The following is a 57,553-nucleotide window of genomic DNA, read 5'->3' on the forward strand; positions in this document are numbered from 1 at the left end:
GTGGTGGAAGTATTAAAAGGAATGGCCTATACGATCAAATTGTAGGTATTCTTAAAGAAGCTGACAAAGCGGTTTATGAACTGAGTGGGGTTGAACCAAATCCAAGGCTATCAACAGTTCATAAAGGTATCCAAATTTGTAAAGAAGAAAGTATTGACTTTGTTTTAGCAGTTGGTGGAGGATCTGTAATCGACTGTACAAAAGCGATTGCTGTTGGAGCAAAATTTGATGGTGAGATTTGGGATGTTATTACTCGAAAAGCAGTCCCAACTGATGCATTAAAATTTGGAACAGTATTAACGCTTGCAGCAACTGGTTCAGAAATGAACGCTGGGTCAGTTATTACAAACTGGGAAACAAATGAAAAATTAGGCTGGGGAAGTAAGTTCAGTTACCCAACATTTTCAATATTAGATCCACAAAATACATTTACAGTTCCTCGCGATCAAACTGTTTATGGATCAGTGGATATTATGTCACATGTTATTGAGTCATATTTCCATCATGGAAAAAATACAAAAATTCAAGATCGATTCTGTGAAGGAATTTTAAAAACAGTTATTGAAACTGCGCCTGTTGCAGTTGAAACTTTAGATAATTACGAAGCGCGCGAAACACTATTATATAGTGGAACAATGGCATTAAACGGAATTTTAAGCATGGGTGTGCAAGGTGATTGGGCAACACACAATATTGAGCATGCAGTATCTGCAGTATCAGATATTCCTCATGGAGGAGGATTAGCGATAATTTTCCCTCATTGGATGGAATATGTAATGAGTGAAAACGTAGATCGATTCTGTCAATTTGCAAATAGAGTATTTGACATTCAACAAGATTCAATGTCAAAAGAAGAGTGGGCATTAGCAGGAATTAAAGCTTTACGCACATTCTGGAGCTCAATTGGTGCGCCAAGTCGTTTAAGCGAGTACGGTATAACAAAAGAGCAACTATCTGAAATGGCTGTTAAAACAGTTAAATATGGTCCATTTGGTTACTTTAAAAAATTGGATCAAGAAGATGCGTTGAAAATTTTAGAAGCGGCTCTTTAAGAGTCAAAAAAATGGACAGAGGAAAAAAACTCTGTCCATTTCAGACTGTTGACAAACGCTCGCTTTCTTCGTTGCTTCGACTGCCTGTGGTGCTCATTACCGGTTAGGGTAACTCCGCTCCTCATCAGGCTTCGCGCCTCGAAAGACAAACGCTTGCAATCAGTCTGAAAATCAGATTTAAGACTTTGTCTACACACTGAAATGGACAGATGGAAAAACTCTGTCCATTTTTTTATAATGAATTATGTTCAATTTCAATATTATTTAAAAAAGATGAAACGATGGAATAATATTCTTCTTTATTTTCGTTCAAACTCATGGCATGTGCGCCATTTTCGGCAATGAATAATTCTTTTTCACCTTGATTTGCTTCATATAAATGAATTGTGTTTGTATAAGGAATATAATCGTCTCGCTTACTATGAATAAATAATACAGGTTTTTTTATATTATTTGTTGCAAGTAATGGGGAAATATCTTTAATGAAAAATCCATTACGAAGCTTTAACCAAATGCTAGAGACGGGAAGAATAGCCCACTTTGGAAGTTTATAATCCATTTTCAAACGATATGTAAGCTGTTTTTCAAAAGTAGAGAAGGCACAATCTGAGATGTAAAAGGCAGCAGAATCCTCAACAAAACCAGCGTATTGTAGCATCGTACATGCTCCCATTGATTCCCCGTGAATGCCAAGAACGATATCACCTTTTAAATCTTTTAAATAGTGAACAATCGTTTGTAAATCATATTTTTCGTAATAGCCATAACTTGTTGTTGTACCTCCAGATTCACCATGTCGTCTATGATCATAAGTAAGTACATTAAATCCAAGCTTTAAAAATAACTCAGCATATTTAATTGAGTTGTTCTTATTAACCGAAACACCATGAGTAATAATGACCCAATTATTTGTATCAAAGGCCTCAAATAAATACCCCTTTAATTCATATCCATAACGAGATTGAACAGAAAAAGATTCCTTTTGAAACGAGCGATACAAATTTTCATCAAAACGGAAATTTTCCAACTCCCGCTGATAAATGAACTCAAGCGAATTTGTTTTCATAAACAAAACTTGCTGCGTAAAATAATAACCCACCCCAATAAAATAAATAAGAAAAAATACAATCACAACAAGCCAGATTATCATATTAGAATCATCACTCTCTTATCCAAAAAGAAGATCAAGAATAGTAGTTAACTCACCGCGGGTTTTTCCTTCTAAAATGGAAGGATTATAAACCTCAACAAAACCGCAGTTTAAACAAGAAACAAATAAAAAATGATTATAATCAATATCTAGCAACTTACTTAAACCTGAACCAGACATAGATACCTCTTTAATCTTAGCTTGCGTATGTTTACACTTTGAACAAACAAACTTTTCTTTAATTAATTGCTCTGCACTAGCCATCATACCACTCCTTTTTTAGTAAATTTTATCATAAGAAAAAGAATATTTTATTAATTAGTTTTTGACAATTAGGACACAAAAGAGTAAAAAAGTTGTTGCTTTTTGTTCCTGTTATAAACTTGGGAATGCGATAAACTTTTAATTAAAATAGACAAAGTAGTTTTTAATCGATAAACATGGTTAAGTTTCAAAGTCAACTCGGAAGTGTTTTTAATTTTAAGATGATAAATTCAAAATCAATAGCTTATAAGAAAAATACAATAGCTTTTAGATTAATATAATGTTTAACATTTAATATAATTTGCTTGAGACACTTGAAAAATGCCAGACTGAGTGGTTAGTTAAAATTACCACGGATCAATCTAATTCAAATATGTTGCTACAGGCAATTTTTGAAATTTCATGATAAAATATTTTATATGGAAGGTGATATAAAATGAAAAAAAGAAAGCCGCAGCAACCAGTAAAACCAACATATGAGCAGAAAGAAAAAATATCATTAGGTTCATTAATGAATGAAGAAGTTCTTCAAAAATTAAAAAATACAAAAAAACAATTACAAGAAAATGAAACAAAGCTCAAAGAGGAAGAAGAAGCTCGAGTTCGAGAAGAAAAACGATTGCGTGAGAAAAATAAATCGTTTGAAGAGTTACTAAACGAGAGCAGTATTTCTTGGAAAGATTTTAAATAAGGCTTATTTCCAGATTGTCATATGTGTTTTTCAACAATCTCAAATGGGGATGTCCTAAAATATTAGGGCATCCTTATTTTTTGTTTATAGGTCATATTTAAAAGAAGCGTAGTATTAAAAGTCGAAGTGCAAATAAGAGCGTTGACTGTGCAAATAAAACTGTTAAATGTGCAAATAAGAAATCATAAAGTGCAAATAAAAGTCGAAGTGCAATTAAAAACCGAGAAACTGCAAATAAAATTAGTAAAACTGCAATTAAATTAAACGAAACTGCAAATAAAACTAGTAAAACTGCAAATAAATTTCCTAGAATCCCAAAATAGAACGGCTCATACCTATACCGGTTAGGGTATCTGGCTATAATAATAGTTCAAAAGTAGATACCAAAAGTGGAAAATGAATAAATTTGCTTTCAGCATTTAGAAATCTACTAAAAAAGTGAAGAAATCTACTAAAGATCTATAAAAAGGGATCATAAAATCAACGCTAATTGAAAATCCCCATTAAGATACCCTCACATTATACCTGAATGATATCAACAATTTTTCTCAGTTTAATAGATTGTCAATAAGGCCTGACTTTCAGGAAATCTTATTATCTAGTAAATAATTAATCATTTTTAATAGAAAATTTCATATTATGAAATTTTTTGATTGTTCAAAATTTTATAATTTTTTATAGTAAAATTAAGTTAATTAATAAGTAGTAGGTGGTGCAAATAATTTAAGATAGCGAAATTGGCATTTATGAAAGCGCTTTAAAAATTTTCCGGATTCGATTTAAAAAACAAAGATAAAAAATTACATATCGGAGTGGAGGAATTAATAAATGGGTATTCGTACAGGGGCGCAATATATTGAAGGGTTTAAATCAAGAAAACCAGACGTATGGTTAGGTGGAGAAAAGGTTGAAGATATCGTAAACCATCCAGTGTTTAAACAACCTATTTTGGAAATTGCAAAGTTATATGATATGCAGTTCGATCCAGCTTATCAAGACAAGATTACACATATTTGTGAAGAAACTGGTGAGCGAGTTTCTAATGCCTTTTTAGTACCGAAATCATCTGAAGATATTAAAAAACGTGGAGAATTGTTTGAAGCATATGCTAAGTCAACATTCGGTTTAATGGGAAGAACACCGGATTTCTTGAACATTGTATTAACTTCAATGGCTAGTAATTCATGGTTTTTAGATAAATATAATCCAGAGTGGTCAAAAAATGTACAAAATTATTTTAAATTTGTACGTGATAATGACATTTTCTTAACACACGCAATTATTAACCCGCAAAATGATCGTAGCAAACCATCTTATGAGCAAAAAGATCTTTTTACTCATTTAGGTGCTGTAGAGGAAACGGTTGATGGTTTAGTCGTTAGAGGAGCTAAAATGCTTGCTACTTTAGCACCAATCACAGATGAAGTAATCATTTATTCATTCCCAGGATTTCATCAAGGTGATGAGCGATATGCATTAGCATTCGCAATTCCTGTTGATACTCCAGGATTAAAGATTTTATGTAGAGAGCAAATGCAAGATGGGAAAAGATCATTCTTTGATCATCCACTAGCTTCTAGATTTGAAGAGATGGATGCTGTACTTGTATTTGAAGATGTGTTAGTTCCTTGGAATCGTGTATTTATTCATAATAATGTTGAAGCGGCAAATAACTTATATCCAAAAACAGGTATTGCTCAACAACCTGCGCATCAGTCTGGTGTAAGAGGCTATGTGAAATTAGCGTTTGCAGTGGAAGTGGCTTGCAAGCTAGCTGATTCAATTGGCGTAGATGTTTATTTAAATGTACAAAATGACTTAGGTGAATTACTGCAATCAGTTGAAACAATTCGTGCTTTACTACGAGTATCAGAAACTGAATATGAAACACTACCTTCAGGCGAAGTAAGGCCGGCATGGGAACCGTTAGAGACAATTCGCGGATTACTTCCAACTATGTATCCAAGAGCAATTGAAGTCATTCAAACAATCGGTGCAGGTGGATTATTAATGTCACCAACAGAAGCAGACTTCGAACACCCAGAGCTAAGAGATGCAATGGATAAATACTATGTTGGACGTGAAGGCGTATCATCTTTAGAGCGAGTGCAGCTATTTAAACTTGCTTGGGATTTATGTGGAGAAGCTTTTGGACAAAGAGCACTTCAATATGAAAGATACTATACAGGTGATCCAATTCGTAAAAGAGCAATTTACTATAATCAAATGAAACGCAAAAAAACATTTAGTATGGTAGATGATGCAATAAATGGTGCAAAAAACTTAAAAGGAGTATCAACTAATCTAGCGAATTCTAAAGTTAACTGAGTAATTTTAGAAAGCAGGGGTTTTATGAAATTTAGCGTTAAGATGGAGGGAATCTAAATGATCTCTTCAGTTCAAAAGATTGCTAGAATTTTAGATTGCTTTACAGAAGAAGAACCGGTACTAGGAAATTTAGAAATAGCCGAAAAGTTAAATATGAATGCAAGCTCTGTCCATCATTTAGTACGAACTCTTTGTACTGAAGGGATTCTAATTCAAGATAACAAAAAAAAGTATCGACTTGGATGGAAGTTACTTGAGTGGAGTAATCACGTTATGCATCAGCAAGATATTTATAGTGAGGCTATTCCATTATTAGAAAATTTACTAAAAAATTATAATAGTACAGTCCATATCGGAATGTTTGATAAAGGGGACGTAAGATTTGTCTTAAAAGTATCCTCAAAACATTCCATACCAGTTCCGACGTTTGTAGGTGCTAAACGACCTGCATATTGTACAAGTACCGGAAAAATTCTACTATCATATAATCCAGCATACTTAAAGCCAACGATGGAAAGAGGTTTTAAAGCTTATACAACAAATACGATTACAAATATTGATTTATTAAAAAAAGAAATGACTGCAATTAAAGAGAATGGTTATAGCATTAGCAATAATGAAAACGATCTTGGGTTATTTGGGATTGCAGCTCCAATTCAAACATATACGGGACACACTTTTGCAGCGTTAAATATGGTTGGACCAGTTTCGTATATGATGAGTCAGGATATTGGTCGTATGGTACAGGATGTTGTTAAAACTGCTAAAACAGTCTCAAATCAGCTTGGTTATATTAATGCATAATGATAGCGCTTACTAAAAATTGAATTAATTGGAGGAATAAGGATGAATCTTAAAAGTCGAGTTTTTAATATTTTCAAATTGATTGAGGATAATAAAGAGCTATTAAAACCACCAGTTAATAATAAAGTTATTTGGGAAGATTCAGAGTATGCTGCAATGATCATTGGAGGACCAAATAAACGTAGAGACTTCCATATCGATCCTGCAGACGAATTTTTCTATCAAATTAAAGGTAGTTGTTATGTTGAGTGTATTACACCAGATGGAAAGCGTGAAGTTGTAACAGTTGGTGAAGGTGAAATTTTTATGCTTCCTTCTTTTGTTCCACATTCACCTCATAGAGTAAAAGATTCATATGGAATTGTTCTTGAACGAAAAAGAGCAGAAGGTGAATTAGAAAGCTTTGTTTGGTTCTGTGATGAATGTAATGAAGAAATGCATAAAACGACTGTTCAATTAACTGATATTGGAACACAAGTCAAAGAAGCAATTGAACAATTCAATGGTAGCCTTGAGTTGAGAACATGTAAAAACTGTGGTCATGTCATGAAGGAAGAAGCGGATGAATGGGTATGCGTATAGACTTTCATACACATATAATTCCTGAGGACTTACCGAATTTTTTTGAAAAATATGGTCATGAAAGATGGCCAATTTTACAACCGACATGTTCATGTGGTGCCAATATTATGGTTGCTGGGAAAGTATTTAGAGAAGTAACTGATCAAGTATGGAGTCCTGAAAAGAGAATTGAGGACATGAATAATGAGGGTGTCACAATGCAGGTGTTGTCACCAATCCCAGTTACATTTTCGTATTGGGCACCAGCTCAAGTCGCATTGGAAATGGCGCAAATTCAAAATGACTTTATAGCGAACACGGTTAAAAATAATCCATCAAAATTTATTGGATTAGGGACAGTACCGATGCAGAATGCTGAAATCGCAATTCAAGAAATGGATCGCTGTATTCATACACTTGGATTAAGTGGATTAGAAATTGGTACGAATGTAAATGGCACAAATTTAGATAGTGATGAATTTAGTCCATTTTTTGAAATGGCTGAAAAATGGAATGTACCATTGTTTATTCATCCATGGGAAACATTAGCGAAAGACCGTACTCCAGATCATAACTTTATGTACACGGTCGGAATGCCGAGCGAAACAGCTTTAGCGGCTGCTAGCTTAACATTTGGTGGAGTCATTGAAAAATATCCAAAATTAAAGATTTGCTTTGCCCATGGTGGAGGTTCATTCCCATTTATTCTTCCTAGACTAGATCAAGGCTGGAAGGTATGGCCACACTTGAGAAAAACAGCTTATCCACCAAGTCATTACGTAACTAATTTCTATTTTGATTCGCTTCACTATGATCCTATTAATATTCAATTTTTAATTAACCGTTTTGGATATGACAAAATTGTGATGGGTTCGGATTATCCTTTCTTATTAAGAGAAACGCCACCTGGAAGAGTCATTAATCAGATGGATCTTAATAAAGAAATGAGAGAAGCTATTTTAGGAAAAAATGCTCTGAAATTTTTAAATATAAAGGAGGCGGATTTACTTCATGGAAAACAAAGTATTGACTCCAGAAGATAGATTAATAAGTTTAGGCTATACAATTAAACCGATTAGACCTGCATCAGGAAACTATGTTAAGTCTGTACGTACTGGTAATCTACTATTTACATCGGGTCAAGGTGTAGACGAATACCGTGGCAAACTTGGTCGAGAATTAACGCTCGAGGAAGGATACGCAGCTTCTCGAGAGTCAATGTTAAATTTAATTAGTGTATTAAAGTACGAATTAGGTGACCTTTCAAAAGTAAAGCGAATTGTAAAAATTTTAGGCTTCGTAAATAGTACAGAAGATTTCTATGATCATCCTAAGGTGATGAATGGGGCTTCTGACCTTTTAGTAGAAGTATTTGGTGAAAGAGGAAAACATGCTAGATCAGCTGTTGGGATGGCTCAGCTTCCGCATAATACAGCGATCGAAATTGAAATGGTTGTAGAAATAGAGGATTAAAAAAATTTGGTGGCACTCGTGTCACCTTTTATTCTATTAGAATGGTAGGTGCCTATTATGCAAGTTACTGAGAAAAAAAATAAAACATTACCGATTGATTGTAAGCACTTTATTGATGGACAATCTATTCCTTCATATAATCAAAAAACATTTTTAAATATAAATCCTGCAACCGAAGAAGTTTTAGGTTCTGTTTCTGAAGGTGGAGAGCTAGAAATTGATTTAGCTGTAAAAGCAGCAAAACGAGCGCTAAAAGGTGAATGGAAGCAATTTACTAGCAATCAAAGAGCGGCAGTTTTAAGAAAAATTGGTGATGGAATATTAGCACGAAAAGAAGTATTAGCGGCTTTAGAAGCAATGGATACTGGAAAGCCATACGATCTTGCTTTAGAAGTTGATATTACTAGATCTGCTCATAATTTCTACTTTTTCGCTGACTATATTACAACATTAAGCTCTGAATCTCACATGCAAGATCAAACAGCCCTGCATTATACATATCGTAGACCAGTTGGAGTAGTCGGGATGATTAACCCATGGAATCTACCGTTATTACTACTAACTTGGAAGCTAGCTCCATGTTTAGCAGCTGGAAATACAGCAGTTATGAAACCAGCAGAATGGACACCGATGACAGCAACTGTTTTAGCTGAAATTTGTAAAGATGCAGGTGTACCGGATGGAGTAGTAAATGTTGTACACGGATTTGGGGCAAATGCGGCAGGCGCTGCTTTAACAGAGCATAGTGATGTTGATGCAATTACATTTACTGGTGAAACAAAAACAGGTACAGCAATTATGAAGGCCGCAGCTCCAACATTAAAAAAATTATCGTTTGAGCTTGGCGGTAAAAATCCAAACATTATCTTTGCAGATTCTGATTTAGATGAAGTAATTGAAACAACTTTAAAATCATCGTTTATGAATCAAGGAGAGGTTTGTTTATGTGGATCTCGAATTTATGTACAGAGATCAGTCTTTGATGAGTTTATTAATAAATTTGTCGCGAAAACAAACGAATTAAAAATTGGCGATCCGTTTGAAGAAGGTACAAAAGTTGGTGCGGTTATTAGTAAAGAACATTATGAAAAAGTATTATCTTATATCGAGATTGCCAAAGAAGAAGGCGGCAATATTTTAACTGGAGGAAGTAGACCAGCATCAATCGAAAAAGGATGCTTTATCTCACCTACAATTATTACTGGCTTAAGTCGAGACTCTAGATGTGTTAGAGAAGAGATATTCGGTCCAGTAGTAACAGTTATGCCGTTTGATACGGAAGATGAAGTAATTGAATGGGCAAATGATACTCACTATGGTTTAGGCGCAACAATTTGGACAAATGATTTACGCAGAGCTCATCGTGTTGCACATCAAATTGAAGCCGGAATTATTTGGGTAAACACTTGGTACTTAAGAGATCTACGTACACCTTTTGGAGGGATGAAACAAAGTGGTTTAGGTCGTGAAGGTGGAGCTCATAGCTTTGAGTTTTATAGTGAATTATCGAATATCACGATTAAATTATAAAAATCCAAAGGGGTGGAGAGCGTGAAAATTACTAGTGTAGACGAGCTAACACTTCTGCTACAAGAAGCAGAAGAGACTGGTGTCAGTATAAAAGCTTTAACTGAGATTTATCCTGGATTAACAGAGCGAGAAGCATATCAAATTCAATTAACAAATATTGAAGAAAAATTGAAAAAAGGCCAGAAAATTATTGGCAAAAAAATTGGTTTAACATCGATTGCTATGCAGGAGCTATTAGGGGTAGATGAACCAGATTACGGTCACTTATTAACAGATATGAATATCCCTAACTTTGGTGAAGTTCAAGTTGGAAATATGATTTTACCAAAAGTAGAAGCTGAAATTGCATTTGTTTTAAAAAAGGATTTAATCGGTCCAAATATTACGTTTGAGGACGTAGTAAATGCAACGGATTATATTGTGCCTGCTATAGAGGTAGTTGATAGTAGAATTGAAAATTGGAAAATCCGCTTAGAGGATACAGTAGCTGATAACGCTTCTTCCTGTTTATTTGTTCTTGGAAATGAGCGTTTCGATGTAAAGGAAATCGATTTACCGAATGTCGCGATGGATCTATATTGTAACGATGAACTGATGAATTCTGGTAAGGGAGAAGCAGTGCTAGGAAACCCAATTCATTGTGTAGCATGGTTAGCGAATAAACTAAGCGAGTTTGGGATTTCACTAAACGCTGGTGAAATTATTTTATCTGGAGCTTTATCAGCTGCAATAAATGTAAATGCTGGTGACAAATTTACTGCAAAGTTTCCTTTACTAGGTGATGTATCGATTTCATTTAAATAAATGAGGTGAATTTATGAATAAGTTAAAGGTCGGAATCATTGGTTCGGGTAATATTGGAACAGATTTAATGATGAAATTACAAAATAATCCATTCCTTGAGTTAACGGTGATGATTGGTATTGATCCAGAATCTGATGGATTAAATCGTGCAAAGGAAATGGGAATTGAAGTAATTGATAATGGTATACAAGGATTTATTGAAAGGAAAGAACTGGCTGATTTATTATTTGATGCGACATCTGCTAAAGCACATTTTCATCATGCAAAAGTATTGGGTGAATTAAAGAAACGTGTCATCGATTTAACGCCTGCTGCAATTGGTCCATTTGTAGTACCGCCTGTCAATTTAGGTTCACATATAGTAGAAGACAATGTCAATTTAATAACTTGTGGTGGACAAGCAACGATCCCAGTTGTGCATTCAATTAGTCAAATTGCAGAGGTTGAATACGCAGAAATCGTTGCAACGATTAGCAGCAAAAGTGCCGGACCTGGTACACGTGCAAATATCGATGAGTTTACTGTCACCACAGCTAAAGGTCTTGAAGAGATTGGTGGAGCTAAAAAAGGAAAAGCGATTATTATTTTAAATCCAGCAGAGCCGCCAATTATGATGAGAGATACAGTTTATTGCAAGGTAACAAATGAAGATTTTAACCATGAAAGCATGATTAATTCAGTAAAACAAATGGTTAAAAAGGTTCAAGAATATGTACCTGGATACCGATTAAGAATGGACCCGATTATAGATGGTTCCACTGTAACAGTTTATTTAGAAGTTCAAGGGTCTGGTGACTACTTACCTAGCTATGCAGGAAACTTGGATATTATGACTGCATCAGCAGTAAGAGTAGCAGAAGAGATTGCGCAATATGAAGTTGTAAAAACTGTTTAAACAAAGTATGAAAGAAAGTGAGGGAGTGCAATGTTTGGAAAAGAGATCATTGTAACTGAAGTAGCACTTAGAGATGGAAGCCATGCAATTGCCCATTCGTATACTGTAGACCAAGTAGTAAGAATAGCGAAGGCTCTTGATGATGCAAAAATGCCTTATATTGAAGTATCACATGGAGATGGTTTAGGTGGTTCTTCATTACAATATGGTTTATCGACAACAAATGAATTTGAATTGATCGAAGCAGCGGTAAATACATGTAATCATTCAAAGATTGCTGTTTTATTATTACCTGGTATTGGAACAGTAAAAGAATTGAAAACGGCAGCAGGCATTGGAGCAAAAATGGCTCGTATAGCGACACATGTAACTGAAGCTGATGTTTCAAAACAACATATTTCAATGTCCAAAGAGCTTGGCTTAGAAACTGTAGGATTTTTAATGATGTCTCATATGGCATCAGTTGAGAAATTAGTAGAGCAAGCTAAGTTGATGGAAAGCTACGGTGCAGATGTTGTGTATATGGTCGACTCTGCAGGTGCATTTCTTCCACATGAAGTAAAAGAGCGTATTGCTACTTTACGAGGGTCACTTGATATTGAAGTTGGATTCCATGCTCATAATAATCTATCTTTGGCAATGGCTAATACATTAGTAGCAATCGAAGAAGGAGCAACTAGAATTGACGGAAGTGTACGTTGCTTAGGTGCAGGTGCAGGAAATACTCAAACTGAAGTATTAATTGGTGTATTAGAGCGCTTAGGAATCAAAACAGGAATTGATTTCTATAAGATGATGGACTTAGCAGAAGACATTGTGGCACCAATTTTAACAACACCACAAGAGATAACAAAGGGAAGCCTGATTTTAGGATATGCTGGAGTATATTCAAGCTTCCTATTACATGCAAATCGAGCAGCAAAAAAGTGGAATGTTGATGCAAGAGATATCTTAATCGAATTAGGAAAACAAAAAGTAGTTGGTGGGCAAGAGGACATGATTCAAGAAGTAGCATGTATGCTAGCAAATAAAAAATTGTCTGTTTTTTGAGAGGAGTTTAATCAAATGATAACTGAAATCGCGAAAAATATATATATGCACCAAAAAAACGGGTTAGAAATGGATAAAATTACAATTGAACATCCAGAGTTAAACGTAAATAATGCTTATGAGATTCAAAAATTAAGTATTGATTATGCGATTAAAAATGGTGATCCATTAATTGGTTGGAAAATGGGTCTAACAAGTATTGCGAAACAAAAATCAGTTAATGTTGATGAGCCAATCTATGGCCGCTTAACGAAATCGATGGAATTAGAAGAAAATGAATTAAAGATGGAAGGATCGATCCATCCAAGGGTTGAGCCAGAAATTGCATTTATGATTAACAAGCCATTATTTGGATCAGATGTAACAGCTAAAGATGTATGGGAAGCAACTGAATATATCGTACCTGCATTAGAAGTAATCGACAGTCGTTATAAAAACTTCTCATTTACACTTACAGATGTAGTAGCAGATAATGCATCTTCATCAAAATTTATCATTGGAAAACAACAATATTCACCTACATATACTTCGTGGGATCAAATTAATGTTGAATTATATAAAAATGGCGAAAAAGTACAAAGTGGTGTAAGCTCCGATGTACTAGATCATCCTGTTGAATCTGTCGTAAAGTTAGTACAGATGTTGAGTAAAAACGGTGAACAAATTGAGCCAGGGATGATTATTTTAACTGGTGGTATTACAGAAGCAATCCATGTTGGCGATGGCGATATCGTAGAAGCTCGTTTTGAAGGAATCGATACAATGACACTTCAAGTGAAGAGGTAATATTTTATGCCAATCATTCAAATTCAATTGCTTGAAGGTAGAAGTACAGAGTTGAAAAAGCAATTAATGAGAGAAATTAATGAAGTAGTTTGTCGCACATTAGACGTTCAGCCACCACAAGTTAGAATCTTAATTAACGAATTCCAAAACGAAAATTGGTCTGTCGGTGGAGTTGCGAAAGATGAATAGAAAAAGCCCCTTTTTTAAAGGGGCTTTTATCTTTCTTGTGTAACTATATAGCAAGTTATTTTCATTACCTCAACTGCGCCCTCATTTGAAGTTAAGGCCCATCATATCATCTGAATAATAAAACATAGTAAACTCAGTGGAGGTATTGAAGTTTAAAAAGAATAACTGCAATTTCCATATTATGTGATGAGCGTATTTTCAATATAAATAAATAGCAATACAGAAAATCCCAAAATTTAACAAATTTTCACATAACAAAAATATCTAATTAACAAAACCTTATTATACTTAGACATTGTTACTTGTGAGACAACAAAAAACAAAAAGAAGGTGTAATATGAAAAAACTCCAATCAAAAAAACTAGTATCTTTAGTTGCTGGAAGTGCACTTGCAATCACATCATTATTCAGCAATTATCAAAAGGCATTTGCCTGGTCTGATGAGGATGTTCACAACCAAGAGCATAGTACTCATCATTTTATCGTAAATGGCAGTGTCAAACTTATTGCCGAAAATAAAGATCCTGCAATAAACAAGCCTACAACTTTGCTTAATCAGTTTCGTGATCGCCTTGATCAGGGGTTATACGATACAGATCACATTAATCCTTTTTACGATACGAGCACATTTATGTCGCACTTTTATGACCCAGACACACAAACAAATTATACAGGAGCTTCTTACCCAACGGCTCGTCAATCAGGAGCGAAGTATTTTAATCTAGCGTCGGATTATTATAAAAAAGGAGATTTTAACAATGCATTCTACTACTTAGGAGTATCTTTGCACTATTTTACGGATGTAACACAGCCTTTACATGCTTCAAATATTTCCAATCTAGATCATAACGCACCTGGCTATCATTCGAAGTTTGAAACATATGCCGAAAGTATTCAAAATCAAATGACAGTCCCAGATTCAGGTCTGTATAAATGGATCGCTTCAACTGATCCTGAAGCATGGATTCATCAAGCCGCGGTACAAGCAAAATCCGTTTTACCTCAAATTTGGAATGAAACGATCATTAATTGGTTCTGGCAAGCAGCTTACAGTAATTATTATTCTTCCATGTGGAAGAACGAGGTGAAAAATCCAACTCTTGCTCAATTGAATCAAGCAGAACAAGAGACTGCTGGATTCATCGATATGTTTTTTCGTGTAAACGGTGTAGAAATGCCTGTGACAGTATACAATGAAAATGCTTTTGGAGGTGTATCAGAATTACTCGGATCTGGTAATTATGAAAAGGTATAGGCAATGATACTGTTTCTTCTATTCATATTGCACCAGGCTATCAAGTAACTTTATTTTCGGATGCAAATTATAAAGGAGCGTCAAAGGTTCTTACAGAAGATGTAAATGATTTAGGTAACTTTAGTAATCAAGTATCAAGTTTAAAAATTGTAAAGATCTCAACAGTTTCTGAGTAATCCTAGCCAATACAAGCTGGGAATTATAGAGGTTAAAATGAAATAGTGACAGTAGCGCTGGATGAACAACTGTAGTAGGGCACAAAAATACAGGAAGCAGGATGAATTATGACAATGTTGACTTTGAATCAGCAAAATGAAGTTCATCCAAAGTATTGCTATGGATTCTGCATACTCTTTTGGACATGTAGCTTGAAATAAGTTCTCTTATGCAACTATGGAATGTATTAGTTTAATATAAATTAAAAAAGGCTGTCTAAAATAGACAACCTTTTTTGTTCAAAAATCAACATTTAGATTTAACAAAGCCATATTTTAATTTTAGATAATTGTATGAATCATTTTGCAAACGGTATATTAAGAGATTAATAGAATAAATTTAAGAAATCCATATTCTACTTACCAGCAGAGTAGCTTTTAGGTAATTTAAACTGATTTTGTTGCATTACAACACGTAGTCGGTCAGGGTAATCAGTTATTATTCCATCAACACCATCATCAATAAGCTTTTGCAAAGTTGGTTGGTCGTCAACTGTCCATGGAATAACCTTCATGCCATACTGGTGAGCTTCTTGAACCATATTTTTAGTAATATAAGGCGTGTAATTCGCATCAGTAATTTTTCCGTCCTGTGGGAAACCATGTACTGGAGAAATTGCATCTACATCTAACGAATGAGCCGCAGTAACGAGATTTCCATCAAAGTCATCAATATCAATTCCACCTAACCAAGGGGATTTACCAGGTTTGCCAGGCTGTAAAAACTCTGGTCCGTTAGTTAGTGCAACAAGAGGCAAACGAGGTTCAACTTCATGCATAAGCTTAAGCGCACCCCAGTCAAAACTTTGAATTGACACTTGATCGAGCATCCCAGCTTCACGAACTTGTTTGGCAACTATTTGAACAAATTCTTCGCGAGGGGCTGTCTGTTCAGGTGCACCAGCTTCTACTTTTGTTTCAATATTCATCCACACTTTTTTAGCTTTGTATTGCTTTACAAGATCAAATATCTCGGTTAAAAGTGGCATACGAGCACCTGGACTTAGTTGTTGACCAGGGAATTGGGGTAAACCCTTTGAACCACAATCAAGCGTCCTTACTTGTGCTAGAGTTAAGTCTTTTATGTATTTGCCAACGTATGGATATTCCGAATCACCAACGAATGCAGGTTTAGTGTCAGAGCATTTGGTACCTGTAATCTTACGGTCGTGAGTAATGACAGCTTGATGGTCCTCAGTTATTTGTACGTCAAGTTCAAGGGTGCTTACGCCGAGTTCGAGTGCATGAGAGAATGAAGCTAAAGTTGACTCAACTGTAAGACCAATTCCTCCACGGTGTGCTTGAAGGTCAAATCCTTTTGGACCAAATGACTTTAACGAATTCTGGCTCTCAGATGTTGATTGTGCTGAAACTTGGGTAACTCCTGAATACACCATTACTGATGTCATTGCTGCTAAAATTAACTTTTTTCCATTCATTTTTAATCATCTCCTCATAGAATTAATTACTCTATAAGAATAGATGGCAAATATAAAGTTCAGATTATTAAAATAATAAAAATAAGTAAAAAAATGTTGAAATATGTAAAAAAAATTAATTTTTAGAAAGTTATTTCAAAGAAAAGAAAAGCCAAATCCATTTAATTAGGATTTGGCTTTATTTTTATTGAGCTTTTTTCGCACGATTTTCTTTAACTTCAAATGTTAATTTTTCTTTACCCATTAGGATAATAGCGATAAATCCTAATGTGATCGGAATTAATGTCCATTTAAAAGTAGTTGCAACTGAATGTGCCATTGCTTCTGAGATTTTATGAAGTACTTCAGGTGGAATTTTAGCTCTTGCATCAGCTGATAATAAAGCACGTGAATCAACTTTGCCAAATGCACCTAAATTACCTAGTAAATCACTTAATTTATTTTTAAATACGTGGTTTTGAATCGTACCAAAGATTGTTACACCGATTGTCATACCTAATGTTCTAAAGAAGGTATTTGTAGATGTAGCAATTCCTCGTTTTTGAGGTTCGATTTTGTGCTGTGTTGCCATACTTAATAATGAGAATGAACAACCCATTCCAAGACCAGCGATGATCATGTAAAATGTTACAGTTGAACGAGCAGTATCTGTACCTAATGTACTTAATAAATACATTCCAATGAAGAATAAGACAACAGAAACTAACATGATGCTTCTATAGCTAAACTTACGTACCGATTGACCTGCTACCTGGCTACCAACAACTGAACCAAGCATCATAGGAATTAGAATGATACCAGAGTTTGTAGCTGAACCACCGTAAACTGATTGAACAAATAGTGGAATTAATACAGTTGTAATAATAAAAGCTGAACCGTAGAAAAATGCTACACCTTGAGTTGCCGCAAATAGTTGTTTTTTAAATAAACTAAATGAAATAATTGGCTCCTCAACTTTTCTTTCAATAATAATAAATGCGATAAACAGAACTGCAAAGACTGCAAATAAGGTAATAATTGGACCAGAATTCCAATCATATTCATTCCCACCAAGTTCAAGTGCAAACATTAAGCTGACAACTGAACCGACAAGCGTAATTGCACCCAACCAGTCGATTTTAAGTTTTCTAAGATGAAGATTTTCTTTATAAAACTGAGAAATTAAATATAAAGAAATAATACCTAATGGTAAGTTGATGTAGAAAATCCAACGCCAATCAATTTGATCAGTAATATAAGCACCTAATAATGGTCCAAATACACTAGAAAGACCAAAAACTGCACCGAATAAACCAGTCATTTTTCCTCGTTTTTCAGGAGGGAAAATATCGAAAATGATAGTAAAGGCAATCGGCATTAGTGAGCCTCCACCAATCCCTTGAATTGCACGATAAATACTTAATTGAACAATGCTATTTGCTGTTCCACATAATGCAGAACCAATTAAAAAAATGATAAGTCCTAATAAATAAAAGCGTTTACGTCCATACATATCTGATAACTTACCAAAGATTGGCATACTTGCCATAGTAGCAACTAAATATGCTGAAGTTACCCAAATAAATTGATCTAACCCACCTAGTTCTCCGACAATTGTTGGCATGGAAGCTGAAACAATTGTATTATCCATAGCGGCCATCAACATTCCTAATAATAAACCAGCTACGACAAAGCCAACCTTACTTTCTTTTGAAACCATTAAGTTTCCCCCTTATTGCTATTTAATTTTTGTGTCTCTTTTGGAAGTAACTCATTAATATCATTCCAAAATTTAAATAATAATGTTAACTCTTTGTCATCATACTGGTTAAAAATATTAGAAAGAGAGTCAGATAATGGTTTAAAAAGATCTGCTAGCTCATCATCCCGATCATACACAGGGTGAATAATTACGCGTCTACGGTCATTGGGATCTTGAATTCGTTCAACTAAGTTGACTTTCTCAAGTCGGTCGATTACGCCCGTTATTGCACCGGTAGTAAGATGGGTTAATTGAGATAACTTTCCAGCTGTTATCGGACCAGTATGGTAAAGTAGTTCTCTACATCTTAAATCTGTCGCATTTAAATGTAGTTTAGAGGCGAGCCCTTCGTTAAAAAGAACGATTGAGGTGCTAAATTTTCTAAACTCCATTATTAGTGACGGAATAAATTCACTTCTGATGATTTGATTCTCTGACATTTCATTCTCTCCTTAAAATACAAGAAGTACTTATAAAAAAGTTAACGCAACTAAATATCTTAGTAACTAAAATAATTATAATAAAAAAAAACCAATTAAAGTAGAAAATGTGAGTATTTTAACGAAAATTTAATTTAGTACCAAATTATGATTTTTAAGGTTTTTTTCATGTTGTTTTACATGGATTAAGTCGGGAATAATAAAATAAAAGTAAAAATGCATACAAAAATAAAATGTAGGTGTTAATGATGAAAAAGCAAATTGAAATAGTACCTTATCGTACTTCGTGGGAAGATGATTTTCAAACTGAAAAAAAGGCAATTGAAATATTATTACCTGAGAAAGTAGCAATTTATCACATAGGAAGCACCTCAATTCCTAATATGTTTGCCGACCCGATTATTGATTTAATGATTGTTGTGAAAAGCTTAAATCAGTTTGATGAATATGGTGATGTACTAAAAACATTAGGTTATGAACAAATGGGTGATCATTCAAATCAAAATAGAAGATTTTTTATTAAATGTGAAGATAATTGCAGTTTTCATATTCACGTTTTTGCTGAAGGAAATAATGCGATTGAGCGAAATATCGCCTTTAGAGAATATATGATTGCTCATACTGATCAAGCAATGGAGTATATAAAATTAAAAACTGAACTTGCTAAAAAATTTCCTAAAAACAAAAAAGAATATAAAAAAGGGCGAAAAGAGTTTTTAGAAGAAATCGATAAAAAAGCTGAAAAATGGAAGAATTAAGACTCCTTCCATAGTAGGAAGGAGTGGCTTAACGATGCTCCTCATATTTTGTAAAATGAGAAATTTCTTGAATTTGTGTAATTTGTTTAGTACTTAAAGGTTTTGCATAGTAGGCATTTATATTATCTAACAATTGTTCTTTATTTCTAGCTCCAATAGCTAAAGATGAAACGACATTGTGATGTAGTAAATAATGCAAAGCTAAGCTATGTAGTGATTGTTCTTCCTCAAGCAGTTGGGTCAGTTTGAAGATTGTTTCTTTACATTCATGCTCCGAATACGATAAGTAACCTTTTGTAGACAATTTCTTTTCCCAATTATTTGTTAAAAGACCTTTTGCTACGGAACCACGTGCAATGACAGAAATATTGTTTTTTTCGAAAAGTGGGAAAAATTCTTCAGGTCTACGCTCTAATATATTAAATTGCATCATAACACCTTGGATTGAAGAGTGATTTACAAATCGATTGATAACATTTGGACGAATTGAAGAGATGCCGTAATAGCGAATTAATCCTTCTTTTACTAGTTCCTCGAAAGTGTAAACCGTTTCTTCATATTGATCATCTATTGTACCACCATGCAGCTGGTAATAATCAATATAGTCTGTATTTAGTCTACGCAAACTAGCCTTTACAGCTTCCTTAATATAAGCACCAGATGGATCCCAATGCCATTTGTCATTTGAGTTATTCCATCGGTTACCGACTTTTGTTGCAAGAATTACTTGATCTCGTCTGCCCTTTATACCTTTTCCTACGATTTCTTCATTTTTGCCAAAATCATATAAATCAGCAGTATCAAAATAATTAATTCCAGCATCGATTGCCGCATGTATCGTTGAAATAGCCTCGTTATCTTCCGTTCCAAGAGACATACAACCTAATCCAATTTCGGATATTTGTAATAATGTAGAACCAAGCTTACGTTTTTTCATAATAATCCCTCCAAATTTAATTGTAGGGAAAAAAGAGTTATTTTACAACAAACAGCGACTTGCCATTCGCGTTTTGGATCCATTCCTGGACAGTTTTATATTGCATGCTCATAACTTGAAGCGTTTTTAAAATTTCTGTTTTGGATCCGACTAAAACAACAGAATTTTCTGTCATACACATTTTCATCAGTCTACCTCGTTTCAGAAAGTATTTTAATTAAATAAATGATAAAATGTATGTGACAACCATATTAAATAGAACAAGGTGATGAAAAAAATGAAAAAATTTGAAGAAAAAACACTGTCAGAAGAAAAAATTTTCACTGGAAAAGTTATATCGCTATATCATCAAAAAGTTGAATTGCCGAACGGAAATACAAGTACACGTGAAATTGTGAAGCATCCTGGAGCAGTAGCGGTCATTCCGATTACTGATGAAGGCAAAATTGTTTTTGTGGAACAGTACCGAAAAGCTTTAGAAAGAAGTCTTTTAGAAATACCAGCCGGTAAATTAGAAAAAGGAGAAGAGCCACTAATTACTGCTAAACGAGAGTTAGAAGAAGAAACTAGCTATGTTGCAGATGAGTGGGAACATATACAATCTTTTTACACATCTCCAGGTTTTGCAGACGAGTACATACATATATATGTAGCAAAAGGATTAAAGAAATTAGAAAATAGTGCAGCTTTAGACGAAGATGAATTTGTCGAAATTTTTGAGCTATCATTAGAAGAATGTCTTGAAGAGTTAAAAAAAGGTTCTATACATGACGCGAAAACATGTTTTGCGGTTCAATATTTACAATTGTTACAAAAGGATTAAAGGTAAATTCGAAATTGTTCTCATATGTTTGCGATATCATCATAAAATAAAGTGACATTTTATGAGAGGAATGAGCAAATGAGAATTTCAGCAATTAAAAGAACAGCTAAGAGTAGACTAGCTGGTAATTGGGGAAAAGCTATATTATTTCTCGTTGTTTTTGTAATTATAGAAGGATTACTTCATACGGTACTTACTGGACCAGTTAATCAGCATTATACTGGGACAATTTTTCCAAGTGCTAATGAACAAAAACTAATTCCTGCTGGGGCGCAAACAATCATTGAGATCATTTCGGGGTTCGTTAATACTTTACTAGGCTATGGTTTAATTGTTTACTTTTTAAAAATCATTCGTGATGAAGAGAAAAGTATATCGGACTTATTTTACTTTTTTAAAAGTGGGCATCAATTTATTCGAGCGATTTTAGTTGGATTTTTAGTAGTTGTATTTACATGCCTATGGTCTATATTACTAATAATCCCTGGAATTATTAAGGCTTTAGCTTATTCACAAGTTGGATATATCTTAAAAGATTATCCAGACATGAAGCCATTAGATGCAATTACGTTAAGTAGAAAAATGATGTACGGGTATAAATGGAAATTCTTTTTATTAGGACTTTCATTCATCGGTTGGGCTCTATTAGTAATTATTACTTTATTCCTTGCTTCATTTTATGTAGCACCATATTTTTATGCAACACAAGCTCAATTTTATCAAGAAGTAAAAGAAGCTTATGAAGCGAAAGAAGAAACGATTTAAATAGTTTTAACGGTAAAGAGCTTAGAGAAACTCTTAAAGTTTTTCTAAGCTCTTTTTTATTTCATTAGTTAGTTTTAAGGATAAATAACAAATACAGTAATGTAAGATAGTTGATTGTTGTGTATATGTTTTTATGGTTGTCCAATATAAAATTAAATTTTTAAACAAAATTATGATTTAGGCTTAAATGAAGTTAATAAAAGTGGAAATTCAAACCTTCAAAATTGAATACGTCCACATTCATTGAGTATAATCTATCTATATATATGTACAGAATATAAAAATGACATATTGTACAAACCTACTAATTGGAGCTGGTTATATTGTTTGTTACTGGCGAGCTTGGTACATATCACGTTCGAATAAAAGGTGATGGTAAAGTTACAGTACTTTTAGAATGCGGAATGATGCATACACTTCATCAGTGGAGATTTTTACAAGATGAGTTGAGTAAGTATGCCAAAGTGATAACATACGATCGATTAGGGTATGGAAAAAGCGGTATTTGGACGACAGAACGGTCTACAGAACAACAGGCATTTGAATGTTATGATTTGTTACTAGCATTAAATATTAATAGTCCATTGATTGCTATAGGACATTCGTTAGGTGCATATATTATGTTTCAATTGTCTCGTCTCTTTCCAAATGCAATCCAATCAATGATTTTACTTGATCCAACCCATCCGACACTTGAGGAACATGAGCAGAAAATATATGATAAATTACTGTATCAATTTGCGTTAATGATGAAAAAAGCGAATCAAATTAACCTTACTAAGGCCATTCCAAATAAGTTCATACATAAAATAATGAACACGACCCCAGAAAATCAGTCTGAAATAATTAGCTCTATAAAAAGCTTTAAACATTGGAAGACGGTTGTTAGTGAATGGAAAAACTTAAATTATAGTAACAGCCGAATAAAGGAAGCATTAAAAATAAAAATAAATACTCCTTTATTAGTATTAACCGCTTCAAATCAAAGTGGTTTACAATTTAACGCGAAGAAAAAAAAGGAATTACTAAATAAAGTTGAAAAATATCATAAAGAATATTGTGAAACAACGAATCAAGGAAGCCATCAAACACTTGAAGGCTATACCCACTCATCTATTTATGGAAATAATGAAGAAAATGCAAAATCAATCAGTCATATTATTAAAAAACAAATTGATTTGTTGTATTAAAAAAGCTGTTTAAGTCAAATGAGACTTTAACAGCTTTTTTCTGTTATTTGAAATAGGACAATTGAGAATTCTTTTGATAGAGGTAGCAATCCCCAAAACTATAAAGGCATCGAATTGATATATTTAAAAAGAGAAAGATTGATGTGTAAAATATTTGGACTTTTATAAATAAAACGAATAAATTACTTGTCCACTCATAGAATGAAAAGAGAATATAGTGCAGGAGATGATATCATGACAAGAAGCTCAGTCCAATCAACGATGAAAAAACATGTTAAAGATTATACGTCACTCTATATTTTTGTTAGTGTGATTTTACTTTTTGGTGTCGTATTTGGAGCAGTCATTGTAAACAGTATGAATGTGAGTCAAAAGCAAGATGTTCTTTCTTTTATCACACATTTTTTTGGACAAGTTAATAATGGAGACTATATTAGTGGAAATGAAGTGTTTGTATCTAGTTATTCTTCACACTTGAAATTTTTGGCATTAATTTGGATTTTAGGAATTTCAATAATTGGGTTACCAATCATTCTCATTTTATTATTTATGAAAGGATTGGTAGTTGGATTTACAGTTGGTTTTTTAGTAAATCAATTAGGTTGGCACGGTATTTTATTAGCATTTTCTTCTGTTTTCCCACAAAATGTAATCGTATTACCATTATATATACTACTGACAGTTTTAGCTGTCCAGCTTTCCATTCGAATGATTCGAAAGCAATTTATTAAAAATGATAATGAGCCAATTATGAAACAATTAGTCTCGTATTCTATTGTTTTTGGATTGGTTGCAGTTTGCTTAAGTATTGCAAGTATTATTGAAGCATATGGTTCAACATTTTTTTTAAAAGCGATCTCAGAAATAATTGTCTCAAAAAATTAACAAATAATTTTTGACACTTTCTCTTTCTTTGTTATAATTATTATCAAGTGGCGAGGGAGTGAAAAAAATGGAAGAACGAGTTGAACGAATAAAGAAACAACTACATTTAGCAGGATATAAATTAACACCACAACGGGAATATACGGTTCGTGTTTTATTAGAGAACGAAGAAGATCACCTAAGTGCAGAAGATGTTTACCTCCTAGTGAAAGAAAAATCGCCGGAAATTGGACTTGCTACTGTTTATCGTACGTTAGAATTACTAACTGAGTTAACAATTGTTGATAAAATAAATTTTGGTGATGGCGTTTCTAGATACGACTTACGACATGAAGGTGCTCAACATTTTCACCATCATTTAATTTGCACAGTTTGTGGAGCAGTAGATGAAATTCATGAAAATCTATTAAGTGAAGTTGAAAAGACAGTTGAAGAACGTTGGAATTTTAAAATTAAAGATCATCGGTTATCATTTCATGGTGTGTGTCATCGATGCCATGATCAAAACGAAGAATAATAAAATGATTTTAATTTAATTAAAATCATTTTATTTTAATTCCTAAAAAGTGGAGCAGTTTCGAGAAAAGAGTCTGCTCTTTTTCATGTTCTAAAAAAGACGCTTGTAATGATTAATGGTGATTTTTACGATTAAATGAAGTATGATTTGTCCAATTTTTGCATAGTATGTAGTAATGATGTCTTTACTTCTAGCAAAAAGGTGGTGGTCATATGAAAAAAAGAGCTAGTATCGTTTTTAATGTAATAAAAGTTGCAATTTTATTCATTACTTGTACAATATTATTTTATTTTGCTATTCAATGGATTCATTCTGAATATGAAAATATGCATCGATATGACCGACCAGAAGGCTCAATGTTAAAGGTGGACACTCATCAAAAGGATGGTGCTTTTAACCAATTGGTACGGTTTTATCAAAACGGGGAGTAATGTAATGTGACAACGACTGATAAAACACCTTTTAAAAATGAATTTGATTTTGCAGCTGAGGACTTTATCCATTTTATTCAGGTTGAAAAAGGTTTATCTAAAAATACAATTCTATCATATGGTAAGGACTTAGAGAGCTATGGAAAATATTTAGACGTTGTTGAAAATATAAATGGTCTTTCAAACATAACTAGGTTACATATTATTAGTTATTTAAAATATTTAAAGGAAAGAGATTTAACAGCAAGGACAATGGCTCGTCAATTGGCCACAATTCGCTCATTTCATCAATTTTTAATTCGTGAAGTTGATGGGATGAAAGATGATCCTTCACTATTAATCGAAATTCCAAAAGCACCAAAAGTACTTCCAAAAGTTTTATCACTCCAGGAAGTTGAGGCCTTATTAGACGTACCTGATAGCTCTACATTTGGAATAAGAGATAAGGCAATGTTAGAATTATTGTATGCGACTGGTATGCGTGTATCAGAACTATTATCTTTAAATCTTTCTGATGCTAATTTAACGATGGGGTTTGTAAGATGTTTAGGTAAAGGAAGTAAAGAAAGAATTATTCCTTTAGGTAAACTTGCAATTGAATCAATCGAAAATTATTTAAAAATGGCTAGAAAAGAATTGTCCGGTAAAAAAAATAATGATGCATTATTTCTAAATCATCATGGAAATAGGATGTCTAGGCAAGGATTTTGGAAAAACTTAAAAAAACAAGCTGAAAAAGCAAATATTCAGCACGAATTAACTCCACATACTTTACGTCATTCATTTGCAACCCATTTATTAGAAAATGGGGCAGATTTAAGATCGGTTCAAGAAATGCTAGGACATGCAGATATTTCTACGACACAGATCTATACACATGTTACGAAGAATAGACTTAAGGATGTTTATAAAGAGTTTCATCCAAGAGCTTAAATTTAAGCTTTCAGACTGTCCGCCAAGCGCTCGCAATCTGTCTGAAAACCAAATTTTTAGATATTCTAGAACCCAAGAGCTTAATTTAAGCTCTTTTTTCTTGGGAAATGATTGTTATATTGCTAAAAGCATAATATATTAAATTAATCATATATAAACTGAACTAGGCGATTTGAGAGGATGAATAAAATGATTACGATTAAGACTGAACGTGAAATTAACTTAATGAATGAAGCCGGGAAAGTACTAGCTGCTACACATAAGGAAATTGCAAAAATGATTAGACCAGGCATTACAACTTGGGAAATCGATCAATTTGTAGAGAAATTTTTAGCAGAAAATGGAGCAAAACCTGAGCAAAAAGGATATAGAGGATATGAATATGCAACATGTGCCTCAATAAATGATGAAATTTGCCATGGATTTCCTCGCAAAAAAGCTTTAAAAGATGGAGATATTGTTACAATTGATATGGTTGTAAATTTAAATGGAGCACTAGCTGACTCAGCTTGGACATATGGTGTAGGAAATATTTCTAAAGAAAACAAGGATTTGTTAAAAGTAACGGAAGAATGCTTATATAAAGGAATTGAACAAGCGCAAGTTGGTAATCGTTTAGGCGATATCGGCTTTGCAATCCAATCTTATGCTGAATCTTTAGGATATTCTGTTGTGCGTGATTTCACAGGACATGGCATTGGACCAACTTTACACGAAGAACCTTATGTCCCACATTTTGGTATGGCAGGTAAAGGCTTACGACTTCGTGAAGGAATGGTTATTACAATCGAGCCGATGATTAATCTAGGTACTTGGCATTCAACAATGGATGGCAATGCTTGGACAGCAAGAACAAGAGATGGAAAGAACTCAGCGCAATATGAGCACACATTAGCGATCACAAGTAATGGACCTAAGATTTTAACGAAGCAATAAAAGTAAATTATTTACATTGATAATAATCGTGTAAATAAATATAATAAAACTATAAAAACTAAGACAAATAATGATTAAAAATGAATTAAAATCTATTGACATATTGGACTAGTTAGAATAGTATTATATTATTAATAAACAATCGAATACTCCAAAGGGGAGTAGCGTCAGGAGAGATCCTGAAACAAAGTCGTCATTACATGAGAAGAAATTCTCATCGGCTTTGTTGGCATACATCTGTATGCTCAGCAAGACCTTTGCCGTAGAATTATTACTATTGGCAAAGGTCTTTTTATTTTGTAGTCATGGGTACAGGTTGTTTAATAAAATAGTAGTTTTATAAGGGGGAAGAGTCATGGATTTATTAGGCGGATTAAGTATTGGAGTACTATTGAATGTAATTTTTATCGACCTGTTATTAAGTGGTGATAATGCAATTTTAATCGCATTAGCAGCGAAAAACTTACCAGCAGAACAAAAGAAAAAGGCAGTTTTATTTGGTACTATGGGTGCAATTGCTCTTCGTGTCGTATTTGCAGCAGTAATCGTGTATCTATTAAAAATTCCGTTTATTTATGCAGCCGGTGGGTTAATGTTATTATGGATTGCTTTTAAATTATTAGTCGATGACTCTGAACATGGCGATGTTAAAAGTGGTGCAACATTATGGGGAGCAGTTAGAACGATCATCATTGCTGATGCATTAATGAGTCTTGATAATGTATTAGCTTTAGCAGGTGTATCACATGGTAGCTTAGTTGCAATCGTAATTGGTATTTTAATTTCAATCCCAATTATTGTTGGTGGAAGCTCATTATTAATGAAAATTATGAACAAATTTCCAATTATTACAACAATTGGTTCAGGTATTTTAGCTTGGACGGCAGCAGGTATGATTACTCATGAAAAGATGATTCACGATGTTTTTGAAAATCGAACAATTATTTTCGCATTTAAAATTGTCATGACTGTAATCGTAATTGGAGCTGGTACAATTGTTTCTAGAAGAAAAGCACAAAAGCATCAAGTTGCAAATTCACAAAATCAAACAGCTTAATACATAAAAAGGCCCAGCTTTTAAAGCTTGGGCTTTTTTATTTTTGATTAGGTATGTAAGAGTTAAATTTTACATATCATCTTTATTAGCAACTGGAAAAAAAAGAAATTTTTTTATGAATTTTTTATGACAATTTACTATAATTCTGGGGAAATATAGTATCAATAGACACAAATTGGAAAATATATTTCTTGAAAAGAATTAGGACAATAAGTATACTTTAGTTGTCAGACATCTGACGGATGATTTTAGTTTCAGTTTGTTTTGATGAGTTAGGAGGAAAACAAATGAATAGAAAATTTAATAGAGTGTTCCTCGTTGTTATGGATTCTGTTGGGATTGGTGAGGCACCAGATGCAGAAAAATTTAATGATGTTGGTTCAGATACACTAGGTCATATTGCTGAAGAAATGAATGGATTACATATGCCGAATATGGCAAAACTAGGTTTAAGTAATATCAGAGAATTGAAAGGGGTTCCAAAAGCGGATCACCCACTTGCTTATTATACAAAGATGGAAGAATCATCAGTAGGGAAAGACACTATGACTGGACACTGGGAAATGATGGGTCTACATATTGATAAGCCATTTAGAGTTTTTGCAGATGGATTTCCTAAAGAATTAATAAGTGAATTAGAAGGTCATTTTGGCCGTAAAATAATTGGAAATAAACCAGCTTCTGGAACAGAGATTTTAGTAGAACTTGGAGAAGAGCATATGAAAACAGGCGATTTAATCGTTTACACATCTGCTGATTCAGTTTTACAAATTGCAGCCCATGAAGAAGTAGTACCTTTAGAGGATTTATACCGTTATTGTGAAATTGCACGTAAATTAACATTAGACAATCCGTATATGATTGGTCGAATTATCGCAAGACCGTTTGTCGGTGAACCTGGAAACTTTAAACGTACACCGAATCGTCATGACTATGCATTAAAACCATTCGGACGTACAGTTATGAATGAATTAAAGGATGCGAATTTTGACGTAATCTCAATCGGTAAAATAGCAGATATTTTTGATGGTGAAGGCATCACTAAAGCATTACGTACAGTATCAAATATGGATGGAATGGATAAATTAGTTGATACATTAAAAATGGACTTTACTGGTTTAAGCTTCTTGAATTTAGTTGATTTCGATGCCGTTTTTGGTCATAGAAGAGATCCACTAGGTTACGGTAAAGCGTTAGAAGAGTATGATGCAAGACTTCCTGAAGTGTTTGAATTATTAAAAGATGATGATTTATTGATGATTACTGCCGATCACGGAAATGATCCAACATATACAGGTACAGATCATACAAGAGAATATGTACCGTTACTAGTTTATAGTAAACAGTTTTCAGAAGGTAAGGAAATAGACATTCCAAAAACTTTTGCAGATGTAGGGGCAACTATAGCTGAAAACTTTAATCTTAAAATGCCATCACATGGATCAAGTTTTTTAGAAAAATTGAGATAAGGTGGAGTTACAAATGAATAAAGAGAATATCGATAAAGCCGCTAGTTTTATAAAAAGTAAAGTTGACAGACAGCCTAAAATTGGATTGATTTTAGGGTCAGGCTTAGGAATACTTGTAGATGAAATTGAAAACCAAGAAAAAATACCGTATCATACGATTCCAGAATATCCTACATCGACTGTAGAAGGACATGAAGGACAATTAGTATTCGGTACAATTCATGGTATTGAAGTAGTAGCAATGCAAGGAAGGGTTCACTTCTATGAAGGGTACAGCATGGAAAAAGTTACATTCCCAGTACGCATCATGAAAGAACTAGGTGTAGAAAAATTAATCGTAACGAATGCAGCGGGTGGAGTTAACACTTCATTTGAGCCTGGTGATTTAATGTTAATTACAGACCATATTAACTTTACTGGCACAAGCCCATTAATTGGCCCAAATAACCCAGAATTAGGTGTTCGTTTCGTAGACATGTCTTATCCGTATGACCGTGAATTAAGAGAGCTTGCAAAAAATGCCGCACAAGAAGTAAATGTTAAGATGCAAGAAGGAGTTTACGCTGCATTAACAGGCCCTTCTTATGAAACACCAGCTGAAATTCGCATGTTTAGAACATTAGGTGCTGATGCTGTTGGTATGTCAACTGTATCTGAGGTTATCGTTGCGCGTCATGCTGATTTAAGAGTACTTGGTATTTCATGTATTTCAAACATGGCAGCAGGTATTTTAGATCAACCTCTAAACCACGAGGAAGTAATCGAAACAACACAAAGAGTAAGAGCATCGTTTTTATCATTAGTAAAAGAAATTATCCGCAAAATCGGTTAATATAAAGCTTTTTATTGATGAGTAAATTTACAACATAAAAAAGGACTTCTGCATTACATATGTAGAAGTCACTTTTAATTAGAAGTAATAAACAAAAGAAAGAGGCGTTTCAAAAATGAGAATGGTAGATTTAATTGAAAAAAAACGTGATGGAAAAACTTTAACAACAGAAGAAGTCAATTTTGTAATCAATGGGTTTACTGACGGTAGTGTACCTGATTATCAAATGAGTGCATTTGCAATGGCTGTGTTTTTAAAAGGAATGACTGAAAAAGAATATAGTGATTTAACAATGGCTATGGTTCATTCTGGCGATACAATTGATCTTTCAAATATTGAAGGAATCAAAGTTGATAAGCATTCAACTGGTGGAGTAGGCGATACAACTACACTAGTGTTAGGCCCATTAGTAGCTTCATTAGATATTCCAGTTGCTAAAATGAGCGGACGTGGATTAGGTCACACTGGTGGTACAATCGATAAATTAGAAGCTGTTGAAGGTTTCCATGTTGAATTAACAGAAGATGAATTTACTAAACAAGTAAATGATATTAAATTAGCTGTTATCGGACAAACTGGTGACTTAACACCTGCAGATAAAAAATTATATGCTTTACGTGATGTAACAGCAACAGTAAACTCGATCCCATTAATTTCTAGCTCAATTATGAGTAAAAAAATCGCTGCTGGTGCAGATGCAATCGTTTTAGATGTTAAAACAGGTGCAGGTGCATTCATGAAAGATATTGAAGATGCACGTGATTTAGCTAAAGCAATGGTAAAAATCGGAAACAACGTTGGAAGACAAACAGTAGCAGTTATTTCAGATATGAGCCAACCATTAGGACTTGCGATTGGTAATGCATTAGAAGTAAAAGAAGCAATCGACACATTAAAAGGTGAAGGTCCAAAAGATTTAGAAGAATTATGCTTAATTTTAGGTAGTCAAATGGTAGTATTGGCTAAAAAAGCTGAAACATTAGAGGAAGCAAGAGCTAAACTTCTAGAAAACATGAAAAATGGAAAAGCCTTAGAAGTATTTAAAGCATTTTTAGTAGCACAAGGTGGAGATGGCTCTGTTGTAGATGACCCATCAAAATTACCTCAAGCTAAATATGTTCAAGAAGTAGTATCACAGCAAGATGGTTATGTTTCACAAATCGTTGCTGATGCAGTTGGAACGGCTGCGATGAAACTAGGTGCAGGACGTGCAACGAAAGAATCTGTCATCGATTTAGCAGTTGGATTAATGTTAAACAAAAAAGTTGGAGATGCAGTTAAAAAAGGTGATTCATTAGTAACTGTTTATTCAAACACAGAAGATATTAGTGAAGTTGAAAAAGACTTACTAGAAAATATTAAAATTTCATCTGAAAAAGTTGAAGAACCTACATTAGTTTATGATTTAATTATGGAAGCATAAGAATTTTAAAAGCTATTCTCTGAAAATGGGAATAGCTTTTTTATTTGTCTATATGACTCAGTCTTAGAACAGAATGCAATAAACCTGACCTAGTTATATTAATATCCGCCAATTTTATCCATTTCTTATTCCATTTCAAGATTTTTGAAAGGTATTTCATTAAAATATACAGAATTTAATTAATAAAGAAATATTAACGTGAATAAGGAATGAGGTTATTTGATGTCCAAAAAGAGAGCAAAAGCTACAATTGAGCATGAGGAATGGAAAATACTACTTGGGTTTGAGGGAGTAAAAAAGGCAAAAAGTTTGGGTGTAAATAATGAATAAAAACCGGTTGGAAGCTTTTAGTGATGGCGTACTCGCAATCATTATAACAATTATGGTCCTAGAAATTAAGATTCCACATAGTCCCGACATACAAGACTTATTAAAAATGTTCCCAACTTTTCTTAGTTATTTATTAAGCTTCATTTATGTCGGTATATACTGGAACAACCATCATCATATGATCCATACTTTGCAAAAGGTAACAGGACCAATAATGTGGGCAAATCTGCATTTACTTTTCTGGTTATCCCTCATACCGTTTGCTTCAGGTTGGATGGGCGAAAACCATTATAAGCCTTATCCTACAATGCTTTATGGTGTAATCCTTTTACTGGCTGCAATAGCATACTTTATATTACAAGGGATCATTATCAAAATAGAGGGAAAGCATTCAAAGCTAAAACTAGCTGTAGGTAATGATTGGAAAGGAAAAGTATCGGTAGTTTGTTATTTAACTGGCGTATGCACGTCTTTAATATGGCCTTCGTTCGCTCAAGTCATTTATGTAATAGTTGCGATTATGTGGTTATTGCCGGATCGCCGAATTGAGAAGGTTATGCAAGCAAGTAAATAATTTTAAATAAAGTAACAAGGCTGCCTTAAAAGCCTTGTTACTTTTGGTGTATTGAAATATAGCATATCAATAAAAAAAGTAAGAAATATCATCACACCTAACTTATGAAAGAGTTCATGAGTTAGGAAAAAAACGTGAAGATGAAAATTAGTGTTCATGAGTAAACAAGAAAGCAAAATGTTGAAAATATGTTACTCATAAGCGGTTCATGAGTAAGCAAAAAGGGAAAATGATGAAAATAGGTTACTAATAAGGTGTTCATGAGTAAGCAAAAAAGGAAAATGATGAAAATAGGTTACTCAAAAGGTGTTCATGAGTAAGCAAAAAAGGAAAATGATGAAAATAGGTTACTCATAAGGTGTTCATGAGTAAGCAAAAAAGGAAAGTGATGAAAATAGGTTACTCATAAGGTGTTCATGAGTAAGAAAAAAGGGAAAATGATGAAAATAGGTTACTCATAAGGTGTTCATGAGTAAGCAAAAAAGGAAAATGATGAAAATAGGTTACTCATTAACGGTTCATGAGTAAGAAAAAGAGCGGAAATAAGAAAGTTTATAACTCATAAAGGGTTCATGCGGATATTTATCTAACCATTTTTTCCAGAGTGTTGAAATAAAAATAGTTGATAATTAAAATGTTAATAAGAAATATAATTTAAGGTGAATTTGTAATTTTTTGATGACGTTAATTAATTTCTTTTTTCTAACTAAAGGGAATTAGTAAGATTTTTTATTCAATGCTTTTTTATTTTGAAGAAGTTGATTGGAACGGAAGGATTTTCGACTCCTATGGGAACTTCATTTCAAATTTATGCACAAAAAAGAAAAAAATTTTCTTATATCATTATTGATTAATATTTAGTATAATTTTAAAGTGCCTCGTAGCATGGGTGGGAGAGGGAGCCAAATAAAGAGAGGAATTTCTTTGAAAAATTTATTGAACAAAAAATTTAATCTTGAAGGTAGCGGTACGACCATTAAAACGGAGATGATTGCAGGTGTTGTTTCATTTTTAACACTCGTTTATATTTTATCCGTTAATAGTACAATTTTGCATGATGCAGGTATACCGTTCCAAGGTGCAATGATTGCCACAATTCTTTCAGCTTTTTTTGGAAGCGTTATGATGGGATTATGGAGTAATTCGCCTTTAGTATTAGTACCAGGAATGGGCATCAACGCATTGTTTACTTATACAATGGTTGGTGAAATGGGAATGAATTGGAAAGAAGCGCTTGCTGTAGTATTTATAAGTGGAATCTTATTATTCATTTTATCATTCACAAAATTAATTAAGAAATTAACAACGGCAATTCCATTATCACTAAAAAGTGCAATTACAGTTGGAATTGGGTTTTTCTTAACGTTTATCGGTCTTCAAGCTGGTGGGATTGTTGTAAAAAATGAAAGTACGTTTGTATCGATTGCTAATTTTTCAAACGTCGATGTACTAGCAACAGTTATTACACTAGGCATTGCGATTTATTTATTTATTAAAAATGTACCTGCAAACTTTTTAATCACGGTTGTTTTAGGTACGATCATTTCATTCATTTTACATGGTGGAATTGAAAAAGCACATGATACTACAAAAATTACAATGAAATCTGCAAGTGAAGTTGTCGGACAACTGACCTTTACTCATATGATGAGTTTTCCATTTTGGATTGCAGTATTTTCTCTGACAATGGTTGTATTATTTGAATCAATCGGAATTATTCATGGGCAATTAAGTATGATCAACCAAGAGCATAAGCAACAAAAGGTTGTTCAAGGAACTGCGTTTGGAATATTATTATCAGGATTACTTGGAACTAGTCCAACAGTAATTGCTGTTGAAGGAAGTGCAGGTATTAGTTCAGGTGGTAGAACAGGACTTACTTCTGTTGTAACTGGATTATTATTTTTAAGCTGTTTGTTATTTATGCCATTAATAGCTTATATTCCAACATCTGCGATTGCACCAATCTTAATCATTATCGGTTCATTAATGGTTAAACACATTACAGATATTCAATTGGATGATCCTACTGAGGCAATTCCAGCCTTCTTAATTTTAGCATTCATCCCTTTAACATATAGTATTATTGACGGAATTGCATTCGGTTTTATTGCTTATCCATTAGTTAAAATGGCAGCAGGTAAGAAAACTGAAATCACGCCATATATGGTAGCAATTTCAGCATTATTCTTTGTACGGTTTGCATTAAACTTTATAGCATAATAAACGGCGCTGGTTCTTATATTGAGAACCAGCGCTTTTTATTTGAAAGATTTAAAGTTAATCAAAAAATTTATTTAATCGTTTATAGAAGAAATAGCCGACTACGGTACCAATTATTAAACCAATCAAGTAAATAATCGTATTGTTCCCATTCGTAATGGTAGAAGTTAATAAAGCGATTAATGTCGCTGCAAGGTATACAAAAAGAACGTTTACGAATAAAGAGAATTTTTTATACACGAATAATTTTCCGTTATTTACATTCGCATTCCTGTTATAGCACAATAAACCAATTAGTAAAAAAGCAACAATATAAAGAACAATTATTGTTAAATTTCCATAATCAACAGTTGGATAGTGGACGATGTTTTCATTAAAATCTCTTGAAATTGATAGAGAGCCTGTTTGATATGGAATAGACCAACTAGTTATACTTTTTTCAAAGTTGTTGTAAGATAGTTCATGGTTAAAAATCCCCTTTAGATTTGAATAAATACTAAAGTATAGAATACTTGGTGAGAAGATTGTAAAAATAGTGAAGAGCGTTTGAGAAAAATAATGACCTGTAATCGTTCCGATCGCCAGACCAATCGTAAAAAAAGCAATTGTAAAAAGTAAGATGACAGTAAATATAGTAGCAAATGATGATGCGTCGATATATTTGTGAAGATTAGTAGTGTAATGGATTAATAGTGTTAAAATGATTAAGCCAAAAGTTGCCATAACAATATGAACAATGCCAAAGAACCATTTTGATAGAAAAATCTGCTTAGGTGAGTATGGAAGTGAAAATTGAAAATCAATGCCACCTGTATTTCGTCCGATGCCTATTAATAAGATGCTTAAAATTAAGACAATGATTACTGACATAAATGCTAGCGTACTAAAGTCAGAGATAAATAGATAAGGATTACTCGAATTTGTTAGTAATGCTTTATTTAAATCATCATTGTTATTATAATAGCCAAAAGGAATGATGATTAGATAGACAAGATAGAATAAAATAAGTGCAAGTCGAGATTGTTTAGAATGTATTAGCCATAATGCTTTACTAAACATATAATTCCCCTCCATCGTTTATGAAAAATAAATCCTCTAATGTCAACGGAAGTTCTTCTAAAAGAAGTGGATTTGCCTTTTCCATTTGTTTTATAAATTCATCCTTATTTCCATTAATAATGATAATGGCAACTTTACCAGTTTTAGAGAATACAGAAATTGCTGGGTCCTCTTCAAATTGTTTAGGTAAACCATTTTCAAATGCTACTTGTAGTTTGTAAAATTGGTTCGTACTTTCTTCCATTGTGGAAATTGAATTAATTCTTCCATCTTTAATAAATAAATATTGATCAATTATTTTTTCAAGTTCAGCTAGGTGATGTGATGAGATTAAAACCCCAACGGAGTTTGAGCTAGCATATTCAATGATTAATTGCAAAACAGTCCGTTTAACAACTGGATCTAAGCCATTTGTTGGTTCATCTAAAATGACATAATTTGCACCTGTAGAAAAGGTCAATAATAAATAAATTAGTGTTCTCATACCTTTAGAGTATTTACGAAGGGAACCAAAAGGTAAATTATATTTATTTAATGATTCCATAAACGCAAACTTATTGAAGTTAGGATATGAATTTTCATAAATCGTAATAAGTTCATTCACATTATATTGTTTTATGAAGCTAGTAGAATCACTCATATAAGCTATTTGTCTTCTATTAATAGGTGAATCATTTATATCTACATCATTAATTTGAATTGAACCTTCATCAGGAGATAGGATTCCAACAATTGTTCTTAAAAGTGTCGTTTTACCAGCACCATTTCGTCCTATTAAGCCTGTAATTTTGCCTGTTTCTATTTGAAAGTTTAGATTTTTTAACACTTCACGGTCATCTAGTTTTTTACTTAAATGATGGATTTTTAGCAAACTAATCAGCTCCTTTTTTCGAATAAAATTCTTTTACCCAATTATTTATTTCTTCTTCTCTTATTCCATCGGCTAAACATTCAATTAATAAATTAGAAAGTTTATTTTTATATTTTAAAAGTACATCTGATGACACAGCCTCTTTTGATAAACCAATTACGAATGTACCTTTGCCTCTAATTGTTTCAATTACTCCATTTCGCTCGAGTTCCTGGTAGGCTCTACTAACTGTATTTGGATTTATGACTAGAGTAGTTGCTAATTCACGTACAGAAGGAAGTTTATCACCTTTTACCAAAATATTTCTTAGCATTTGTTCTTTTGTTTGAAGAACTATTTGCTCCCAAAGCGGCAAATTGCTTCTTGGATCTAAAATAATAATCAAAAGATCACCACCTCAAAAATTTATAGTGTACTGAGTGTATTAAGTGTATGGGTGTGATTAATACACTTTACTTATAACATATGTAGTGAAGTATGTAAATAGTTCCATGCTTTCTAATATTTTCATTTGAGTTTGATTAAACTACTTTTATTTGGAAAAAATATGTATGAAAAGAATGGAGGGTTATAAATGAAAAAGGTAGTACTAACTCTTTTAAGTAGTGTAATGATCTTTTCATTATCACTACCAAAAGTAAATGCAAGAGAAACACAGAATAGTGATGTAAGTTTGGCAAAAAATGCGTTATCTTCTGTCATTATTGAACAAGATACTGGAAAGATTTTGTATGAAAAAGATGCTAGAAAAGAGCTTCCACCAGCAAGTATGACCAAAATTATGACGATGCTGATTATTATGGAAGAAATTAATAAAGGCAAACTAAAGTTAGACGATAAAGTTATGACGAGTGAACATGCTGCATCGATGGGCGGTTCGCAAATCTTCTTAGAGCCTGGAGAAGAGATGACAGTTAAAGAAATGCTTAAAGGAATTGCAATTGCATCCGGAAATGATGCATCTGTTGCAATGGCAGAAAAAATTGCCGGTACAGAAGAGGCATTTGTCGGTTTAATGAATAAAAAAGCTAAGCAATTAGGTTTGAAAAATACTCATTTTGAAAATCCAACAGGCCTGCCAGCTCCTGGACATTATTCTTCAGCATACGATATGGCAATTATGGGAAGAGAATTATTAAAATATCCATTGATTACAAAGTTTACTGGTACTTATGAGGATTATTTAAGAAAAGATACAGAAAAACAATTTTGGCTAGTTAATACAAATAAATTAGTTCGTTTTTATCCAGGAGCAGATGGATTAAAAACTGGTTTTACTTCAGAAGCAAAATATTGTTTAACAGCAACTGCGAAAAAGAATAATATGCGAGTAGTTAGCGTAATTATGGGTGCACCAACATCTAAAGAAAGAAACGCCCAAATGACTAATTTATTGGACTATGCGTTTAACCAATATCAAGTAAAACAATTAATTAAACAAGGTGAAAATGTTAATAGGCTAAGTATTAGTAAAGGTAAATCTAAAGACGTAAACGTTGTTACGAAAAGTCCTGTTTCAGTTGTACTAAAAAAGGGTGAAACTCTGAATAAAATAAAGAAAGATATTAAACTCAACACAAATCTTCAAGCACCAATTAAAAAAGGCCAAGTAGTAGGAGTTTTAGTCGTAAAGCAAGGTAGCAAAGTATTGTCTAAAACAGATTTAGTTGCGAATAAAGCAGTAAAAGAAGCTAGCTGGTATGACTTATTTAAGCGTACAGTTGGAGGATTCAACTAATTTTTTACGACTTATTTCGAGTATGACTAAAAAGATTTGACGTTTTACCACTAGTTTTGTCAGCTTGAAGGAATTCGGTTTAGTTTTAACGAAACTTTCAATAACCGTCAAATAAGGAGGTTATTGTAGTGAGTCTTAATATTGAACTAGAAGTGAAGAATGCAATCCTTTGTGTAAGACTAGCAGGGGAACTTGATCATCACACTGCTGAAGATTTACGTTTACAAGTAAACGAGGTATTAGAGTCACAGACTATCAAACATATTTTATTAAATCTTGAGCATTTAACATTTATGGATAGCTCTGGCTTAGGTGTAATTTTAGGTAGATATAAAGTTATTCGAAATAAAGGTGGAGAAATGGCAGTATGTTCAATTTCGCCATCAATTAAAAGGTTATTTGATATGTCGGGATTATTTAAGATTGTTCATTTAGCTGATGATGAGTCAAATGGACTTAATGTATTGGGGGTGGCATAATGCGAAATGAAATGAACCTTCAATTTTCCGCATTAAGTCAAAATGAATCATTTGCTCGAGTAACTGTAGCTGCATTTATTACACAGCTAGATCCTACTTTAGATGAATTAACTGAAATTAAAACTGTTGTTTCAGAAGCTGTTACAAATTCGATTATTCATGGGTATGAAAATAATCCTGAAGGCATCGTATATATTTCAGTTCTTCTTGAAGATCAGACAGTTACTTTAACAATTCGAGATGAAGGAATTGGTATTGTTGATTTAGATGAAGCAATGCAACCTTTATATACTTCGAAACCAGATTTAGAAAGATCGGGCATGGGGTTTACAATTATGGAGAACTTCATGGATCAATGTGAAGTAGTGTCGACAATTAATGTTGGGACTACGATTACGGTTAAAAAGTACTTATCAAATAGCAATGTTTTGAGTAATTAAGGAGAATCGCCTATGGACGTAGAAGTCAAGCAAGATCAACCCCGTGCGCAGTTAAAAGATAGTGAATTAAAAGCGTTAATCAAGCGTAGTCAGGATGGAGATCAACAGGCTAGAGACAGCATCGTCGGGCACAACATGAGACTGGTATGGTCAGTTGTTCAGCGCTTTATTAACCGCGGATATGAACCAGATGATTTATTTCAGATTGGTTGTATCGGCTTATTGAAATCAGTAGATAAATTTGACTTATCTTATGATGTACGATTTTCTACATATGCTGTTCCGATGATTATTGGAGAAATCCAGCGCTTTATTCGAGATGACGGAACAGTTAAAGTAAGTCGTTCATTAAAAGAAACGAATAATAAGATTCGAAAAGCAAAAGAAGAACTAAGTAAAACGCTTGGAAGAATGCCGACAATTAATGAAATCGCTACTCATATGGAAATTACACCTGAGGATGTCGTACTTGCTCAAGAAGCAAGTAGAGCTCCTTCATCAATTCATGAAACGGTGTATGAAAATGATGGTGATCCAATTACATTGTTAGATCAAATTGCAGATAACCATGAAACAAATTGGTTTGAAAAATTTGCATTAAAAGAAGCGATAAAACAACTTGATGACAGAGAGCGATTAATCGTCTACTTAAGATATTACAAAGATCAAACTCAATCAGAAGTTGCTGAACGATTAGGAATTTCACAAGTACAAGTATCAAGGCTTGAGAAAAAAATTCTCCAACAAATGAAAGACAAAATTAAATAAAAATATTTAGCTAGATATATAAAAGGCTGAAGAATCGTTATCATCTAAATACGATTCTTCAGCCTTTTATTTTGACCACAACTTTTGCTACATACTCTCTATTCCTTGCCTAAGCCTCCTTTTGCTACTTTTTTAGTCTCTCCTGCCATTAAGCCATAAAGCTCAGCCCTTAATTTCACTTATATTTTTAAAAAGTTTTCACATACTAGTTGTAATTGAATTCATAAAGCTTTGAAACTGAGGGGAAAGTATGAAAAAGGTATTATATATTAAATTGCTTAATCGAGTTGTTGTACAAGTAGGTAAACGTGTACTTCTAGAAGATATTGCACGCTTACAAGGAATTAATATTGATATAAGCTCGATTAAAAACATCATTGTACATGAATCAAAGAAGGAGGATGGTACTCATACCGTTATTGATATATTAGATCTTTTACCGTTGATTCAAGAAGTTGATCCTGATATTTCGTTTGAGCTTGTTGGGGTGACAATGTGTATTTTAGAACTTAAAAATACAGTTTCAAAGGATCGTTTCATACTGTTTTGTTTCGTTTGGATCTTGTTATTTACTGGTTCGTCACTAGCTATTATCTATTTTCACGAAGATGTTAGTATGCAGCAAGTTCAACAACGAATTTACTATATGATTACTGGAGAATATAATCATAAACCTTTATTACTGCAAGTACCTTATTCATTTGGGCTAGGAATTGGGATGATTTTATTTTTTAATCAATGGTTTAAAACTAGATTAAACGAAGAGCCGAGCCCTCTTGAAGTCGAGATGTTTCAGTACCAGCGCTCAATGGATGAATATGTGTTAGTAAATGAAAATAAAAAGCCAACTAAGAGCGTGAATACTGATGATTAGAGAGTTGTTTATCGTATTTGTTGGTTTCTCAGGTGGAATTGCTGTTGGTACTGGATTTGTAGCTTTTTTATCAGTCATAGGAATTATACCGAGGCTAACCCAATTAACGAAAACGATTGAAAAGATACGTGCTTACGAATTTGCCGTTATTTTGGGAGCAATTTTCGGCTGCTGGATTAGCTTGCGAAATACTGTTTTTAATTTGCCTAGTATATTTTCTGTTTTTATTGGGCTTTTAGCTGGAATTTTTATTGGGATGTTGGCAGCAGCGCTAACGGAAGTTTTAAACGTTTTCCCAATTTTAGCTAAACGAATCGGTATTCAAAAAAAAATTGTGTATTTATTAATGGCAATCGCATTAGGGAAAGTTTTTGGATCATTATTTCATTGGATTTATTTTATAGAGTAAAGGGTGTATGAAATGAGTGGAAAATTGAAAGCTAATTATAAAGAGAATATTAAACCATATCAACCTAAAAAACCTGTATTAAAAAATTGTATTAAAGCATTTTTAGTGGGTGGGTTTATTTGTTTTTTAGGTGAGTGTATTACAAAAATCTATATTAACTATTTTAATTTTACTGAAAAAAATGTGGGTGATCCAACGGTAGCTACTCTTGTTTTGATATCTAGCATACTGACTGGTTTAGGAATTTACGATAAAATAGGTCAATTTGCAGGAGCAGGATCGGCTGTTCCTGTAACGGGATTTGCCAATTCAATGACGAGTGCTGCAATGGAGCATAGAAGTGAAGGCCTCGTTTTAGGTGTTGCAACAAATATGTTTAAGCTTGCTGGATGTGTAATAGTTTATGGCGTTGTGTCAGCATATGTAGTCGGAATCTTGCGCTATGCGTTCAAAGTATTATTTTAGGAGGTGATTTCCATGGCTTTAATTGGGAAGCAAACATGGGAGTTCCAAAACGGTGTTTATGTTCAAGCAAGTGGAACTGCGGTTGGTCCAAGAGAAAATTTAGGTCTACTAGCTGGTAAATTTGATTACGCTTATGAAGATCTTCATTGCAATGAAGATAATTGGGAGTTAGCTGAAAGAGCGTTAATGAGAAACGCTATTTCAACAACACTAAAGAAAGCAAACAAAACGGTAGAGGATATTGATGTATTTCTAGCAGGGGATTTATTAAATCAAAATGTTACAGCGAATTTTATGGCTAGAGAATTGCAACTTCCATTTTTATGTATGTTCGGAGCATGTTCAACTTCAATGGAAACAACTGCGCTCGGAGCCCAGTTAATCGATAGTGGTTACGCAAAAATAACATTAGCTGCTACAAGTAGTCATAATGCTACTGCAGAAAGACAGTACCGCTATCCAACAGAATATGGTGGGCAAAAACCAGATTCTGCAACATTTACAGTAACAGGATCAGGTAGTGTGCTTCTTTCGAATAAAAAAAGCAGAATAAAAGTAAAATGTGCCACAATTGGTACAGTTCAAGATTTAGGCTTAACTGACCCATTTGATATGGGGTCAGCAATGGCACCTGCTGCAGCCTATACGATCGTGCAACACTTTAAAGACACAAATACGACTCCTGCTGATTATGATTTGATTGTAACAGGTGATCTTTCCGCTGTAGGTGCACCAATTTGTGAGCAACTTGTAAGAGAAGAAGGATATGACATGGCTGGTAAATATAATGATTGTGGATTGTTAATCTATGATCGAGAAAACCAAGAAGTATTTGCAGGTGGCAGTGGCTGTGCATGTTCAGCGGTTGTAACGTATGGTCATTTGTTTCAAGAGTTAAATAAAGGTACATATAAACGAATATTAGTAGCTGCAACCGGTGCTCTCTTGAGTCCTACAATGATTCAGCAAAAAGAGTCAATCCCAACAATTTCTCATGCTGTCGTTTTTGAAAGCTGCTAGGAGGTGTTTTAGATGGATTTTGTTAATGCTTTTATAGTAGGTGGATTAATTTGCGTAGTTGGTCAATTACTTTTTGATTTTACAAAATTAACACCTGGTCATGTAATGTGCATATTTGTTGTAATCGGGTCTGTATTAGATGGTTTTGGTATTTACGATAAGTTAATAAAATTTGCAGGTGCAGGTGCAACCGTTCCAATTACAAGTTTTGGACATTCTTTATTACATGGAGCGATGTCGGAGGCAAATGACCATGGATTTATAGGAATCGGAATGGGAATCTTTTCTTTAACTTCTTCTGGAATTTCGGCAGCAATTTTATTTTCATTTATCATCGCACTCATTTTTAAACCAAAAGGTTAATTTATGAAAAAGAAAAGGATCATTATCGTAACCGACGGAGATGTTTATGCACATCGGAGCATTGAGCATTTGGCAAAACAATTTGGCGGATGTACAATCTCGCAATCACAAGGTAATCCCACTAAATTTTCTGGTAAGAAAATGGTCGAAATCATAATGCAAGCACAAAAAGAACCAATATTTGTATTATTTGATGACAGTGGCTTTATGGGTGAAGGTCCTGGAGAAAAAGCTTTAAAACATGTAGCAAGTGATAAACATATTGAAGTTATTGCAGCACTAGCAGTCGCATCAAATACACATCATCAGGAATGGACCAAAGTTGATGTAAGTATGGATAACGAAGGGAATTTAACTGAATACGGTGTGGATAAATATGGTGTACCAGATATAGAGCTAGGAAGAATAAACGGTGACACTGTTTATAACTTAGATCAATTAAACATTCCACTAATTTTAGGGATAGGGGATATTGGTAAAATGGGTGGAAGAGATGATATAGCAATAGGGTCACCAATTACAAGAAAGGCGATTGAATACATCCTTGAGAGGAGTGAGCTCAGCTGACAACGGAAAAGAAGCCAACAAATCTTACGAATAAACTAGTTACAAATGCTCATACATTAAGTGAACGATTAGGTTATGGAGTAAGTTTTGATATTGGAAAAAGAGTGATTTTTGTAGATAAAGTTGAAGTCCATCTATATTATGTAAACGGATTAACAGACACAAGTTTTATTCAAAGATTTTTAGACGATTTGATTGGTCTAGAAAAAGTTGAGAAAAATAAATCAATGTTTAAAAATATTGAAGATACGATTGTTCACCAATCAGTGGAGATTGTTTTAACATTTGAAGATGTTATTAAAAAAGTTCTATCAGGTTTGATTGTTGTATTAGTAGACGGTGAGGATAAAGGGATAGCGATCGACGTTAGGAGTTATCCGGGACGTGGTCCAACTGAACCAGATACTGAGCGAGTAGTACGTGGATCACGTGATGGGTTTACAGAAAATATTATTAACAATACTGGCTTAATTAGAAGACGAATTCGCGATGAAAACTTAAGAAATGAAATACTTCAAGTTGGTGAAAGTTCAAAGACAGATGTTTGTATATCATATATTGAAGGAATAGCACATGAAGAACTAGTTACAGAAATACGTGATCGAATTACAGGTATCCATGTAGATGGCCTATCAATGACGGATAAAAAATTAGAGGAATTTATTTTAAAACAAGGATATAATCCATTTCCTCTCGTTAGATATTCAGAAAGACCTGATGTTATTGCAAACCATATTATTGAAGGGCATGTATGTATTATCGTAGATACATCACCAAGTGTAATCATTACACCTGCTACGTATTACCATCATGTTCAACATGCTGAAGAATTCAGACAAACTCCTGCAATTGGAACATTTTTTAGATGGGTTCGATATATTGGGATTTTTATGTCGGTTTTCTTACTACCATTTTGGTTGCTCTTATGTAACTATCCAGAAGTTTTACCAAAATCTTTAGCTTATATTGGGCCAAAAGAAACAAGTAATATTCCAATTTATTTACAATTAATCATTGCTGACACCGGGATTGAGTTTCTAAGAATGGCAAGTATACATACTCCAAATGCCGTATCCACATCGATGGGTATTATTGCAGCGGTATTAATTGGACAAGTCGCAATTGATGTTGGACTATTTCAACCAGAAGTAGTACTATACACGGCAGTTTCAATGATTGGATCATATGCTACTCCTAGTTATGAGCTTGCACTTGCAAATAAATTATCCAAATTCTTTATATTAATTTTAACAGCCATACTCGGAGTTAAAGGTTTTATGATTGGTTCAACATTATTAATTCTGTTCTTAGTAAGTCTAAATACTTTAAATACACCATATTTTTGGCCATTTATTCCATTCGATGGTAGAGCCTTCTGGCATTTAGTCATTCGAACAAAAGCTAGTGAAAAACAACATAAAAAAGGCGGAAAAACAATCGGTGATGCGACACTTTGATATTTCAGAATTAAAGAGCAATTAGAAAAACCCGTGGCATTTTATTAGGCCACGGGTTTTTGATTTTTATTTAAAGAAAGAAAGAATTGCATCAAATAAAGCTGAGAAGAAGTCTTTTAGTTTTTGAATAAAAGATTGACCTTCTTTAGTATTTAAGTACTCTGAGATTTTATTTTTTGCCTTTGTTAATTGATTTCCAACTTGATCCCAATTAATATTTAGATCTTTCATTTTCTCAAATAAAGCCATTAAACTAGCTTTTTGATCAGCAGTTAATGTTATGCCAAGATCCTTTGCTAATCGATCAATTAAAGATTTTAATTCATCGGTTGACATGTTTGGATTTTTAGCAAGCGCTTCTTTTACCTTAGCGACTAATTGTACTGCTTTATCATTACCAACTGAATCACCAAGTTCTGCGGTTTTAACCATTTCTTCGTTCGCTACTTTTTTAACATCATCAGGAATAACTTGACCTGAACTTAGCTCGTACGCTTTCATGATCCCAGTTAAAGCAGCTGTCCCGGATACTTCAAATGGTGCTGTAATAATAATATTTGCATCCTTTAAACCAGCTGTAATTAAAGCATTTGTATACATTGAGTTAGTAACCCATGAAATATTATTTGATTGAACGACGATGCCTGTATTTTTTTCACCAATTGTAATCATAGCAGATGAAAGAGCTCTAGTACCAATTTGAGCATTAGGTACAGTACCATCTAAATATTTATGTTCCTCTTGATTTGAAACAGTAACAATTCTAGCATCAGATGGTGCACCCATTTCAGCTAATAATGATTGTTTTTGCGTTTCAGATAAATTTTGCCCAAGAGTAACGATTGTTTCACCAGGAACAGAATCCGCCAATACCGACAAAGGCATAGCTACTAATCCCATTGATATGGTGAACGCTAATATCTTTCGTTTTAACAAAAAGACACTCCCTTTACAATAATCCAAATTTTACATCTTACTACACTATTATAGTCATTTTCGAAAACTTGTCATTACTTTTCGTTTTTTGTATGATAAGAACAGCGTTACTAGTTTATTCAGTAATGAAAAATATAGGACAATTAAGTCTTATGAAATTGTTGTACATACATAAGGAGGATTTTATTATGAAAAAAGCAAGTATTACATTTGAAAATGGTGAACAAATCCTAATCGAATTATTCCCAGAGCATGCACCTGGTACAGTTGAAAACTTTGAAAAATTAATTCGTGAAGGTTTCTACAATGGATTAACATTCCATCGTGTAATTCCTGGTTTCGTATCTCAAGGTGGAGATCCAAACGGTAATGGAACAGGTGGCCCAGGATACAAAATTAAATGTGAAACAGTTGGTAACCCATTAAAACATAAAGCTGGATCATTATCAATGGCACATGCTGGAAAAGACACTGGTGGAAGCCAATTCTTTATCGTTCACGAGCCACAACCACATTTAGATGGAGTACACACTGTATTCGGTCAAGTAATCGAAGGTATGGATACAGTTTTAAGAATGCGTAATGGCGATGTTATGCAAGAAGTTAAGGTTTGGGACGAAGAATAGTCATACCAAAAAATGAGGCTTGTTTAAAGGGCTTCAAATCAAATGAAATTAGCCACAAGGTAAATTTACCTTGTGGTTTTTTTTTACTTTATAAAGAAATTGAATAATGAAGTGATCTTCATATGAAATATTTGTGAAAAATGGATAGAATTACAAATATAATAAGGGATTGAGCCAAGTTTGACACAATTACATTTACAAAATTTGATACCATTTACACATAAATAACTTATGAAGAAATTGAAAAACCACAAGATCACGATACTTGTGGCTTTTGGTATAAACTTAAAAAGAAATTTGTTGTTTCTTATTCTAGCATTTACAGTAAATTTAATAACGTTGTTGATAATAATGCTGATGATAGTAATTCTGATTATATTGATCAACAGATTCTTGCCTGCTTTGTTGTACTTGTTGATTACAATTTTTTGGAGGCCCTATAAATACAGAAGGTTGTAAAGAAGCTGTTGCTGTCTTCCATTGATTTTCATCTAAACAGTAAGTATGCGATACAATGTTTGTTGGGGTAAACTTCAGTAAATCAGAGAATAAAATAACGTCAGGGCTAGGCGCATTAAATATTGCTAATAAATGAGTATTGTCAACAGTTGCAATTTCATAATGCCACCAACCTTGTGGAACATTTGCAACTTGACCCGGCGTAATTGGGAAATTTAAAAGCTGTTTTGTATAAGGATTCAAAATTGAGACAACCGCAGACCCAGCTATACAATAAACTAATTCAGATGAATTTTGATGATAATGTGGCTCAACAACATTACTAACACTTAAAAAAATATCCAATAAAGATAAATTATCTAAAGAATTCATTTCATTTACGCTTAATTGATTGATTACATTTTGATTGTCTTTCACAAATGCATGATTTTTATTCAAATCATAAGTATATTGAATACTTGGCGATGTATAATCCAAATCCAACCTCATAATGATCACCCTTTTTTAAAACTCTAACTAAAATTTACTTTATTCAATTAAACAATATTGGTGACAAAAGCCTAAGAGACAGGGATTAAAGCCTTTTATATGCTTTTAAATTCATATGTACTTTTCCCGTATACTTATTCCTCCTGTGGCTAAATCCTGTGTTTTGAGACTTGACAGAAAAATGTGTGAATTATATATTTGAAATATTGATATATTTGGAACGATTTTTAGTATTTGTCGTACTATAGAGGGATAATCAATCATATATTATGTATTGATTTAGAGGATATTTTAGAGTTTTAATAATGTTTAAGAGGGGTTAACATGTTAATTAGGTATAAGAAAACATATGAGAAAATTGCAATGGGCCTGCTTTCGTTTATGCCAAATGAGAAGACAGTAAAAATCTTAGTAAATACAATAAAAGAATATGAAACAAATGATGATAATCATTTGTTCCTTTGGAAATTAGACGATATTGTAGGGATTATTGGAATACAATTATTACCAGATAAAGTTATTTTAATTAAACATTTGAGTGTAAACCCTTCATTCCGAAATCAAGGTATAGCAACGTCACTTTACGATGCTATTAGATCTCAATATACTGACTATACAATTGTAACAACACAAGAAATAGCTTCATTTATTGAACATTGTCACACTAGTTTAAAGGTGTTATAAAAAGAAACTCATTACCGTCTATAATAATTCCGTTCTTAACGAGTCTTTGCGCATAAAAAGCAAGCGCTTGCAACTTGTCTGAAAATCAGTTTTTTGTCTACAAATTAAAAGGTGCTCTTCTTAAGAGCACCTTTTTAAATATTTCTTCTTAATTCCAACTGTTTTAATCTTTCCGTAATAACATCTGATCGATCACGAGTTGAATGTTTATTTATTAATTCTTCAGTAAATGTTGAGTAATGTTCTTTTTGATTTTGATAACGTCTGAATAATTCACGGTCATTTAGCGGAAGATCAAAATGTTTGTAATCTGTTTCATTTTGAATAGCTAGCTGTAATTTTGAAATGATTTTATTAAAGTGAATAGAGTCAAGTCCGGCCATTGCTAATAAATTTTCATCATTAGAAAATGCAATAACATGACGCATTAATTTTTTTGCACCAGTAAAGTTTCTTCTTCTATAATGATATAATACAACAGATAATCTAATTAAACCTAACCATACTTTTTTATAATCCTCATTTAACTCAAGCTTCCACTGTTCTTCAAGAATTTCATGACATTCAAAAAAATCATGATCAAAATGGAAATGACATAAGTATTTTATGTATCGTTCATTTTTATTGTAATGGACCAAGTTTTTCACCTCTTTATTACTCAAATTTTAACAGAAATGGAATTATTTAAAAAGAAGAAAACCTAGAGCTTATGTCTAGGCTTTCACGTTTTGTTAATTCACGGGGTTAAATTAGCAGACGAAAGCACATCCAACAATGATTAATAAAATAAATAATACTACGATTAAAGCAAAGCTTCTGCCGTGGCCGAAACCGCCGAACTCTGGAGAAACAGCACCTTTACTCATGAAATAACCTCCTTACCAAAAAAAATAATTCTCTTGCACTGATATATTATGAAATTTATTAGAAATTGGTATAGGCAGAAATCTAAAAAATGTGGAACTATGTAACTTCATTAACGAAAAATCCTTTTCTGCTATATAGTTTTATGAAATAATACTTTATACTGTTAAAGAATATATTTTTATTATGAATGTAAGTTGGTGAGTAGTTTGTGAAGCAATATGAAGTTAAAATTGATGCATTTGAAGGGCCATTAGATTTATTACTTCATTTAATTCAACGATTTGAAATTGATATTTATGATATACCTGTATCTGAAATAACAGATCAATATGTTTCATATATTCATACAATGAAAGAATTAGAATTGGACATTGCAAGTGAGTATTTAGTGATGGCTGCTGAATTACTTGCAATGAAAAGTAAGAGTATTTTACCTAATCATGAAGAACAAGCTGATTGGGATGCGGTACTTGAAGAAGACCCTAGAGACGAGTTAATGAATCGATTAATTATATATAAGCAATTTAAAGAAGCGGCGATTGTATTTCAGGAAAAAGAATCAGAACGTGCGATGATTTTTACCCGAAATCCGGTTGACTTATCAGAATACGGACCTAGACCAGAAGATATTGTGATGCCGACGGATGTAACGATTTATGATATGTTTGGTGCTCTCCAAAAGCTTTTTAAACGTAAAAAGTTACAAGAGCCACTACAAACTAAAATCGTACGTGAAGAAATATCGATTGAAAAAAGAATGGATGAAATAATTACCTTCTTAAAAGGTATAAAAAAGCGAACTAATTTCATTAGTCTTTTCCCATATAATGAGAAAGAAAGTATCGTAGTAACATTTTTAGCGATTTTGGAGTTAATGAAAACAAAAGAAATTGTCGTAGAACAGGAACAAAATTTTTCAGAAATTTTTCTAACATCACGGGAGGTTTTTGAAGAAAAGCAAGCTGAGGTGTACTTGTAATGGAGCAGGAAAATAATTTATTAGGTGTTTTAGAAGGTTTATTATTTGTAGCTGGCGATGAAGGGATATCAATCGTGGAGCTATCAGAGACACTAGAACTAAATCAATCAGATGTCTTAGAACTAGTTGAAACCCTAAGAAAAGAATACGAACAACCTAATAGAGGTTTACAGATTAGAATTTTAGCAAATCGATATAAACTTACTTCAAAAAGAGAGCATGGTGAGTTTTTCAAAAAATTAGTTGAAAGTCCATCGAATTCTTCGTTATCACAAGCAGCATTAGAAACTTTAGCGATCGTTGCATACCAGCAGCCAATCACGAGAACAGAAATTGAAGATATACGTGGAGTTAAGACTGAAAAACCAATCCAAACTCTTGTCTCAAAATATTTAATAAAAGAAGTTGGACGAGCTGAAGGTACAGGGCGTGCAATTTTATATGGAACAACTTCCGAGTTTCTAGATTATTTTGGTTTAAAAAATATAAAAGAATTACCACCTTTACCACAAGATTTAAAAATGGAAGAGGTAGAAGCAGAAGCAGACTTGTTTTTTAGTAAATTTGAAAAGGAAGATTAGTTAAAAAATTCTGCAATTATTACCTTATCCTATGTTAAACTAATAGTATGGAAATCTTGGAGGGTGAAAGAATTGTTAATTTATAATTGTCATGGGTATGAATTAGTAAAGGCTCAGCCAAATACTTCAGAAGATTTTTTTAATCGCTCTGAAGTTGAATATGAATATAATGGTCAAAAAATTGTAACTTCTGTTTTATATGTAAGATTCTTCGAAGAAAAACTGTCAGAATTTAGTGCGTTGGAAACAACTAGATTATTTGAAAATGAAAATCTTTCGGTTGATTTTTGCGATATAGTTGCACTTGCATTAATTATTAAAAATCCTGACTATCGAGGAAGAAAGCGAATATATATTAATGAATTAGATCAATTCTCAAAAGAGTTACAAGGTGTTGATTTTGATAAAGTAGTAGGTTATGCGAAAAGTATGAAACAAAATTCAAATAAAATTGAAATATCGATCTAATTTAACGGAGGGAATAAAATGTCGAATAAGATGGTAGAGCATCAATTAAAAATTGTAGGAAATCAATTAGGTATTGTTGGTCTAGAATGTAATTTGTTTTTAAATAAGAATTCTTTACCGTCATTTCAACATGAAGATTCAAAAGTGGATAGTAACTACTTAGAGAAAATCCTGTCGTCACTGCGTAGAATTACAGTTTATTGTGAGGACGCACAGGAAGTGTGTGAGAAAATATTAAGTGGACAGTTTCATAAAGCAACTGCAGAAAACACATTACATAAAATTTATCACAGATGCATTGCAGAATTTTTCTCTCCTAAAAATGATGCGTGGTATGAAAATAGCCGTGCAGCTTACACAGGTAATCAAGCGATTACTTTTTATAAAGCTGTACCAAGTACTGTTCAAGATTTATTTTCGTCATTAGAAAAGGTTTTTCAACAAATGCGTGAAGAACTTGAGTATTATGAAACGGATTACTCAACAAAACAAATGCAACAATACAAGCAGTAATTAGAATATAGTTAAATGTAAATAGTATGTTTAAGACAAAAGACTAGAAAAAATTTCTAGTCTTTTCATTTTGGGTTAAAACAATAAAAAAATTGGATATTTCTAGAAATTTATATACGGGATAAGTTACAATACAATTGAAATTTCTTTTGTAAGAGAAGAGGATTAGAAATGAAACAAATGTATTCAATAGGACAAAGGACAATCAAAACAGCAATAGGTAGTGGAATATCCCTCTTGGTTGCCGAAACACTCCATCTGCAAAATTATAGTACAGCGGCTGTAGTTACTTTATTAAGTATTCAAAATACAAAACGCAGATCTTTTATTGTTGCGATCCAACGGTTTGTTGCTTCAGTTATTGCAATGTTAATTGGGTGGATGATGTTTGAGTTTTTGAGTTATACACCATTGACAGTAGTCATTTATTTTCTGTTAACAATTCCTTTATTAGTCACATTAAAACTACAAGAAGGTATCATTCCAAGCTCAGTAATCGTTTTACAAATCTATGTAGGAAATGATAAATCAATTTCATTTTTATTAAATCAAGTAGAAATATTGGCAGTAGGGATCTCGATTGCATTAATTATGAATACATATATGCCAAGTATTGAGAAGAAAATGATTGAATCTCAAAAGAAAATCGAACAAAACTTTAAGATGTTACTTCTTGGGATCGCTTTAAAAATGAAAGGTAAGGATGAAGATTTACAAAATGATTTAATAAATGAAACTAAAGCACTATTACATACTGCTAAAACATTGGCGTATAGACAAGTTGAAAATAGCTTTATAAAAACGAATTTATACTATATTAATTATTTTGAGATGAGGGAGCGCCAATTTGAAATAATAGCCAACCAAATTATTCCTTTATTAAAAAAAGTTGAGCTAAATTATCCTCATTCAAAAATTGTTGCTGAATTTTTTGAAGACACGGGTGTTTATTTAAAAGAAAAATCGACAGGAATTGAATTATTAGGTGAATTCAATCATATGATGAATGATTTCAGAAAGATGCCTTTACCAGAATCTAGAGATGAGTTTGAAACAAGAGCCAGTTTAATGATGATTGTATATGAATTGGAAAAAGTGATTTCATTAAAAATGGAGTTTTATTCAGAAAATCATACGGCATTGGAAAAAGCAAATTAATCATCTAATAAATGTGATTCACCTAAGTTAATCGCATGAATACAGGTAATAGCTATAATTTTAATGTCATACAATGGAGAGTAGAAGAGAAATTTATTTTCTCTGTTGGAGGTGTATGATGTTAAATCAATCTGAACTCGTCACTTACTTTCGGGAAGTCGAAATCTGGTGTGCAAATGTATTACAGTTACTGGCTGAAAGATTTGACCATATTCAAGAAAAGGAATTATTAGAATATAAAATTAAACTATTGTTAAACAGAATGGGAACAACGAATCATTATGTAGATCAAAATACTTTTTTAGATGAAATTAGTATGGATGTTGACGATATACAAGAACGGTTAATATCGATATTAAATGAAGAAGAGTATGACGATAGCTACGCTTATCGTGTAATGGACGTTGAAGAAAAAGTTGGCATTGGTAAGCACGAGCTTCCACCATTACCTTATCCTTATAATGCGCTAGAGCCGTATATATCAAAAGAAATTATGATGCTACATCATGATAAGCACCATAAAAGTTATGTAGATGGTTTAAATAAAGCCGAGATTGAGTTAGAAAAGTCCCGGAAAAATAAGCAATATGATTTAATTAAGCATTGGGAAAGAGAGCTTGCATTTCATGGGTCTGGACATTATTTGCATACGATCTTTTGGAATAATTTAAGTAAATCAGGTGGAGGGCAACCTCACGGAGCGCTATTAAAGCAAATTGAAGATGATTTTGGAAGATATGATGACTTTAAAGAGCATTTTACACAAGCTGCTAAAAAAGTAGAAGGAGTTGGTTGGGCAATTTTAGTTTGGGCACCAAGAGCTAATCGTTTAGAAATTCTTCAAACTGAAAAGCATCAACTATTTACTCAGTGGGATACAATTCCTTTACTAGTTTTAGATGTTTGGGAACACGCATACTATTTACAATATAAATTTGATAAGGACGCATACATTACAAATTTTTGGAACATTGTTAATTGGCCAGATGTCAATTATCGATATGATTATGCTAGTCAATTAAAATGGCAACCATTTTACTAAATGCCATACATTATGAAGTGCTTAAATTCGCTAAAGGATAATACCTTAACGGATTTAAGCACTTTTTTTCTTAAAAAAAGTCATTTTTTTATAGTTTAATTCGTAAACTTGTACTAATTAGGACTAACTGTGGAGTTGATGCGAAAGATGAAAAAATGGCTAGTATTAGGAATCATTGGCTTATTTTTAATCGGAATTCTAATTCCGACGAATAATGTTAAAGCATTTGGAGGAGTTAGTGCTAGAAATGCCGTTTTGATGGACCAAAAAACTGGACGAATCTTGTATGGTAAAAAAATGCATGACTCTGAAAGAATAGCCAGTATTACAAAAATTATGACTGCGCTTTTAGCTGTTGAGTCTGGCAAAATGCAAAATACTGTAACAATTAGTTCAAGAGCAGTGCAAACTGAAGGGTCGTCAATTTATTTAAAACCTGGACAAAAAATTAAGCTAGAGGATTTAGTGTATGGCTTAATGCTTAGGTCAGGGAATGATGCTGCTAATGCGATTGCAGAAGCTGTTGGAGGAAGCATAGAAGGTTTTATTTATATGATGAACGAAAAAGCAAAAGAAATCGGAATGAGTAATACATATTTTAGTAATCCGTCGGGTCTCGATCAGCAAGGAAAAGAGCATTACTCATCTGCGTTTGATATGGCGTTATTAACTAGATACGCTATGCAAAATCCTAAATATGCAAAAATTGCTGGGACGAAAGTACATCGTGCGCCAAATACAGCAGAATCTTGGGACTATGTATGGAAAAACAAAAATAAATTACTGACTTTTATGTATAAGTATAGTACTGGAGGTAAAACAGGATTTACTAAAAAAGCAAGAAGAACACTTGTATCAACTGCTTCTAAAAACGGTATGGATCTAATTGTAGTTACACTTAATGATGGGCAAGATTGGCAAGATCATATGTCATTATTTGAATATGGATTTAGTCAATATCCTTTAACAAAAGTATTAAGTAAAGGCGGAATAAAGGAAGTAACAAATAAAAAATATAAAGGGCATGTTTATTTAAAGAATGATTTCTCTTATCCGTTAGAAAAGAAAGAGAGAGATCAGGTGAGAATAACAATCGAAATGCAAAAACCTACTAAAAAGAAAATCGCAAACGGTGCAATTGTTGGGAAAGCAATTATTGAATTAGAAGGGGAACAAATCGGGGTTCGAAATATTTTTTATAGTAATAGTAAAGTAAAAGTATTTACAAAAGAAATTATCCAAAATGGAAAAGATGTTCTATTAAGCTTAATGGGAGAGCACTCAGATGGTTAATATCATTTGGGTTGCTCTTACAATAATTGGTTTTATTTTTGCTATGGTCAATGGCACAATGGACGAAGTAAATAAAGCGGTATTCGATGGAGGAAAGCAAGCAATCACCATCATTATTGGACTAGTTAGTGTTCTTGTTTTCTGGTTAGGCTTAATGCGCATAGCAGAAGAATCTGGATTATTAAAAATTTTTTCGAAAATATTTCAACCCTTTTTATCTTTCCTATTTCCGAGAATTCCTAAAAATCACCCAGCTCTTGGTTATATTATGTCCAATATGGTCGCTAATTTATTTGGCTTAGGGAATGCTGCAACACCTCTAGGAATAAAAGCAATGGAACAACTAAAAATATTAAATAGAAATAGCAACGAAGCAAGTGATGAGATGATTACTTTTTTAACTTTAAATACGAGTGCTATTACATTAATTCCTACAACAGTGATCGGAGTTAGAATGGCGTATCATTCTTCAAATCCGACTGAAATAGTGGGTGTTACAATACTGGCGCAAGTTGTTTCTTTTATTGGGGGACTTGCTGTAAATAGCTATTTTGCAAGTAGGAGAAATCGAAGGGGGAGAAAATAAATGGGATATATGAATGCGGTATCTCTTTATATCATTCCATTTATTATCGCAATAATCTTAATACATGGAACTTGGAAAAAAGTACCTACTTATGAATCTTTTGTAGAAGGCGGAAAAGAAGGTGTAACGATAGCAGTTCAACTCATTCCGTTTTTAGTTGGAATGCTCGTATCTATTTCGATCTTTAGAGCGTCTGGTGCGTTAGAGTTTTGTGTAGAACTTTTACGCCCATTATTAAGTTCGTTAGGTATTCCTGCAGAAGTTTTTCCACTTGCCGTTATTCGCCCAATATCAGGTTCTGCTGCGTTAGGTATTACTTCAGATTTAATTAAAAGCTATGGGCCGGATTCTTTTATTGGAAGGTTAGCTTCGACTATGCAAGGGAGTACAGATACGACTTTATATGTTTTAACAGTCTATTTTGGAGCAGTAGGCATTCGTAAAATGGGAGATGCTTTAAAAGTAGGCTTAATTGCAGATGCAATTAGTATTATTTTTTCGATCATTTTTGTCACAATGTTTTTTTCTTAATGAAACAAACAGACAACTATATCAGTTTAATCATTATAAAAAGTACTTTTAATTCCTATAAAACAGGATAAAAGTACTTTTTTATTGCGCATTCCGTATTAATATCTTATAATACCAATAAGAATAGTTGGTATTAAGACAACGTTCAATTTTACCCATGTTGCATATAATGGATTGGAAGAAACTAACCTTTTTTGTAACATAAAGGAGTTTGAAACTATGAAAGTTGTAAAGTCAGTACACGAGCTGATTGGATCAACACCATTGCTTGAAATTACAACATTCCCCTTACCAAAAGGAACAAAACTATTTGCAAAGTTAGAATTCTGTAATCCAGGTGGAAGTGTAAAAGATCGGCTTGGAATGGAATTATTAGAAAGTGCATTTAATGAAGGTAAATTAGAAAAAGGTGGTACAGTAATTGAACCTACCGCTGGTAATACAGGAATTGGTTTAGCATTAGCAGCTATAAAATATGGAGTAAATGCTGTATTCGTCGTTCCTGAAAAATTCAGTTTAGAAAAACAAACTTTAATGAGAGCGCTTGGAGCTAAAATTGTAAACACACCTACAGAAGATGGAATGACAGGTGCTATAAAAAAAGCAAATGAACTATCAAAAGAAATACCGAATTCATTTGTACCTTCACAATTTAGTAATGAAGCGAATCCAAGAACGTATTACAAAACATTAGGTCCAGAGCTTTTTGACCAGCTTGATGGAAAAATAGATGTATTTGTTGCAGGTGCTGGAAGTGGAGGAACATTTACTGGAACAGCGATGTATTTAAAAGATAAATTACAAAGTGTAAAAACAGTCATTGTTGAACCAGAAGGATCCATATTAAACGGTGGAGAACCTGGATCACATGATACTGAAGGAATTGGAATGGAGTTCATTCCTGGGTTTGTAGATACGAACCTTTTTGATGAAATTTATACAGTTCTTGATGCGGATGCATTTCGATTAGTCAAAGAACTAGCAATAAATGAAGGGCTTTTAGTAGGAAGTTCCTCAGGAGCTGCGTTATACGCAAGTTTAAAGGAAGCCCAAAAAGCAAAACCAGGGAGTACAATCGTAA

66 protein-coding genes (2 of these 66 only partly in view) are annotated in these 57,553 nt (G+C 33.1%); 52 read left to right on the forward strand and 14 right to left on the reverse strand.

What is annotated here, in order from left to right; all coding sequences use genetic code 11:
- Positions 1 to 1,052, forward strand: partial view of an iron-containing alcohol dehydrogenase gene (locus CN692_RS20310; RefSeq protein ID WP_098120937.1) — the 3' portion only. Its footprint begins 112 nt before the window's first position; only the last 1,052 of its 1,164 coding nucleotides appear in the window; its start codon lies off the left edge, out of view; its stop codon occupies positions 1,050 to 1,052.
- Positions 1,053 to 1,284: 232 nt separating this feature from the next.
- Here CN692_RS20310 and CN692_RS20315 read toward each other — a convergent pair whose 3' ends face one another.
- Complete coding sequence (locus CN692_RS20315; protein ID WP_098120938.1) at positions 1,285 to 2,202, reverse strand: alpha/beta hydrolase; 918 nt, start codon at positions 2,200 to 2,202, stop codon at positions 1,285 to 1,287.
- An 18-nt stretch (positions 2,203 to 2,220) separates the two neighbouring features.
- On the reverse strand, positions 2,221 to 2,466 hold the full coding sequence (locus CN692_RS20320; protein WP_098120939.1) for a zinc ribbon domain-containing protein: 246 nt from the start codon (positions 2,464 to 2,466) through the stop codon (positions 2,221 to 2,223).
- 436 nt (positions 2,467 to 2,902) lie between these two features.
- Here CN692_RS20320 and CN692_RS20325 point away from each other — a divergent pair, with 436 nt between their 5' ends.
- The 13 genes from CN692_RS20325 (at position 2,903) to CN692_RS20385 (ending at position 14,832) form a co-directional block, all read left to right on the forward strand.
- Positions 2,903 to 3,157 (forward strand): YqkE family protein, encoded by a 255-nt coding sequence (locus CN692_RS20325; protein ID WP_098120940.1) that lies wholly within the window; start codon positions 2,903 to 2,905, stop codon positions 3,155 to 3,157.
- Between the two features lie 828 nt (positions 3,158 to 3,985).
- Positions 3,986 to 5,485, forward strand: coding sequence for a 4-hydroxyphenylacetate 3-hydroxylase family protein (locus CN692_RS20330; protein WP_098120941.1), 1,500 nt, complete (start codon positions 3,986 to 3,988; stop codon positions 5,483 to 5,485).
- 57 nt (positions 5,486 to 5,542) lie between these two features.
- Entirely contained in the window at positions 5,543 to 6,289 is a 747-nt protein-coding gene (locus CN692_RS20335; RefSeq protein WP_098120942.1) for an IclR family transcriptional regulator, read from the forward strand.
- A 42-nt stretch (positions 6,290 to 6,331) separates the two neighbouring features.
- On the forward strand, positions 6,332 to 6,871 hold the full coding sequence (locus CN692_RS20340; protein WP_098120943.1) for a 3-hydroxyanthranilate 3,4-dioxygenase: 540 nt from the start codon (positions 6,332 to 6,334) through the stop codon (positions 6,869 to 6,871).
- Entirely contained in the window at positions 6,856 to 7,893 is a 1,038-nt protein-coding gene (locus tag CN692_RS20345; RefSeq protein ID WP_179865511.1) for an amidohydrolase family protein, read from the forward strand. The genes CN692_RS20340 and CN692_RS20345 overlap by 16 nt, the downstream gene beginning before the upstream one ends.
- Positions 7,862 to 8,323: a RidA family protein gene (locus tag CN692_RS20350; RefSeq protein WP_098120944.1), complete on the forward strand. Its 462-nt coding sequence runs from the start codon at positions 7,862 to 7,864 to the stop codon at positions 8,321 to 8,323. Before CN692_RS20345 ends, CN692_RS20350 begins: the two co-directional genes overlap by 32 nt.
- A 57-nt stretch (positions 8,324 to 8,380) precedes the next feature.
- Positions 8,381 to 9,853 (forward strand): aldehyde dehydrogenase, encoded by a 1,473-nt coding sequence (locus tag CN692_RS20355; RefSeq protein WP_098120945.1) that lies wholly within the window; start codon positions 8,381 to 8,383, stop codon positions 9,851 to 9,853.
- A 21-nt stretch (positions 9,854 to 9,874) separates the two neighbouring features.
- Positions 9,875 to 10,657 (forward strand): 2-keto-4-pentenoate hydratase, encoded by a 783-nt coding sequence (locus CN692_RS20360; RefSeq protein WP_098120946.1) that lies wholly within the window; start codon positions 9,875 to 9,877, stop codon positions 10,655 to 10,657.
- A 13-nt stretch (positions 10,658 to 10,670) separates the two neighbouring features.
- Positions 10,671 to 11,552: an acetaldehyde dehydrogenase (acetylating) gene (locus CN692_RS20365; RefSeq protein WP_098120947.1), complete on the forward strand. Its 882-nt coding sequence runs from the start codon at positions 10,671 to 10,673 to the stop codon at positions 11,550 to 11,552.
- Between the two features lie 30 nt (positions 11,553 to 11,582).
- Positions 11,583 to 12,602 (forward strand): 4-hydroxy-2-oxovalerate aldolase, encoded by a 1,020-nt coding sequence (dmpG, locus tag CN692_RS20370; protein ID WP_098120948.1) that lies wholly within the window; start codon positions 11,583 to 11,585, stop codon positions 12,600 to 12,602.
- Between the two features lie 15 nt (positions 12,603 to 12,617).
- Positions 12,618 to 13,388, forward strand: a complete 771-nt coding sequence (locus CN692_RS20375; RefSeq protein WP_098120949.1) for a 2-keto-4-pentenoate hydratase — start codon at positions 12,618 to 12,620, stop codon at positions 13,386 to 13,388.
- Between the two features lie 6 nt (positions 13,389 to 13,394).
- A complete protein-coding gene (locus CN692_RS20380) occupies positions 13,395 to 13,577 on the forward strand; it encodes a tautomerase family protein (protein WP_098120950.1) in 183 nt (60 codons plus the stop codon).
- A gap of 337 nt (positions 13,578 to 13,914) precedes the next feature.
- On the forward strand, positions 13,915 to 14,832 hold the full coding sequence (locus CN692_RS20385; RefSeq protein ID WP_098120951.1) for a phospholipase C: 918 nt from the start codon (positions 13,915 to 13,917) through the stop codon (positions 14,830 to 14,832).
- Positions 14,833 to 15,403: 571 nt separating this feature from the next.
- On the opposite strand, the gene CN692_RS20390 is transcribed toward CN692_RS20385, so the two are convergent.
- The 3 genes from CN692_RS20390 to CN692_RS20400 all read right to left on the reverse strand — a co-directional run bounded on the left by CN692_RS20390 (position 15,404) and on the right by CN692_RS20400 (position 18,667).
- Positions 15,404 to 16,486 carry a glycerophosphodiester phosphodiesterase gene (locus tag CN692_RS20390; RefSeq protein ID WP_098120952.1) on the reverse strand — a complete coding sequence of 361 codons (1,083 nt, stop codon included), beginning with the start codon at positions 16,484 to 16,486 and terminating at the stop codon, positions 15,404 to 15,406.
- A gap of 184 nt (positions 16,487 to 16,670) precedes the next feature.
- Positions 16,671 to 18,185, reverse strand: a complete 1,515-nt coding sequence (locus tag CN692_RS20395; RefSeq protein WP_098120953.1) for an MDR family MFS transporter — start codon at positions 18,183 to 18,185, stop codon at positions 16,671 to 16,673.
- Positions 18,185 to 18,667: a MarR family winged helix-turn-helix transcriptional regulator gene (locus CN692_RS20400; RefSeq protein ID WP_098120954.1), complete on the reverse strand. Its 483-nt coding sequence runs from the start codon at positions 18,665 to 18,667 to the stop codon at positions 18,185 to 18,187. Before CN692_RS20400 ends, CN692_RS20395 begins: the two co-directional genes overlap by 1 nt.
- A gap of 248 nt (positions 18,668 to 18,915) precedes the next feature.
- Between CN692_RS20400 and CN692_RS20405 the strand changes: the two genes are divergently transcribed.
- Entirely contained in the window at positions 18,916 to 19,425 is a 510-nt protein-coding gene (locus CN692_RS20405) for a GrpB family protein (RefSeq protein WP_179874499.1), read from the forward strand.
- Positions 19,426 to 19,453: 28 nt separating this feature from the next.
- Here the strand turns inward: CN692_RS20405 and CN692_RS20410 are convergent, their stop codons facing one another.
- Positions 19,454 to 20,362, reverse strand: a complete 909-nt coding sequence (locus tag CN692_RS20410) for an aldo/keto reductase (RefSeq protein ID WP_098120956.1) — start codon at positions 20,360 to 20,362, stop codon at positions 19,454 to 19,456.
- Positions 20,363 to 20,399: 37 nt separating this feature from the next.
- Positions 20,400 to 20,549, reverse strand: a complete 150-nt coding sequence (gene mciZ, locus CN692_RS20415) for a Z-ring formation inhibitor MciZ (protein WP_098120957.1) — start codon at positions 20,547 to 20,549, stop codon at positions 20,400 to 20,402.
- Positions 20,550 to 20,639: 90 nt separating this feature from the next.
- Here mciZ and CN692_RS20420 point away from each other — a divergent pair, with 90 nt between their 5' ends.
- The 14 genes from CN692_RS20420 (at position 20,640) to CN692_RS20485 (ending at position 34,750) form a co-directional block, all read left to right on the forward strand.
- Positions 20,640 to 21,185: an NUDIX domain-containing protein gene (locus tag CN692_RS20420; protein ID WP_098120958.1), complete on the forward strand. Its 546-nt coding sequence runs from the start codon at positions 20,640 to 20,642 to the stop codon at positions 21,183 to 21,185.
- 78 nt (positions 21,186 to 21,263) lie between these two features.
- On the forward strand, positions 21,264 to 21,950 hold the full coding sequence (locus tag CN692_RS20425; RefSeq protein ID WP_098120959.1) for a DUF975 family protein: 687 nt from the start codon (positions 21,264 to 21,266) through the stop codon (positions 21,948 to 21,950).
- Positions 21,951 to 22,273: 323 nt separating this feature from the next.
- Positions 22,274 to 23,140, forward strand: a complete 867-nt coding sequence (locus tag CN692_RS20430) for an alpha/beta fold hydrolase (protein WP_098120960.1) — start codon at positions 22,274 to 22,276, stop codon at positions 23,138 to 23,140.
- Positions 23,141 to 23,374: 234 nt separating this feature from the next.
- Positions 23,375 to 24,025: a stage II sporulation protein M gene (spoIIM, locus tag CN692_RS20435; RefSeq protein WP_098120961.1), complete on the forward strand. Its 651-nt coding sequence runs from the start codon at positions 23,375 to 23,377 to the stop codon at positions 24,023 to 24,025.
- Positions 24,026 to 24,092: 67 nt separating this feature from the next.
- Positions 24,093 to 24,542 (forward strand): ferric iron uptake transcriptional regulator, encoded by a 450-nt coding sequence (gene fur, locus CN692_RS20440; RefSeq protein WP_098120962.1) that lies wholly within the window; start codon positions 24,093 to 24,095, stop codon positions 24,540 to 24,542.
- Positions 24,543 to 24,754: 212 nt separating this feature from the next.
- Positions 24,755 to 24,973, forward strand: coding sequence for a YqzK family protein (locus CN692_RS20445; RefSeq protein ID WP_098120963.1), 219 nt, complete (start codon positions 24,755 to 24,757; stop codon positions 24,971 to 24,973).
- Positions 24,974 to 24,979: 6 nt separating this feature from the next.
- Positions 24,980 to 25,906, forward strand: coding sequence for a site-specific tyrosine recombinase XerD (gene xerD / locus CN692_RS20450; protein ID WP_098120964.1), 927 nt, complete (start codon positions 24,980 to 24,982; stop codon positions 25,904 to 25,906).
- A 189-nt stretch (positions 25,907 to 26,095) separates the two neighbouring features.
- Complete coding sequence (map, locus tag CN692_RS20455; RefSeq protein WP_098120965.1) at positions 26,096 to 26,842, forward strand: type I methionyl aminopeptidase; 747 nt, start codon at positions 26,096 to 26,098, stop codon at positions 26,840 to 26,842.
- Between the two features lie 355 nt (positions 26,843 to 27,197).
- Positions 27,198 to 27,899: a TerC family protein gene (locus CN692_RS20460; RefSeq protein WP_098120966.1), complete on the forward strand. Its 702-nt coding sequence runs from the start codon at positions 27,198 to 27,200 to the stop codon at positions 27,897 to 27,899.
- Between the two features lie 287 nt (positions 27,900 to 28,186).
- The gene (gene deoB / locus CN692_RS20465; protein ID WP_098120967.1) at positions 28,187 to 29,368 is read left to right on the forward strand and encodes a phosphopentomutase; all 1,182 of its coding nucleotides are present in this window, start codon (positions 28,187 to 28,189) and stop codon (positions 29,366 to 29,368) included.
- Positions 29,369 to 29,381: 13 nt separating this feature from the next.
- Positions 29,382 to 30,200 (forward strand): purine-nucleoside phosphorylase, encoded by an 819-nt coding sequence (locus tag CN692_RS20470; RefSeq protein WP_098120968.1) that lies wholly within the window; start codon positions 29,382 to 29,384, stop codon positions 30,198 to 30,200.
- Positions 30,201 to 30,315: 115 nt separating this feature from the next.
- Complete coding sequence (locus CN692_RS20475) at positions 30,316 to 31,623, forward strand: pyrimidine-nucleoside phosphorylase (protein ID WP_098120969.1); 1,308 nt, start codon at positions 30,316 to 30,318, stop codon at positions 31,621 to 31,623.
- A gap of 322 nt (positions 31,624 to 31,945) precedes the next feature.
- Positions 31,946 to 32,527 carry a TMEM175 family protein gene (locus tag CN692_RS20480; protein ID WP_098120970.1) on the forward strand — a complete coding sequence of 194 codons (582 nt, stop codon included), beginning with the start codon at positions 31,946 to 31,948 and terminating at the stop codon, positions 32,525 to 32,527.
- A gap of 924 nt (positions 32,528 to 33,451) precedes the next feature.
- Complete coding sequence (locus CN692_RS20485) at positions 33,452 to 34,750, forward strand: NCS2 family permease (protein WP_257131828.1); 1,299 nt, start codon at positions 33,452 to 33,454, stop codon at positions 34,748 to 34,750.
- Between the two features lie 57 nt (positions 34,751 to 34,807).
- Here CN692_RS20485 and CN692_RS20490 read toward each other — a convergent pair whose 3' ends face one another.
- The 3 genes from CN692_RS20490 to CN692_RS20500 are packed head-to-tail and all read right to left on the reverse strand — an operon-like array spanning position 34,808 to position 37,065.
- On the reverse strand, positions 34,808 to 35,809 hold the full coding sequence (locus CN692_RS20490) for an ABC transporter permease subunit (protein ID WP_179874500.1): 1,002 nt from the start codon (positions 35,807 to 35,809) through the stop codon (positions 34,808 to 34,810).
- Entirely contained in the window at positions 35,802 to 36,680 is an 879-nt protein-coding gene (locus CN692_RS20495) for an ABC transporter ATP-binding protein (RefSeq protein WP_172444067.1), read from the reverse strand. The genes CN692_RS20490 and CN692_RS20495 overlap by 8 nt, the downstream gene beginning before the upstream one ends.
- Position 36,681: 1 nt before the next feature.
- The gene (locus CN692_RS20500) at positions 36,682 to 37,065 is read right to left on the reverse strand and encodes a GntR family transcriptional regulator (RefSeq protein ID WP_098120974.1); all 384 of its coding nucleotides are present in this window, start codon (positions 37,063 to 37,065) and stop codon (positions 36,682 to 36,684) included.
- Positions 37,066 to 37,254: 189 nt separating this feature from the next.
- Between CN692_RS20500 and CN692_RS20505 the strand changes: the two genes are divergently transcribed.
- The 11 genes from CN692_RS20505 (at position 37,255) to CN692_RS20555 (ending at position 45,260) form a co-directional block, all read left to right on the forward strand.
- Positions 37,255 to 38,418: a D-alanyl-D-alanine carboxypeptidase family protein gene (locus CN692_RS20505; RefSeq protein ID WP_098120975.1), complete on the forward strand. Its 1,164-nt coding sequence runs from the start codon at positions 37,255 to 37,257 to the stop codon at positions 38,416 to 38,418.
- Between the two features lie 128 nt (positions 38,419 to 38,546).
- Positions 38,547 to 38,897 carry an anti-sigma F factor antagonist gene (spoIIAA, locus tag CN692_RS20510; protein WP_098120976.1) on the forward strand — a complete coding sequence of 117 codons (351 nt, stop codon included), beginning with the start codon at positions 38,547 to 38,549 and terminating at the stop codon, positions 38,895 to 38,897.
- Positions 38,897 to 39,337, forward strand: a complete 441-nt coding sequence (gene spoIIAB / locus CN692_RS20515) for an anti-sigma F factor (RefSeq protein ID WP_098120977.1) — start codon at positions 38,897 to 38,899, stop codon at positions 39,335 to 39,337. Before spoIIAA ends, spoIIAB begins: the two co-directional genes overlap by 1 nt.
- A 12-nt stretch (positions 39,338 to 39,349) precedes the next feature.
- Positions 39,350 to 40,105, forward strand: coding sequence for an RNA polymerase sporulation sigma factor SigF (sigF, locus tag CN692_RS20520; protein WP_098120978.1), 756 nt, complete (start codon positions 39,350 to 39,352; stop codon positions 40,103 to 40,105).
- 250 nt (positions 40,106 to 40,355) lie between these two features.
- Positions 40,356 to 40,979, forward strand: coding sequence for a stage V sporulation protein AA (locus tag CN692_RS20525; protein ID WP_098120979.1), 624 nt, complete (start codon positions 40,356 to 40,358; stop codon positions 40,977 to 40,979).
- Positions 40,972 to 41,388: a stage V sporulation protein AB gene (locus CN692_RS20530; RefSeq protein WP_098120980.1), complete on the forward strand. Its 417-nt coding sequence runs from the start codon at positions 40,972 to 40,974 to the stop codon at positions 41,386 to 41,388. The genes CN692_RS20525 and CN692_RS20530 overlap by 8 nt, the downstream gene beginning before the upstream one ends.
- A gap of 12 nt (positions 41,389 to 41,400) precedes the next feature.
- Positions 41,401 to 41,853 carry a stage V sporulation protein AC gene (gene spoVAC / locus CN692_RS20535; protein WP_098120981.1) on the forward strand — a complete coding sequence of 151 codons (453 nt, stop codon included), beginning with the start codon at positions 41,401 to 41,403 and terminating at the stop codon, positions 41,851 to 41,853.
- A 12-nt stretch (positions 41,854 to 41,865) separates the two neighbouring features.
- Complete coding sequence (gene spoVAD, locus CN692_RS20540) at positions 41,866 to 42,873, forward strand: stage V sporulation protein AD (RefSeq protein WP_098120982.1); 1,008 nt, start codon at positions 41,866 to 41,868, stop codon at positions 42,871 to 42,873.
- Positions 42,874 to 42,885: 12 nt separating this feature from the next.
- Positions 42,886 to 43,236 carry a stage V sporulation protein AE gene (gene spoVAE, locus CN692_RS20545; RefSeq protein WP_098120983.1) on the forward strand — a complete coding sequence of 117 codons (351 nt, stop codon included), beginning with the start codon at positions 42,886 to 42,888 and terminating at the stop codon, positions 43,234 to 43,236.
- Between the two features lie 3 nt (positions 43,237 to 43,239).
- Positions 43,240 to 43,803 carry a stage V sporulation protein AE gene (locus tag CN692_RS20550; protein ID WP_098120984.1) on the forward strand — a complete coding sequence of 188 codons (564 nt, stop codon included), beginning with the start codon at positions 43,240 to 43,242 and terminating at the stop codon, positions 43,801 to 43,803.
- Positions 43,800 to 45,260 (forward strand): spore germination protein, encoded by a 1,461-nt coding sequence (locus tag CN692_RS20555; protein ID WP_098120985.1) that lies wholly within the window; start codon positions 43,800 to 43,802, stop codon positions 45,258 to 45,260. Before CN692_RS20550 ends, CN692_RS20555 begins: the two co-directional genes overlap by 4 nt.
- 66 nt (positions 45,261 to 45,326) lie before the next feature.
- Here the strand turns inward: CN692_RS20555 and CN692_RS20560 are convergent, their stop codons facing one another.
- Positions 45,327 to 46,160, reverse strand: coding sequence for a DUF1002 domain-containing protein (locus tag CN692_RS20560; RefSeq protein WP_257131827.1), 834 nt, complete (start codon positions 46,158 to 46,160; stop codon positions 45,327 to 45,329).
- A gap of 224 nt (positions 46,161 to 46,384) precedes the next feature.
- On the opposite strand from CN692_RS20560, the gene CN692_RS20565 reads away from it, so the two are divergent.
- The gene (locus CN692_RS20565; RefSeq protein ID WP_056466860.1) at positions 46,385 to 46,822 is read left to right on the forward strand and encodes a peptidylprolyl isomerase; all 438 of its coding nucleotides are present in this window, start codon (positions 46,385 to 46,387) and stop codon (positions 46,820 to 46,822) included.
- 330 nt (positions 46,823 to 47,152) lie between these two features.
- Here the strand turns inward: CN692_RS20565 and CN692_RS20570 are convergent, their stop codons facing one another.
- Complete coding sequence (locus tag CN692_RS20570) at positions 47,153 to 47,770, reverse strand: cupin domain-containing protein (RefSeq protein ID WP_098120986.1); 618 nt, start codon at positions 47,768 to 47,770, stop codon at positions 47,153 to 47,155.
- 324 nt (positions 47,771 to 48,094) lie between these two features.
- Between CN692_RS20570 and CN692_RS20575 the strand changes: the two genes are divergently transcribed.
- Positions 48,095 to 48,454, forward strand: a complete 360-nt coding sequence (locus CN692_RS20575; protein WP_098120987.1) for a GNAT family N-acetyltransferase — start codon at positions 48,095 to 48,097, stop codon at positions 48,452 to 48,454.
- A 134-nt stretch (positions 48,455 to 48,588) separates the two neighbouring features.
- Here the strand turns inward: CN692_RS20575 and CN692_RS20580 are convergent, their stop codons facing one another.
- Together CN692_RS20580 and CN692_RS20585 are read right to left on the reverse strand one after the other, a co-directional pair.
- Positions 48,589 to 49,092, reverse strand: a complete 504-nt coding sequence (locus CN692_RS20580) for a DUF309 domain-containing protein (protein WP_179874501.1) — start codon at positions 49,090 to 49,092, stop codon at positions 48,589 to 48,591.
- A gap of 111 nt (positions 49,093 to 49,203) precedes the next feature.
- On the reverse strand, positions 49,204 to 49,320 hold the full coding sequence (locus CN692_RS20585; RefSeq protein WP_098120989.1) for a YjcZ family sporulation protein: 117 nt from the start codon (positions 49,318 to 49,320) through the stop codon (positions 49,204 to 49,206).
- Between the two features lie 209 nt (positions 49,321 to 49,529).
- Between CN692_RS20585 and CN692_RS20590 the strand changes: the two genes are divergently transcribed.
- From CN692_RS20590 to CN692_RS20635, 10 genes are all read left to right on the forward strand, one after another.
- Positions 49,530 to 50,300, forward strand: a complete 771-nt coding sequence (locus CN692_RS20590) for a segregation/condensation protein A (RefSeq protein ID WP_098120990.1) — start codon at positions 49,530 to 49,532, stop codon at positions 50,298 to 50,300.
- Positions 50,300 to 50,881 carry an SMC-Scp complex subunit ScpB gene (scpB, locus tag CN692_RS20595; RefSeq protein ID WP_098120991.1) on the forward strand — a complete coding sequence of 194 codons (582 nt, stop codon included), beginning with the start codon at positions 50,300 to 50,302 and terminating at the stop codon, positions 50,879 to 50,881. The genes CN692_RS20590 and scpB overlap by 1 nt, the downstream gene beginning before the upstream one ends.
- 72 nt (positions 50,882 to 50,953) lie before the next feature.
- The gene (locus tag CN692_RS20600; RefSeq protein ID WP_098120992.1) at positions 50,954 to 51,349 is read left to right on the forward strand and encodes a hypothetical protein; all 396 of its coding nucleotides are present in this window, start codon (positions 50,954 to 50,956) and stop codon (positions 51,347 to 51,349) included.
- Between the two features lie 18 nt (positions 51,350 to 51,367).
- A complete protein-coding gene (locus CN692_RS20605) occupies positions 51,368 to 51,862 on the forward strand; it encodes a DUF3907 family protein (RefSeq protein ID WP_098120993.1) in 495 nt (164 codons plus the stop codon).
- Positions 51,863 to 52,033: 171 nt separating this feature from the next.
- On the forward strand, positions 52,034 to 53,020 hold the full coding sequence (locus tag CN692_RS20610; RefSeq protein WP_098120994.1) for an aromatic acid exporter family protein: 987 nt from the start codon (positions 52,034 to 52,036) through the stop codon (positions 53,018 to 53,020).
- Positions 53,021 to 53,138: 118 nt separating this feature from the next.
- The gene (locus tag CN692_RS20615; protein ID WP_098120995.1) at positions 53,139 to 54,062 is read left to right on the forward strand and encodes a superoxide dismutase; all 924 of its coding nucleotides are present in this window, start codon (positions 53,139 to 53,141) and stop codon (positions 54,060 to 54,062) included.
- 147 nt (positions 54,063 to 54,209) lie between these two features.
- Positions 54,210 to 55,355: a D-alanyl-D-alanine carboxypeptidase family protein gene (locus CN692_RS20620; RefSeq protein WP_373604966.1), complete on the forward strand. Its 1,146-nt coding sequence runs from the start codon at positions 54,210 to 54,212 to the stop codon at positions 55,353 to 55,355.
- The gene (locus tag CN692_RS20625; RefSeq protein WP_098120997.1) at positions 55,348 to 55,941 is read left to right on the forward strand and encodes a nucleoside recognition domain-containing protein; all 594 of its coding nucleotides are present in this window, start codon (positions 55,348 to 55,350) and stop codon (positions 55,939 to 55,941) included. Before CN692_RS20620 ends, CN692_RS20625 begins: the two co-directional genes overlap by 8 nt.
- The gene (locus CN692_RS20630; protein WP_098120998.1) at positions 55,942 to 56,472 is read left to right on the forward strand and encodes a spore maturation protein; all 531 of its coding nucleotides are present in this window, start codon (positions 55,942 to 55,944) and stop codon (positions 56,470 to 56,472) included.
- A 219-nt stretch (positions 56,473 to 56,691) separates the two neighbouring features.
- Positions 56,692 to 57,553, forward strand: partial view of a PLP-dependent cysteine synthase family protein gene (locus CN692_RS20635; RefSeq protein WP_098120999.1) — the 5' portion only. Its footprint extends 59 nt past the window's final position; 862 of the gene's 921 nt are visible here — the first part of the coding sequence; the start codon lies at positions 56,692 to 56,694; the stop codon falls past the right edge of the window.

It is taken from the genome of Bacillus sp. AFS002410 (assembly GCF_002556365.1).
Classification (GTDB): Bacteria; Bacillota; Bacilli; order Bacillales; family Bacillaceae_G; genus Gottfriedia.

Excerpts from the sequence above, each read along its gene's own strand:
- CN692_RS20315 (WP_098120938.1), bottom strand. The coding sequence starts at position 2,202 with ATGATAATCTGGCTTGTTGTGATTGTATTTTTTCTTATTTATTTTATT.
- CN692_RS20320 (WP_098120939.1), bottom strand. The coding sequence starts at position 2,466 with ATGGCTAGTGCAGAGCAATTAATTAAAGAAAAGTTTGTTTGTTCAAAG.
- CN692_RS20325 (WP_098120940.1), top strand. The coding sequence starts at position 2,903 with ATGAAAAAAAGAAAGCCGCAGCAACCAGTAAAACCAACATATGAGCAG.
- CN692_RS20330 (WP_098120941.1), top strand. The coding sequence starts at position 3,986 with ATGGGTATTCGTACAGGGGCGCAATATATTGAAGGGTTTAAATCAAGA.
- CN692_RS20335 (WP_098120942.1), top strand. The coding sequence starts at position 5,543 with ATGATCTCTTCAGTTCAAAAGATTGCTAGAATTTTAGATTGCTTTACA.
- CN692_RS20340 (WP_098120943.1), top strand. The coding sequence starts at position 6,332 with ATGAATCTTAAAAGTCGAGTTTTTAATATTTTCAAATTGATTGAGGAT.
- CN692_RS20345 (WP_179865511.1), top strand. The coding sequence starts at position 6,856 with ATGGGTATGCGTATAGACTTTCATACACATATAATTCCTGAGGACTTA.
- CN692_RS20350 (WP_098120944.1), top strand. The coding sequence starts at position 7,862 with ATGGAAAACAAAGTATTGACTCCAGAAGATAGATTAATAAGTTTAGGC.
- CN692_RS20355 (WP_098120945.1), top strand. The coding sequence starts at position 8,381 with ATGCAAGTTACTGAGAAAAAAAATAAAACATTACCGATTGATTGTAAG.
- CN692_RS20365 (WP_098120947.1), top strand. The coding sequence starts at position 10,671 with ATGAATAAGTTAAAGGTCGGAATCATTGGTTCGGGTAATATTGGAACA.
- dmpG (WP_098120948.1), top strand. The coding sequence starts at position 11,583 with ATGTTTGGAAAAGAGATCATTGTAACTGAAGTAGCACTTAGAGATGGA.
- CN692_RS20375 (WP_098120949.1), top strand. The coding sequence starts at position 12,618 with ATGATAACTGAAATCGCGAAAAATATATATATGCACCAAAAAAACGGG.
- CN692_RS20380 (WP_098120950.1), top strand. The coding sequence starts at position 13,395 with ATGCCAATCATTCAAATTCAATTGCTTGAAGGTAGAAGTACAGAGTTG.
- CN692_RS20385 (WP_098120951.1), top strand. The coding sequence starts at position 13,915 with ATGAAAAAACTCCAATCAAAAAAACTAGTATCTTTAGTTGCTGGAAGT.
- CN692_RS20390 (WP_098120952.1), bottom strand. The coding sequence starts at position 16,486 with ATGAATGGAAAAAAGTTAATTTTAGCAGCAATGACATCAGTAATGGTG.
- CN692_RS20395 (WP_098120953.1), bottom strand. The coding sequence starts at position 18,185 with ATGGTTTCAAAAGAAAGTAAGGTTGGCTTTGTCGTAGCTGGTTTATTA.
- CN692_RS20400 (WP_098120954.1), bottom strand. The coding sequence starts at position 18,667 with ATGTCAGAGAATCAAATCATCAGAAGTGAATTTATTCCGTCACTAATA.
- CN692_RS20405 (WP_179874499.1), top strand. The coding sequence starts at position 18,916 with ATGAAAAAGCAAATTGAAATAGTACCTTATCGTACTTCGTGGGAAGAT.
- CN692_RS20410 (WP_098120956.1), bottom strand. The coding sequence starts at position 20,362 with ATGAAAAAACGTAAGCTTGGTTCTACATTATTACAAATATCCGAAATT.
- mciZ (WP_098120957.1), bottom strand. The coding sequence starts at position 20,549 with ATGAAAATGTGTATGACAGAAAATTCTGTTGTTTTAGTCGGATCCAAA.
- CN692_RS20420 (WP_098120958.1), top strand. The coding sequence starts at position 20,640 with ATGAAAAAATTTGAAGAAAAAACACTGTCAGAAGAAAAAATTTTCACT.
- CN692_RS20425 (WP_098120959.1), top strand. The coding sequence starts at position 21,264 with ATGAGAATTTCAGCAATTAAAAGAACAGCTAAGAGTAGACTAGCTGGT.
- spoIIM (WP_098120961.1), top strand. The coding sequence starts at position 23,375 with ATGACAAGAAGCTCAGTCCAATCAACGATGAAAAAACATGTTAAAGAT.
- fur (WP_098120962.1), top strand. The coding sequence starts at position 24,093 with ATGGAAGAACGAGTTGAACGAATAAAGAAACAACTACATTTAGCAGGA.
- CN692_RS20445 (WP_098120963.1), top strand. The coding sequence starts at position 24,755 with ATGAAAAAAAGAGCTAGTATCGTTTTTAATGTAATAAAAGTTGCAATT.
- map (WP_098120965.1), top strand. The coding sequence starts at position 26,096 with ATGATTACGATTAAGACTGAACGTGAAATTAACTTAATGAATGAAGCC.
- CN692_RS20460 (WP_098120966.1), top strand. The coding sequence starts at position 27,198 with ATGGATTTATTAGGCGGATTAAGTATTGGAGTACTATTGAATGTAATT.
- deoB (WP_098120967.1), top strand. The coding sequence starts at position 28,187 with ATGAATAGAAAATTTAATAGAGTGTTCCTCGTTGTTATGGATTCTGTT.
- CN692_RS20470 (WP_098120968.1), top strand. The coding sequence starts at position 29,382 with ATGAATAAAGAGAATATCGATAAAGCCGCTAGTTTTATAAAAAGTAAA.
- CN692_RS20475 (WP_098120969.1), top strand. The coding sequence starts at position 30,316 with ATGAGAATGGTAGATTTAATTGAAAAAAAACGTGATGGAAAAACTTTA.
- CN692_RS20480 (WP_098120970.1), top strand. The coding sequence starts at position 31,946 with ATGAATAAAAACCGGTTGGAAGCTTTTAGTGATGGCGTACTCGCAATC.
- CN692_RS20490 (WP_179874500.1), bottom strand. The coding sequence starts at position 35,809 with ATGTTTAGTAAAGCATTATGGCTAATACATTCTAAACAATCTCGACTT.
- CN692_RS20505 (WP_098120975.1), top strand. The coding sequence starts at position 37,255 with ATGAAAAAGGTAGTACTAACTCTTTTAAGTAGTGTAATGATCTTTTCA.
- spoIIAB (WP_098120977.1), top strand. The coding sequence starts at position 38,897 with ATGCGAAATGAAATGAACCTTCAATTTTCCGCATTAAGTCAAAATGAA.
- sigF (WP_098120978.1), top strand. The coding sequence starts at position 39,350 with ATGGACGTAGAAGTCAAGCAAGATCAACCCCGTGCGCAGTTAAAAGAT.
- CN692_RS20525 (WP_098120979.1), top strand. The coding sequence starts at position 40,356 with ATGAAAAAGGTATTATATATTAAATTGCTTAATCGAGTTGTTGTACAA.
- CN692_RS20530 (WP_098120980.1), top strand. The coding sequence starts at position 40,972 with ATGATTAGAGAGTTGTTTATCGTATTTGTTGGTTTCTCAGGTGGAATT.
- spoVAC (WP_098120981.1), top strand. The coding sequence starts at position 41,401 with ATGAGTGGAAAATTGAAAGCTAATTATAAAGAGAATATTAAACCATAT.
- spoVAD (WP_098120982.1), top strand. The coding sequence starts at position 41,866 with ATGGCTTTAATTGGGAAGCAAACATGGGAGTTCCAAAACGGTGTTTAT.
- spoVAE (WP_098120983.1), top strand. The coding sequence starts at position 42,886 with ATGGATTTTGTTAATGCTTTTATAGTAGGTGGATTAATTTGCGTAGTT.
- CN692_RS20550 (WP_098120984.1), top strand. The coding sequence starts at position 43,240 with ATGAAAAAGAAAAGGATCATTATCGTAACCGACGGAGATGTTTATGCA.
- CN692_RS20560 (WP_257131827.1), bottom strand. The coding sequence starts at position 46,160 with ATGGGATTAGTAGCTATGCCTTTGTCGGTATTGGCGGATTCTGTTCCT.
- CN692_RS20565 (WP_056466860.1), top strand. The coding sequence starts at position 46,385 with ATGAAAAAAGCAAGTATTACATTTGAAAATGGTGAACAAATCCTAATC.
- CN692_RS20570 (WP_098120986.1), bottom strand. The coding sequence starts at position 47,770 with ATGAGGTTGGATTTGGATTATACATCGCCAAGTATTCAATATACTTAT.
- CN692_RS20575 (WP_098120987.1), top strand. The coding sequence starts at position 48,095 with ATGTTAATTAGGTATAAGAAAACATATGAGAAAATTGCAATGGGCCTG.
- CN692_RS20585 (WP_098120989.1), bottom strand. The coding sequence starts at position 49,320 with ATGAGTAAAGGTGCTGTTTCTCCAGAGTTCGGCGGTTTCGGCCACGGC.
- scpB (WP_098120991.1), top strand. The coding sequence starts at position 50,300 with ATGGAGCAGGAAAATAATTTATTAGGTGTTTTAGAAGGTTTATTATTT.
- CN692_RS20605 (WP_098120993.1), top strand. The coding sequence starts at position 51,368 with ATGTCGAATAAGATGGTAGAGCATCAATTAAAAATTGTAGGAAATCAA.
- CN692_RS20610 (WP_098120994.1), top strand. The coding sequence starts at position 52,034 with ATGAAACAAATGTATTCAATAGGACAAAGGACAATCAAAACAGCAATA.
- CN692_RS20615 (WP_098120995.1), top strand. The coding sequence starts at position 53,139 with ATGTTAAATCAATCTGAACTCGTCACTTACTTTCGGGAAGTCGAAATC.
- CN692_RS20620 (WP_373604966.1), top strand. The coding sequence starts at position 54,210 with ATGAAAAAATGGCTAGTATTAGGAATCATTGGCTTATTTTTAATCGGA.
- CN692_RS20625 (WP_098120997.1), top strand. The coding sequence starts at position 55,348 with ATGGTTAATATCATTTGGGTTGCTCTTACAATAATTGGTTTTATTTTT.
- CN692_RS20630 (WP_098120998.1), top strand. The coding sequence starts at position 55,942 with ATGGGATATATGAATGCGGTATCTCTTTATATCATTCCATTTATTATC.